The sequence below is a fragment of the Alteromonas sp. S005 genome (assembly GCF_036864475.1).
Lineage (GTDB): Bacteria > Pseudomonadota > Gammaproteobacteria > Enterobacterales > Alteromonadaceae > Alteromonas.
The window spans coordinates 57672-115342 of record NZ_JAZETN010000006.1 but is presented as its reverse complement, the minus strand read 5'-3'; the positions used below and the strand labels follow the sequence as shown (position 1 = coordinate 115342).

The window sequence follows — 57671 nt, the reverse complement described above, 5'->3', positions numbered from 1 at the left end:
TTAGAAAAAGCAAAGCGTATCGAAAATCTCGCAGACCTTTGTACTTCTCAAGGAGATTAACGTGACTGGCTATTTCTTATATGCATTTATCTACTTGGTTGCCGCTGTCATCGCCGTGCCCATTGCAAAGCGCCTTGGTTTAGGGTCTGTATTAGGCTATTTAATAGCAGGGCTAGTGATTGGCCCCATATTCGGCCTTGTTGGTGACGAAACTGTCGCAATTCAGCATTTTGCTGAATTTGGCGTAGTCATGATGCTGTTTTTAGTCGGGCTAGAGCTAGAGCCTCGCTCTTTATGGGCAATGAAGTCCAAGCTTATGGGGTTAGGCGGTTTGCAATTAGCATTAACTTCCGCGCTTATCACTGGTGTCGCTCTGTTGCTTGAACAGCCTTTCAGCATTGCTCTTACCATTGGTCTTATTTTTGCCCTGTCTTCAACCGCCATTGTTTTACAAACATTGCAAGAAAAAGGCCTTCAGAAAACTGAAGGTGGCAAAAGTGCCTTTTCTGTTTTGCTGTTTCAAGATATTGCTGTTATTCCCATGCTTGCGCTTATACCCTTACTTGCCATTCCCGAACTCGTTGCCGCAGGAGGTGAACATGGCGCAGCAGAATCACACGATAGCTTCAATTTAGTAGAAGGGCTTGCACCTTGGGCTTCTGGCTTGGTGATTATTAGCTCTATTGCCTTTCTCACTATTGGCGGACACTACTTAAGCCGCCCTTTATTTAAGTTTGTCGCCGCATCGGGTTTACGAGAAATATTTACGGCCACGGCGCTTATGTTAATTATCGGCATTGCCGCGTTGATGGGGCTAGTTGGGCTCTCTCCTGCCCTTGGCGCATTTTTAGCCGGCGTCGTTCTGGCTAACAGTGAATTCAGGCATGAACTTGAAGCCAATATCGAACCATTTAAAGGATTGTTGCTGGGCCTGTTTTTTATAACGGTAGGCGCTGGCATCAACTTTTCAGTGCTTAGTGAGAGCCCGATGTTGATAGCAGGGCTAACTATCGCGGTTATGCTGGTGAAAGCCGTTGTACTGTTTATCATCGCCTTAATTTTCAAAATAAAAGGCACCAATAAATGGCTGTTCACGCTAAGCCTTGCCCAGGCGGGTGAATTTGGCTTTGTACTGTTAAGTTTTGCCTCGCAGAACTACGTGCTGCCCAGCGACATTATTTCTGTACTTTCTCTTGTTGTGGCTATTTCCATGTTCTTAACGCCAGGGCTTTTCATCCTATTCGACAAAGCCATTATTCCTCATTATAAGAATGCGAAATCCCAGCGTAATGAAGATGTAATTGACGAGAAAGGTACTGTGGTCATTGCCGGCATCGGTCGTTTTGGACAGATTGTCAATCGCCTCTTAGCGGCTAATGACGTGAAAACCGTTGTGCTCGATATTCGCTCTGAGCAAATAGACCTTTTCAGGCGCTTCGGCAACAAAGCGTACTTTGGCGATGCATCTAAACCTGACATATTGCATACCGCAGGGGCGCACGAAGCGTCTTTATTAGTTATTGCCATTGACGATAGAGAAACAGCTGCAGAAATGGTGAAGTACGCCAAACACGCCTTTCCTAATGTCAAAGTGCTTGCCCGTGCCTTTGACCGTGGTCATGGCTACCGCTTGCGCCAGCTGGGCGCAGATTTTGTAGTATCAGAAACCTATCATAGTGCACTGGAGATGGGCGCAGAAGCATTGCGCTCACTCAATGTCCACCCGTTCCATGTTGAGCGACAAAAAATGGCCTACAAAAATATTGAATCTCAACAAAATGATGTGCTGTATCACGCGTGGATAGATGATGCGAGTGGCGAACGGGTAGACAACAACTACCTAAAACTGTTCAGCGAGCTAGAATCGCTCATTGAAGATGCGCTGAAAACCGATTTACATGACAGACATTCGAAGATGCGAGGCTGGACTCCGCCGCCTAAAGGTTATGCTGAAAAACTAGCGCCCGATGAGAAACCAGATAACGCAAAGAAGTAATGGACGTGTAACTTAGCGGTATTTTTGTTGCGAATTCGCACTACGGGTCGAAGATGTTGATTTGAACTCGCTTGTTAACCCTTGAACTGGTGAGCAAAAATTCTGATCGAAAACGAAAAATAACGCTATAACCTTTAAGTACGTTGAAGTAAGCGTATATTAGATTTCTATACCATCCGCTTTAATGATGGTTAATAGGCGCGTAATACAAGATAACCCATTGCCAAAATGGGAACGAAAAGTGGTTTATTTAAATGGAGAGTTACCATGTTGTCTAAAAAGAGTCTCTTTAACAGTGTAGCCGTGCGCGCTGTGGTTGCATTTACCGCACTTGCTGGCCTAAGTGCGTGTGAAGACGCCCCTACTCCACCTAAAACTGTATCTTCAACACCGGTAACGCTTTATGAAGTTCAGCATTCAGACGAAACCATTGCTAAATTCCCAGGGCAAGTGGAAGCGGCTGAGTATTCAAACCTTTCTTTTCGTATAGGCGGTAAGCTTCAAGAACTTAACGTAAAAGCAGGCGAGGAAGTGAAAGAGAACCAGCTTATCGCGCGTCTTGACGACCGAGATGCAAAAGCACAACTCGCCACGGCCCGGTCTCAGTTTGATGTATCCTCTGCTATGTTTGAACGTATGGAGGCTTCGGTTGAAAAAGGCGCGGTAAGTCGCTCTACGTTTGATGAGGCGAAAGCAAATTATTTAGCCGCTAAAGCTAGTCTCACCAACGCGCAGGACCAACTAAGTTATACCGAGCTTCGTGCACCTTTTGCGGGGCTCATTGCATCTGTGCCCGTTGAAAACTATCAAGTCATTGTACCTCAGCAAACCATTGCCGAGCTTCACTTGCCAGGCGCTATTGACGTAACGTTTCAGTTGCCAGAGCAAAAAATGCGCATGATTGACCGCTCTAGAGCACGCGAAAACCGTACCTCTGAAATGGCGTGGGTCACTTTTTCGGGTATGCCAGAAAAACGCTATGCTGCCATGTATAAGGACCACGAAAGCACCACGCGACAAGGTGAACTTAGCTACGAAGTTACGATCACGCTACCAGAACCTGAAGACATTAATGTACTTTCAGGTATGAGCGCGACCGTATTACTTGATATGTCGAAACTAATTGAGTCTGACACAAAACTTTGGCTGGTGCCTTTTGGTGCGGTAGTGACTGACAATGCAGAGCCAGAAAAAGCGATTGTTTGGCGCTTTAAGCCTGACGGTAACGGTGCTAAAAAAGGCACAGTCGAAGCAGTAGACGTGATGATCACTCGCGGCATTTCTAGTGGTTTACTTGTAGAAGGGCCACTACTAGACGATGATAAAATCGTGGCTGCCGGTGCCCATTTAGTTAAAGAAGGCCAAGCGGTTACTGAATGGACGAAAGAAGGAGGCCTGTAAATCATGGTCGAGTATTTTTTTCGTCAAAAAGTAATAAGCTGGATGGTCGCCATCATTTTAGGTGTTGGCGGCATAGTGACCTTTCTTGGCCTAGGCCAGTTAGAATTCCCTGAATTTACTATTAGAAACGCTCTTGTCATAACCCAATACCCCGGCGCAACGCCCGAACAAGTTGAAGAAGAGGTTACGCTGCAGCTTGAAAAGGCTATTCAGCGTATACCTAATGTAAAACGCGTAAGTTCAGTAAACATGCTGGGGCTTTCGCAGATTACGGTTGAGCTTAAGAGCAGCGTTCAAGCCAAAGACCTAGAACAATACTGGGATAATTTACGCCGCAAAGTGGGTGACGCACAGGCATCGTTGCCCCCCGGCACCAGCACGTCTATTGTCAATGATGATTTTGGCGATGTATTTGGGCTACTCCTTACCCTTAAAAGCGAAGACTACTCCCTTAAGCAAATGGAAGACTTTGCCGATTTAATGCAGCGAGAAATTCAGCTTGTTGAGGGCGTTAAAAAAGTTTCTATTGCCGGTACGGTAAGCGAGCAAATTATTGTGTCTTTAGATCACGATAAAATGAAAACCCTTAATGTTTCTGCAGAATCCATTGCCGGCCTGTTAACTGCGCAAAACGTAGTAGGCAACGCAGGTTCAATCAAAGTTCAGGGTAAACGCCTTTCTATTCAGCCCACCGGCGAGTTCGACAATTTAGAGGCATTAGGACAGGTGGTTATAGGTTCACCGGCAAGCGGCCTGATTCGTTTAACTGATATTGCCACTATTGAGCGTAAGCTTAACGATACCCCCTCGCTTCTTTACCACAGTTCAGGCACCCCTGCCCTGTCTATTGGCGTGTCGTTCGCCTCGGCAGTGAATGTAGTTGATGTGGGCAAGCGACTTGATAGCAAAATTGCTGAGCTTGAACAGCGCATGCCACTTGGTATGAGCTTGAATACGGTTTACAACCAGCCTACGGTGGTCGACGATTCTGTAACTGGCTTTCTTATAAACCTTGTTGAAGCCGTAGCTATCGTTATTTTCGTTTTGCTGCTCTTTATGGGCTGGCGAAGTGGCGTGCTAATGGGGCTCATTCTTGTGCTTACCATTCTCGGCACCTTTATTTTAATGTCGGTGAAAGGCATTGAGCTGCAAAAAATCTCTCTAGGCGCGCTCATTATTGCCCTTGGTATGCTAGTCGACAACGCCATAGTGGTAACCGAAGGTATGCTAATTGGCGTTAGAAAAGGGCAAACCAAACTTCAGGCAGCAAAAGACGTAGTATCGCAAAACGGTTTACCCCTTCTAGGCGCTACCGTAATTGCTATCACCGCCTTTGCACCTATTGGGTTGTCTCCTGATGCCACCGGTGAGTTTGTTGGCTCACTATTTTGGGTACTGTGCTTCTCGCTGTTTTTAAGCTGGATCACAGCGCTCACTATAACGCCTTTCTTTTTCGACCTGTTGTTTAAAACCGAAAAAGAACGCGGCAATAGTGAGGAAGACGACGACCCATACAAAGGCATTATTTTTACGGTTTACAAACGTGTGCTAACTGCAGCTATCAATCACAGGTACATTACGATAGTACTGGTACTTGTTGCGCTGGTTGGTAGCGTGGCGTCAGGTAAATACGTTAAGAATGCCTTTTTCCCTGATTCATCCACACCGCTTTTCTTTGTCGATCTGTGGCTGCCTGAGGGAAGCGACATTTTAACTACAGAGCAATCTATACGACGCTTAGAGAGCAACGTGTTGAGCATGGAAGATATTGCCAACGTAACCAGTGTTATTGGCGGTGGTGCACAGCGCCTAACACTGACCTACGCGCCAGAAGACAGGTACGCCAGCTATGGCCAGCTTATCGTTGAAACTAACACGGTTGAGTCGCGTGATGCTCGTATGCGCGAAATTATCGAGCTGGTACGGGAAGACTTCCCCAATGTGCAATATAAAGTAAAAGCACTTCAAGTAGGTCCTTCGGCAAAAGCGGCAATTGAAGCAAGAGTTTACGGGCCAGACCCTGAGGTTTTGCGAGAAATCAGCAGCGACATTGAAGCCATATTTCAAGCAGAGAAAACTATGGATAGCGTGCGCTTGTCGTGGAGCAACAAGGTGCCATTTGTTGAGCCCGTGTTCTTGGAAGAACAAGCAAGGCGCATTGGGGTAACCCGAGATGCCGTTCACACTGCGTTTCTCCTTAACAACGAGGGTGAAACTGTTGGCCTTTACCGCGAAGGGAGCGATTTAATTCCTATCGTTATGCGCAACGACCCAAACCAGCGCTATGACATAGACAACCTTGCCTCGCTTAACGTATGGAGCCAAGAACAAGGTAAATACATAAGCATGGCTGATGTTATTAGCAATGTAGATGTGTCACTTGATAACCCGATCATCAAACGCCGCAATCGGGTGCGTATGCTGGCGGTTTATGCCGAGCCCATGCCCTTATCCGGTGAAACGGCTGCAAGCGTACAAGCGAAAATTCGACCGCTTGTAGAAGAGCTCGAATTGCCTGATGGCTACCGCATTGAATGGGGCGGTGAATATGAAACTTCAACAGATGCGCAAAGCGCCCTATTCGCGAGTATGCCCATTGGTATTTTAGGCATGTTTATCATTACTGTATTGCTGTTTGGTAAATTGCGTCAAGCGTTAGCCATATGGGGCGTTATACCGCTTACTACTATCGGCATTATCGGCGGCTTAGTGCTAGTTGGTGCACCGTTTACTTTCATGGCGCTGCTTGGCAGTTTAAGCCTTATTGGTATGGTGCTTAAAAACGGGATCGTATTAATGGAAGAAATAAACGTACAGGCAAAGGGAAACAGTGGCGCATTCGATGCCGTTGTGACCGCATCAGTGTCTCGTGTACGTCCCGTTTCCATGGCAGCCATTACAACCATATTGGGCATGATCCCGCTGTTTTCTGACGCGTTCTTCGCATCAATGGCGGTAGTTATTGTATTTGGCCTGACCGTTGCCACCGTACTTACATTGCTAATATTGCCTGTGCTGCATTGTACGTTTCACGGTATTAAGTCAGAATAAAAAGCCTACAACTCAATCGTCCAGAAAAAGCTGGCTGCCTTTTTAGGTTGCCAGCTTTTTTTATGGTTAGGCTAATGCCTACAAAAAGTTATTCAACAGATGCAGCTTCTTTAAATCTCGTCTCAATTTCAAAGCGTCTAATTTTCATCGTCGGCATAAGCATATTGTTTTCAACTGTCCATGGCTCACTAGCCGCAAGAATGTGGCTTAGCTTTTGATGGTTTTCCAGGCTTTCATTAGTATTATGAAGAAACCGCTCAAGCTCTCGTCCAATAGCGTCTTTATCTAATAATAATGCAGTATCGCTAAGTACAACTGAGGCGAAAGATTGAGGCCTGTCAGTACAACCTAAACTTTAGACAAAGCAACAATAAAACTACACCCACCAGTTTACTTTTAACTAAATTAGTTTATCATTAGTAAACTACACTGTGCAGTATACTTTTAATTTAAGGTGAGCGCATGCCGGTTACTATTCGCACACACTTTCTTGTTGGAGTTTTATTTATGACATCTTTCTGTGGCTCTTCAAACGGCCTTGCTGCGAGCGCGTCACAACCTGAAAAATTTGCGAATACCCATATTGAATATAAAACGACGTGGCGTGACATGTGGAAAGTGACCAAAGCGTATTTTCGTGACAATAGAGATGCTGCGACGCCAACGTTTGAGATACCTGTGTCAACACTTACACCACAAATGCTTGAAAGAGTTAAAGAAGATAGCGTGATAAAGCTGGGGCACTCTACTACCCTGTTGAAGCTTGCCGATCGTTATATATTGATCGACCCGGTCTTCAGTGAGCGGGCATCTCCCGTTCAATGGATGGGACCCAAGCGTTTCCACCAGTCGCCAATTTCATTGGAAGACTTACCTACATTAGATGCTGTTATCATAAGTCACGACCATTACGACCATTTAGATAAGGGCAGTATTGAAATACTTAAAAACAAAGTCGACGTGTTTATTACACCGCTAAAAGTTGGCAATCATTTACGTGACTGGGGTGTCGATGCAAATAAAATCGTTGAGCTAAATTGGTGGCAAAGTACAAACGTGAGCGGCATTGAAATAGTGGCCACACCGTCTCAGCATTTCTCAGGGCGAGGTTTATTTGATAGAGACGAAACGCTATGGGCCAGCTTTGTTATAAAATCTTCAAACACCAACATTTTCTACAGCGGTGACTCAGGCTATTTTGAAGGCTTCAAAGCGATCGGCAATAAGTATGGCCCTTTTGATTTGTCGATGATTGAAACGGGTGCATATAACGAACTGTGGTCAGACATACACATGCTACCTGAAGAGAGTTTGCAAGCGCATATTGATGTCCAAGCCAGTGTTATGATGCCAGTACACAACAGCACCTTTGATTTAGCACTGCATAATTGGAACGAACCCTTAATGAAAATTACAGCTCTTGCTGGTGCGAAAGATGTTCCAACTAGCATCCCAATTTTTGGCGAAATAGTGCCTATAAAGCGTGCTGGTGAAGCCCCTAATAAAATGTGGTGGCTGGATAGCAAGTAAAACGTATAGACAAGCTAAAAGCTTTAATATATCTCGCTTAACATTTTGTTTTACTGTACATTTGTGACTATATTGTTTAATTCGCACTCATCCTTTGGGTAAGCTACAATTATGGTTTACGTTTAAGGTATAAGTGTCTTGCACTTTAAGTAAAGATTGTACTGAGTGGCGTCGTAAATTCTTGCACCAAAAGGCCACGCGACTGTCTTTAGCGAAGATAAATTTCTCAGTTAAAGGAGATAACTGCTAGTAATGAAGCTATCTAGCCAAACTAATTTGGGTATTGTAACCCTTTTGTTTTTAGCATTTACTGCATTGTCTGTTGCCGAGTTACGTGAGCTACAATTAAACGCGTCTGAGGCGGTAACGCTGCAGGCTGAAAAAAGTGCGTTAGTTTACAAGAGTGCCGTTGCTCAACAGGTTTCTGTTTCCCCCCAAAATGAGCGTCTAGCACTAGAAACATTGACGGAAAGTGCCGTGGCACAGCCCTATATTTCTGTTGCATCAGTTATTGACGCTGACGGTAAAGAGGTATTGAGCGCAAAGGCCCTAAGCGAAGACACCTTGCCATCTTGGTATTCTCTTATTGACCCAAGTCCTAGTAACACAAAGCGTGTACCTTTATATAATAGTGAGAATAACCTCGTACTTACGGCAAGCAAAAGTACGATTGCTAGTAAGTTTGTCGCTGTACTGATTAAAAATTCCGCTGCTTTTCTCGCCCTTGCAGTGCTTCTTTCACTTTTCGTAATAATAACCAACCGACGGATAAAACGACCACTCGATGACACTGTTAAAAAGCTTAATGAAATTGGCAGTCATAATTTCACGTCGCCTGAACTAACGGCATCGAGTAAAGACTTTAAGCCGTTAACCGAAGCTGCTAACACCCTGGCAAACACGTTATCTTCTAAATTTGACGAGCTTAAGCGACAGTCAGCACTATTTAAAAAAGAAGCCAGCAAAGATTCACTCACAATGCTTGCAAATAGAGGCGCTTTCGAACGCCATATGCGTGCTCTATTAAACGAGAATGCAACTGCGCAAGAAAAAGAACTCATTATTGTCAGGCTAGCTCATTTAGGCAGCATAAATACAAAATTGGGTATGGTGCCGGGCGATAATTACATAAAATCGGTGGCGAATATTTTAGTGGAAGAAACCAAGAACAACCACAACGTTCGCTTTGTGTTTCGATTGTCGGGAGGCGATTTTGCGCTGATTAGCGAGGCAATGGAAGGCGCAGCCCGAGAACTCATGCTTACTAATCTTGCAAAACAATGTGCAAGTGTCTCGCCGCTTCGAGATGGAACAAAAGCAATCTTCATGGGTATAACGCGTTTTGTCGGTACTATGTCAATGCCGCAAATCATGGAAAGTGTTGATAGTGCCCTTATTACCGCCATGAAAACCCAGAACGGCTGGCAGTTAGCATCAGAAATATCAAAAGTGCACAGTAATACCCAGTGGCGTGAGCGACTGAACTACATTGTGTCACAGCAATACGCAGATATTATGATTCAACCTGTAATGAATACAGACCAAAACGTCCCCGCTTATTACGAAGCCTCAGGGCGCTTCAAGGATAAAGATACAAATGACGTGATCCCGATGGCACAGCTAATTCCAGCATCGGAGCGACTAGACTTAATTCCGCAGGTAGACAAGCTTGTCACCACAATCGTACTTAAGAAGTTAGAAGTAACCTCTCAACAGGTTGCTGTGAATTTAAGCATAGCATCAATTGCTAATGCTGAATTCAGAGACTGGTTGATAAAAGAAATCGCTAATCGCAAAACCTTAAGCCACAGACTGTTTTTTGAAGTCGAGGATGCTGCATTAATTCAGTACAGAGAGGTGACAGAATCACTTTGTCGACAGTTAATCAACATAGGCTGTGGAATTACCATTGAGCGCTTTGGTGATAATTTTTCCTCACTTTCAGGTCTTCGGGCGATACAGCCACAGTTTGTAAAACTTTCTGGTAGGCTAACGCAAGGCATTCACACAAATAAAGACAATCAACTATTTGTTTCAAGCCTTATTAGCATAGCCAAAGGCTTGAACATAAAAGTGATAGCAGAAATGGTAGAAAACGAAGCGGAATCAGTGGCGTTGAATAAGCTTGGGGTAGATCATCAGCAAGGTTATTATTTTGCTAAACCATCACTGTGGAATGTCTATTAATTCGTCGCTTCTTGGTATTACTCGATAGCATTTACCGAGATTGTTTAGCAGGTATCTACGTTGAAAGCCTTAGCACCTAGTCTAGGCTTCATCGGCCAGAATACATAGTTCAGAGAAAATAGTGAGCGTTTTTAACATCTTTTGGTGCCTACTGATTTTGTTTTGAATATAGGCTTTCTATGGCGTCAGCGCTTATCGGCCTTGAGTATAAGTAACCTTGCACATACTCTACGTTTAGTGATTTACAGTAGTCAGACTGACTCTCTGTTTCCACCCCTTCAACAACGATCTTCAGGTTTAGTTTATGGCCCACATTAACTATGGCTTCCATTAATGCACTATCGTACTCATTTTCCGGTGCGCCCTCGAGAAAAGAACGGTCGATTTTTAGATGCGTTACAGGAAAATGCTTTAAATAGCTTAACGAGGAATAGCCAGTACCAAAATCGTCAATAGATATTTCTACGCCAAGATCCCGCTGTGCTCGAAGATCTTCTAAAATAGTACTGTCTGATTTGATTAGCACGTTTTCAGTAAGCTCTAAACCAATATCGTCAGGCAACAAGTTGTATTCGTTTCGATAAGCAGTAAGGCACTCAAAATACGAGCTTTTCTCTAGCTCTTTGCCTGACACATTTACGTCGATACGAACTTCAATCCCCTTTTGCTTCCACACCTGGGCCTGTTGGCACGCTTTTCTAAGCACCCAATTTCCTATATCGCCTATCAGTTCACTACGCTCGGCGATAGGTATAAAAACATCAGGGGGCACAGCTTTGGTATTATCTAAAGGGCACCACCTAAGCAACGCTTCACATGAAGAAAACTTACCGGTTTTAACATCGACTTGGGGCTGAAATACAAGTTCAAATTCATCATTGCGCAGCGATTCTCTTAAATTAGCGGCTATGTTTCTTTGCTCGCGGAGCCGCTGACTTAAAGCCTTGGTGAAAAAATGGTACCTGTTGCGACCCTCAGCCTTTGCCTGGTACATAGCTGCATCGGCATGCTTAAGAATGTCGTCAATCACATCGCCATCACGAGGATACAAACTGATGCCAATGCTAGAGGTAATATGGACATTCTCAGTGCTAAGCGCAAAGCTCTCTGTGAAACAATCGGACAGCGTTTTCGCGATTTCCTCACACTTAATTTCGCAGGTTACATCGTTAGCCAAGTAAACAAACTCATCGCCGCCAAATCGCGCAAGTATTCCGTTAATGCTATCAATGCAGTCTGACAAGCGTTTGGCAACTGACTTCAGCAATTCATCGCCCCAAGTATGCCCCAAGGTATCATTAACCTCTTTAAACATGTCTAGGTCGATGAAGAACAGCCCAAAACCACTGTTGGATGACCTTGCATCCTCAATAACAGAGGTTAAACACTGTTCTAACGCGCGTCTGTTGGGTAAATTCGTAAGTAAATCAGTGCACGCCATTCGCTCCAGTTCTTGGCGTATCTCATGCTGTTCAGTTAAGTCAATATCAACACAATACATCTCTGGCGAGTCTGTACCTTGCTTCAACATTACGTGAGAAGAAAAAACGTGAATGGGCTGACCGCCCTTTTTCTTTAACACCAATTCATCGGAAGGGATAGGCTCATTAAACTCTATCCAGCGCTGATGAAATTTAATAACGTCATCCCGCATAAAGTTGGGGATAATGAGGTCTTCAAGCTTTTTACCCAGCGCTTCGGCTTCGCTGTAACCATAGATATCTTCGCTTGATCTATTCCAGTATATTACATCTCGGTACTTGTCGTATCCTTGCACAGATACTTTTGGTAAGGCACTAATGAGCTCAAGGAACCGCCTTTCGGCAGCACCATGATGTGCAAACAACAAGGGCCCCTCGTATCTCTGCAAGCTCATCTTACTCCCTTAGCGACTGTATAAGTACTCAGCGTTCGAAAAATTATCAGCCCAATTTCAGTGTAGTCTAAAACCAGTAATTAGATGGTCTTATAAGATGTAATACCGAACACAGATGAATAAATGATTACCGTAACCGCCAATACACCATACCGCGCAAATAGCACAAATAGGATTCGACAAAGGTTGTAATCTTTCTGATGTAAAAATAGATGGTGCGTCTACCCTGATTCGAACAGGGGACCTCTACCATGTCAAGGTAGCGCTCTAACCAACTGAGCTATAGACGCATGTAGAACTGTGTTGCACCTGTGAGGTGGGCGAATGCCGGACAACGGCGCGTATAATACTTAGCATAAGCGCCACCTGCAAGAAAAACTTATCAAAAGAAAGTTCAAGTGACTAATTTGACAGCAATTAGCCGTTTTGCAGACGATTAGCAATCTCTTTATATCATATTAAATGGAAGTGGCTTGATAGCGTCTACTAAGGTTCCGTCGTTTACAGCGCGCATAAAGTATTCACCCAGCCTGTCGGTTTCCTTTAACACCGTTTGCCAGTACTTAATTCGCGTGTCAGCATCAAGCACTTCAAAATCTTTCCTGTCTGGAATTTTGCTGTAAGGCAAATTTGCTACAAAAGAAGCAGAAGGGACTAACATCACCACATTATCGTAGCTTGAACTATGAGGCACCCTGCCCTTCAAGCCCTTATCAAACCATCCCGGAATAGGTTTATTGTAAAAGTGGGGATACAGAACTAATCCGTCATCCGGACCAAACGACAGATCGAAGTGGTAGTCGATAATACCGCCATCGCGATACATACCTACAGGTGCACCTTCAATTTCCGGTATGCCTTCAATCACAACCGGTATAGAACCTGAAGCCAGTAATGCTGTGTGGATATTACCCTGGGTTAAATCATGGTACTTAGTAGGCAGCTGGTAAGGATCGTTAATGGCAAAGTCCGTATTCGGTGTAGAAAAGACGTAGCGCGTGTATAAGCGCGATAAATTTTTGCGATTAACGGTGTTAGCCGCTGCGCTCATAGCTAAGCCCGAAAGCTGTCTGAATTTACTTTCAAAGCGGGTAGCCCCCAAACACTTAGCAACAATAAGGTGGGCTTTGAAGCGAGAGTTAGACAGCACCTCTTGCTTTCCTGCTTCGTCTACCATTTCTTTTAACAAGTCTTCGGCTTTAGCCGTAATTTCTCGGGGCGTTGGTTTTTCGCTGTACGTCGTTGTCGAGTAAGAAGTCGCTAGACGGTTTATGGCAGCCAACGGGTCGTCTTGAACAGCGCATATTGCTCGAAATGCACCTGCTGACGAGCCTATAACATGTATTTGATGGTCGATATTGGCAAACCATTCCGGAAACAGCACGCGGTCTAAGCCGGCAAGTGAAAACCATTTAGGGCCGCCAGAAGCACCCAAGAAGTAACTAAACAACTCAGGCGTAAACCCGTTTTTCATTATGGTTTCTCGTGCTTTTTTACCTGCGTATATATCTAAGGGTGCCACTCAATTTCCTTGCTAAGATGTTTTTATACAGCTTTAGTACAAGCGCTGGCTAGTAGCGATTGTTGAATATTTATAGGGCAATAAACCATGATTAATAGACGCCAAAGCTGTACCATTTGATTAGTTCAGAGAAATCTAACAGTTAAAGGGGCAAAAGTAACCTTTATGGCGATAGCCTCACATCTGCTCAGACCAGACTTATCAAGGATTTCACCCGAATTTTAAGGCCTGAGTGCATCTATCACTTTTAGAAATATTTGGTACTCATCATCAGTGATATTTTCCAATCGCTTATTTTGCCAGCAAATGATTTTGGGTAACAAGGTTTGGTAAATTTGCTCCCCTTTTATTGACAGTGAAATAAAGGTGGCGCGTTTGTCATATTCACAGGAACGTTTATGGATAGCTTCTCGTTTAACCAGTCGCTCTAGCGCTCGTGAAACTTGAACCTTATCTAGACGGGTTGCCATAGCGAGTTCTTTTGCCGTCAACGACGGCGCTTGCGCATTATCATTAGTAGCACCTAATGTGGCGAGAATACGCCACTCTGGATTGGTAAGCTTATAGTCAGCATATTCGTTCGCCAGCGACTCACTTAAATCGCTTGCTAACATCGCCACCTTATAGGCAAGCATGTCTTCTAGCTTCATGTGCTATTTCCCTTTATAAAAGTAAGCCAGTCAACGCCTATCATTAACAGTGTAAAGCTAGCGTACCGAAGTTTGCTTTACCCTTATCCCGCCAACTGTATACCTATTATTGATTTACATTTCATTTACCTCTAGCCTAAAACACATAGTTTCATTTGCAACTACTTTATTATTGATCTGGGAGCAGAGCCCAACGCTGGTCCCGCCTATTGGAGCGTATATGGATAACTTGTCTTATTTAACGGGCTTTAACAACGAGCACGAAACTGAAGCGCTGCCGGGCGCACTTCCTAAAGGTCAATTCAGTCCTCAGAAGGTGAACTACAAGCTTTACGCTGAACAGTTTAGCAGCACTGCATTTACTGCTCCTCGGGCTGAGAATCGCCGCAGCTGGACGTATCGCCTACGCCCATCTATCGCAATGGGTGACTTTGAAAAAATAGATAATGGTTTGGTAAGAACTGCACCAGAGACTGACGTGCATTGCCCACCTAATGTATTGAGGTGGAGTCCGGTACCTCTTCCTGAACAAAACATGGATTTCGTAGATTCGCTAATCACTATCGCCACTAACGGAGACGCTAAGGCGCAGGTGGGTATGGGCATACATTGCTACAGTGCTAATGCAAATATGCAAAACCGTGTTTTCTATTCTTCTGATGGTGAAATGCTTATTGTCCCTCAGCTTGGCGACATGCTCATTACCACTGAATTCGGCAAGCTCAATTTGTCTGTTGGTGAAATTGCGGTTATCCCTCGAGGTGTTCGTTTCGCTGTTAACCCTACTAATGGACCAATTCGTGGATATGTATGTGAAAATTACGGCCACCCTTTTGTGTTGCCTGAACGCGGCCCCGTTGGCGCAAACGGCTATGCTAATCAGCGAGATTTTTGTTACCCCACTGCTTGGTTTGAAGATAACGAAACGCCTCATACCATGGTCAACAAGTTCTGCGGCAACCTATTTGAAGCCCAACTTGATCATTCCCCTTTTGATGTGGTGGCTTGGGTAGGTAATTCTGCGCCTTATAAATACGATCTTTCTCGTTTCAACGTAATGAACACCGTAAGTTTCGATCATCCTGACCCATCTATTTTTACCGTCCTTACCTCACCGTCTGAACTAGAGGGTACAGCGAACGTAGACTTCGTTATTTTTCCACCGCGATGGATGGTAGCGGAAAACACTTTTCGTCCACCGTATTACCACAGAAATATCATGAGTGAATTTATGGGGCTTATTGAAGGTACGTACGATGCCAAAGAACATGGCTTCGTGCCGGGCGGTATGAGCCTTCACAACTGCATGACGCCTCATGGACCTGAAGCTGAAGTTTTTGAAAAAGCGTCTAACGCTGAATTAGCCCCTCAGCGTTACGAAAACACATTGGCATTTATGTTTGAGTCTCGTTATGCCATTGCACCAACGGAATTTGCTTTAAATAATGACATTCGCCAACGGGACTATTTGGCGTGCTGGAAAGGTCTTAAGAAATATTATGATGGTCAGAAGTAATCGCGCTACTTCCCTTTATGCTTACTAGTATTAGAAGGTTTACTCGTTTTGCTACCTGTATCAATTTATGAACACAGGCATTAGCCGTAAAATTTGTTAAATTCATAATATGTTCAATAGGTTAGAGCAAGCTTATTTGCTCTAACCTAACGTTACAACCGCAGGTGAAAACTAAACGTTACAGTCTCGCTTTCCATTGTCAAAACGGTCATACACGCCTGCTATTGCTTGATTTTTCACTGCAGCCTTACAATCGGGTAACAATTATAAAATACGATTTACGTTGAGGATGTATCGCTATGGCTGATTTGTTTGAAAACCCAATTGGTTTGGACGGGTTTGAATTCTTAGAATTTACTGCGCCGGAAAAAGGCATACTAGAGCCTATCTTTGAAGCGATGGGCTTTACGCTCGTTGCACGCCACAAATCAAAAGACGTTGAGCTATGGCGTCAGGGCGACATCAATTTGCTAAGTAACTACGAAAAAAACTGCCATGCAGGCTACTATGCTGAAGAGCACGGTCCTTCAGCGTGTGGCATGGCTTTTCGCGTTAAAGATTCCCAGCACGCTTATAAAGAAGTACTTGCTCGCGGTGCACAGCCTATGGACACACACACAGGCCCAATGGAATTGAAACTACCCGCAATAAAAGGCATTGGCGGCGCTATGCTTTACCTTATAGACCGTTACGAAGGCGAAAACACCATTTATGATATCGACTTCAACTGGGTTGAAGGGGTAGATCGCCACCCTGAAGGATGTGGATTCCATACCCTCGACCACCTTACCCATAATGTGTATCGCGGTCGCATGGATTTCTGGGCAGGATTTTACGAAAAATTATTTAACTTCAGAGAAATTCGCTATTTCGACATTAAAGGGGAATATACTGGCCTACTGTCGAAAGCCATGACAGCGCCAGACGGTAAAATCCGTATACCGCTAAACGAAGAAGCAGTTGGCGGTGGCGGCCAAATTGAAGAATTCTTAATGAAGTACAACGGTGAAGGTATTCAGCATATCGCTTTTGCTTGTGACGACCTTGTGGCGTGTTTAGATAAGCTTAAAGCGAAGGGCATGAAGTTTATGACGCCTCCGCCAAATACCTATTATGAAATGCTAGAAGAGCGCTTGCCTGGTCATGGTGAGAACGTTGACGAACTTCAAAAGCGCGGTATTTTGCTTGATGGTACTACCGAGAATGGTGAACCTCGCTTGTTGCTTCAGATTTTCTCTGAAACCGTTTTTGGCCCGGTATTCTTTGAATTTATTCAGCGCAAGCAAGATGAAGGCTTTGGAGAGGGTAACTTCAAAGCCCTGTTTGAATCTATTGAACGGGATCAAGTTGACCGCGGCGTGCTGAACAAGTAATTGCCTCGCGCTAGGCGAGCTAAATCGCTTAGTAGGCTATCGATTAAGGCAGCGAGTAGGCTCTACACGCTGCTTTTTTTATTTTTCGCTTTTAGTGCGCTACTTCTAATCGTGGTGGTATTTAAATCCCTGCTTAGCTTTGTCCCTTCTCATAAAGTGCACAAGCTGCACCGCTTGGATCAGTAATCACACAGAAGCTGTCTTTGCCATGGTGGCGTATGTCGCCCACCTGCCTTCCGCCTTTTTCAATTACCGCATTTAAAGCTGACTCAAGATTTTCCACCGTAAAATAGTTAATCCACCCACCTGGATACTGCGCATTAACGCCTTGCTTATGACAAATACCGCCTACTGGTGTGCCGTCGGGCTTCATCATGACGTAATCGCTGTAGCCTCCCATATCAATAGGTTCTTTCTTCCACTTCATTACAGCTTCATAAAAGCTGACGAGTTCATCTGCGTTTTCTACAGTAATATCGCACCATGATGAATCTGACATTGTCGTTTTCTCTCTTGTTAGGTTTAGGGGTAATGCTTGCCACTTTCGTCAAAACTAGCGCCAGAAAAACCGTTCAACTGCTTTGCGCTTTCTCCGTTCTAGATATACCTAGTTCATGTTGCGCCTAATCTCTGCTGCTAACTTTTTCTGATGGTTTGGCTCCTGTGGTGTTGGCTCCTGCGGTATTAGCTCCTGCGGTAAAACGCTCTTGGTGTATTTAGTTTTGAACTCTAGAATTTAAAATGTAAAGCGTAACTAATGAATTTAGCCTCTTACGAAATATTTGTTAAATGTTAGATCGTTTTAATTTTCACGCGCAGTCAGTTCAATAAGTTTTACATGCAAGATCGTCGGTGATTCTCTGTTTTTCAATGCGCTGAATTTTTTTAAAAAGTGGTGCTTGTCAAGCTAAGAAATTGCAAAATCATCAAACATTTTTTATTTTAGTTGTAGACATGACCTGTGGAAAATGCTTGTAAATTAGAGAATGTTATCCACTGCACATTGTTTGTACAGTTTATTTAATCAATTAATATCAACAACTTACAACAAGACCCCAAACTACTCAACAAACTTATCCACAGATTAAGTGGATAACACGTAGCACTTAGTCACAGTTAGTGGTTTAATGTGAATATCTTCGAAGTTATCTTTTTTCCAATTTTTCATGCCAAAACAAACACTGCTAGTTAGAGAATCTTTGTTTACAATTCACAGTTTGGATCCAGAAAATGATATCCCAGCTTCTGTACTTAAAAGCCCGCTGTTTTTTCTGGGCAAAACAGAAGATGAGTTGTCTATTGTTGTGCCAGACTCTATTGATGTTCCCTCCCTTGATAGCGATGACGGTTGGCGTGCTCTTGAGCTATTAGGCCCTTTGCACCTGTCCATGGTAGGGATCATGGCACAAATAGGCGAAGTATTAGCATCGGCTAAGGTCGCAATTTTCGTTGTATCAACCTTTGATACTGATTTCTTTTTGGTAAAAGATAATAAACTAAAAGATGCTGTTCGCGCCCTTAAGGGAGCGGGCTACACAGTGAATCAGGACATTTAAAGTAGTGAACGCTAAGCAATTACAGTACGCGCCAGACAGTTTTGCCAAGCAATTTGTCACCATAAGTCCATTTTCGGGGCGGGTGATATCGCTTTGCGATATTGATGACCCTTTTTATCAAAGTGGACTTATGGGGCCAGGCGCAGCCATAAGTTCTAATTCTAATACTGTGATCTCTCCTTTTGCTGGCAAAGTGATAAAGGTTTCGCCCTTGGACTATGCTATCGATATACAATCTAGCGCTGGTCTTAAATGCAAAATTAAATACGGCGGTGATACGACTCATCTACATGGCGCACAATTCGTCAGCGCGTTAAAGAGCGGCGAGCAAATTACACCCAAACAGGTACTTTTTACTGTAAATGCCGCATGGCTAAAACAACGTGGTGTAAGCAACACTTGTGCGCTAACCTTGCTGAATGCACAAGCGCTTATCGGTGTATTGCCCACCCACCAAAGATTTGTAGAAGCCGGTGAAGATACACTTCTAACACTCTACCTATAACTTCATCCTCAACCTAAACACAGGCTTTCACCCTCAAAAAACCATCGCGAGTGAGTTTAACAACGTACCAACTGCTTGTATGATGTAGCAAACAAGAAAAGTCGACAGCTGAAATACTGTGGGTGCTCAAGACGCACTTAGCGTTTTTCTTCTTATGCACCGACATAAATACTGGACTTAATGGCACGCTAGCAACCGTGTCATCATCAATTAACAATAAAGTAGTATGGAATAAATCACCATGAGCACAATCCTTTATGGGATCCCTAACTGTGACACCATCAAAAAAGCAAAGAAATGGTTAGCAGATAACGATATCGCGTTCACATTTCACGACTACCGAAAAGACGGTATCGACAGCGATTTTCTTGTACGCGCTGAGTCTGAGCTTGGCTGGGAAACCATGTTAAATAAACGTGGAACTACCTATCGCCAGTTAGAAGAGCAGGAGAAAGCGAACTTAGATAAAGACAAAGCACTGGCCTTGTTAGAGCTTCACCCCGCTATGGTTAAACGCCCTATTCTTCTTCACGACAATGCTTTTCACATTGGGTTTAAGCCTGCACAGTATGAGGAAATATTTTGTTAAACGATTCTGTTATTGAAATTGCTAAGCAACTCATAAACCGCCGTTCTGTAACGCCAGAAGATGCAGGCTGCCAAGAAGCCATGGGCGAATTTTTAGGCGCGCTGGGGTTTGATAATGAAACCATGGTGTTTGAAGACACCACTAACCTTTGGTCTCGCCGAGGTAAAGAAGGCCCCGTATTTTGTTTTGCAGGCCATACCGATGTGGTACCAAGCGGCCCGGAATCGGCTTGGAAAACACCACCTTTCACCGCAACAGAAGTTGATGGCTATTTGCACGGTCGCGGCGCTGCCGACATGAAAGGCAGCCTTGCTGCTATGCTAGTCGCCACCCGCGAATTTGTGAACAAGTACCCAGACCACAAAGGAAGCATTGCCTACCTTATCACGAGCGACGAAGAAGGCCCGTTTATTAACGGTACTACACGCGTAATCGACACCCTAGAAGCACGAAATGAAAAAATTGACTGGTGTATTGTTGGTGAACCCTCTTCAACAGACGAAGTCGGTGATATTGTCAAAAATGGTCGTAGAGGCTCATTAACTGGCGATTTAGTTGTTAAAGGTGTGCAAGGTCATGTCGCCTACCCTCATTTAGCTAACAACCCGGTGCACAGCGCCATGGCGGCTCTTGATGAATTGGCAAAATCACACTGGGATAACGGTAACGACTTCTTCCCACCCACCAGCTTTCAGATTTCAAATATTCACGCAGGCACAGGTGCTGGTAATGTGATACCTGGCGAACTTCACGTATGCTTCAATTTCCGTTTTTCAACAGAAGTGACCGACCAACTTCTTATTGAACGTGTCACCACTATCTTAGATGCTCACGATTTTGAATACGAGATAAACTGGACCTTTAATGGTCAGCCATTTTTGACCGATACGGGCGCGCTATTAGAAGCAACTCAAGGTGCGATTGCTGCAGTTAAAGGTACACCTACGGTACTCTCAACTGCCGGCGGCACATCTGATGGCCGCTTTATTGCACCTACGGGAGCACAAGTTATAGAGCTAGGCCCGGTTAACGCCACTATTCACAAAATTGACGAGTGCGTAAAAATGGCTGACCTAGAGCAACTCGCCGATATGTACTTCGGTATCTTAGAACGCTTGCTGGCTAAGTAGCCTTTTTTGTCGTACATGAATCAGATACCGCAACAAGCATGGCTAGGCCAGCACAACGACTATCTTGTTGATGCTGGCAACGGCCATAGGCTTCATCAAGACGTTATTTCGCCCTTTCTTGCTATGCAAGATGCTGCGCACAATGACGGAGTAGATTTACAGTTAGTCAGTAGCTTTCGAGATTTTGACAGGCAAACCGCCATTTTTAACCGCAAATGGACGGGGCAGGCGCAGCTTCTTGATGTTACCGGCACAGAACTTTCTTTCGAAACGCTCAACGATAATGAAAAACTGCATGCTATTTTGACCTGGTCTGCGCTACCTGGCGGCAGTCGCCATCATTGGGGTACCGATATTGACGTGTATGACAAAGCTGCTGTGCACAATTGGGGCGGCAACTTTAACCTTGTTGAAAGCGAATACCTATCTGGCGGCCCCTGTCATAACCTTTCCTGTTGGCTAGCTGATAATATGGAACAGTTCGGTTTCTATCGTCCTTTCTCTGTCAATAGTGGCGGCGTGGCCGTTGAGCCTTGGCATTTAAGCTTTAAAAGCACAGCAAGTACCTTTGAAAGTGCCAGAAACCTAGACGGTTTCACTCAAGCCATTGAACAAAGCGGTATAAAAGGTAAATCGTGTATTTTGCCGCAGCTACCTACCTTGTATAATCGCTACGTTTTGAACAAAGGGCGCTAGCCTACGGGATTTCTATGAGTACAACCTGGGTCATCATCGTTATTGTTTTAGTATTGGGCGTTGTTATCGGGAACATCACGCTACTTAAATACAGTGCTAAGTTTAAATTCCCTACCCCTTCTAAGCCGTATGATGATGACAAAGACGGTAACGAATATGGTGACGAGAACGACAATCCAAACAGAGACTCAAACCGCCCACATGCCGAGACTGAATCGGCCGGCGACAATGCTTCGTTAAAGCAAACACATAGTAATAGTGGCGATAACGACAAGAAATCCGTGAAATAGCTTTTTCATTCAACTCCACTAACGATAGTAGCGCTTGAATCGAGTACCTAATTCAAATTTTTTAGTTAGGTGCTTTTAGTCAGCATGTGCATCAAAGGATGCCGTTTAGGCTAGTTGCTAGCACAAACCACTCACTATCTTCCTGTCACATAAATGCACTCTACGAGGTTCTAGACGTGTCTAATAAACAATCCTTACTAAGCAATATCGGCGTTCAAGTTGTCATTGCTATGATCATTGGTACTGCCGTTGGTGCTTTTATGGGCGAAAGCGCTGAAATGTTCGCACCTTTGGGAGCTATTTTTATCAACTTGATAAAAATGCTGGTTATTCCACTGGTCGCCGTGGCGCTTATCTCAGGTGCAGCGGGGCTAGGTAACAGCACCAACGCAGGAAAAGTGGGGCTATCAACCCTAGCCTATTTTGGCTTAACCTCGGCCCTCGCTGTAGCGCTTGCACTTATAATGGGTGAAGTGTTTAAGCCAGGTATTGGTATCGATGTATCATCGGTACAAGGCATGTTCTCTGGCGAATACGCTTCTAAAGGTGAACTCCCCTCTTTTTGGGCAACCGTGACAGGCATGATCCCAACTAATGTGTTTGCGTCATTGACTAACGCTAACATTCTACAAATTTTAGTGTTTTGCTTATTCTTCGGTCTTGCCCTTTCCAAACAGCCGAAAAAGAACCGTGAGCCTATTTTAAATGGGATAAACACTATCGTTGATGCCATGGTGTGGATGATTAACTGCGTAATGAAAATTGCCCCCATCGGCGTTTTTGGCTTGATGGCAGAAGCAGTGGGCACATTCGGCTTTGCCGCGCTTATGGTGGTGTTCAAACTTTTCTTAGTGTTTATTGCTGCTATTTTGGTGTTTGGTTTTGTGGTCTACCCCCTACTGGTTCAACTATTTACAAAAATCTCGGCTAAGTCTTTTCTTGTTGCGATGAAAAAGCCGCAAGCAGTGGCGTTATCAACGGCATCATCTATGGCAACGCTACCAGTTACCATGAATACTGTCGAAAACGAACTGGGTGTAAGAAATGCGACGGCGTCGTTTGTACTGCCGTTGGGTGCCACTATTAATATGAGCGGAAACGCCATCTATTATGGTTTAGTAGCTGTGTTTTTTGCACAGCTTTTCAATATCGATTTATCAATGGGCGCCTATATCGCTATTATTTTGACTTCTACCCTTGGCGCCGTAGGCCAAGCAGGCGTACCTGGCCCGTCATTCTTGGTCGTTGCCGTGTTACTTGCTGCAGGCATTCCTATTGAAGGCTTACCTTTGTTGTTTGCCCTCGACAGAATTTTTGACATGATCCGTACCGCTCTGAATATTACCGGTGACGCGGCTTGTGCCCTAATTATTGATACTATAGCTATTGATAAAACTGACAGCGATGGTAGTGCTAGCGATACTGCTTTTAAAGAAAAGATGGACACAGATAAAAACTAAAAAATGTGCATTCAATTGGCAGCGAAACTGCCAATGGAAAAGTGCGTTTTACAGGAAAAGAAAAAGGTGGTCACTTTACAGTGCCACCTTTTTTAATGCGCTAACAATATATAGCTTAAGTTAGTTTAGGTTATTGTGCTTGTTTAGCGCCTTTGTTTTTCACATACTTTTCAAGCCACTGGTCTTGCTCCCAAAGGGTGTGCAATACGCTTTCTTTCGCTCGGTATCCATGACTTTCTTTTGGCAGCATAACTAATCGCGTCACTGCACCTAAGCCTTTCAGGGCGTTAAAATAACGTTCACTTTGCATAGGGTAGGTTCCCGAATTATTGTCTGCTTCCCCATGTATCAGTAAAAGTGGCGTCTTCATTTTCTCAGCGTGCATAAATGGCGACATAGTGTAATACACGTCAGGCGCATCCCAGTAATGGCGTTCTTCCGACTGAAAACCAAATGGGGTCAGTGTACGATTGTAGGCGCCAGAACGGGCAATTCCCGCAGCAAATAAATCCGAATGGGACAACAGGTTTGCCACCATGAAGGCACCATAGCTATGCCCGCCTACCGCGACACGCTCTGGGTCAATAAGCCCTTTTTCGTCTAGCGCATCAATTGCTGCCTTTGCATTGGCAACTAGCTGAGGCCTGAAGGTGTCGTTAGGCTCTTCGTCTCCCTCCCCTACAATAGGAAAAGAAGCATCGTCTAGCACAACATAGCCTTTGGTTACCCAACAGATAGGCGAGCCGTACCATGGATAAATAAAACGATTAGGGTTTTGTGTATTTTGACCTGCGCTAGATTTATCCTTAAATTCTTCTGGGTAGGCCCATAGGATCATAGGGTAGCGTTTGCCTTCTTCGTAATCTGTTGGCAAATATAAGGTACCTGTTAAATCTAAACCGTCGTTGCGCTTGTACGTAATCACTTCTTTCTTAACGTTTTGAATACTTTCGAAAGGATTTTCGAAGTGGGTTAACTGAGTCAGGGTGTTATCTTTTAAGCTACGGAAATAGTAGTTCGGATAATCTCGCTTAGACTCAATTCTTACCAACAAGCGGTCGTTTTTCATATTGAAATCGCGCAAGTCTTCAAATTTATCTGTGTATTCACTTAAGTAAACACGCGATGTTTCTAGGGTTTTAAGGTTTATTTTGTCTAAGAACGGGAACTGCCCTTCAGGTGTAAAACCATCTCCAAGCAAAAACGCATGCTCTTCATCTAGTGCAAGCACATCTTTAAAATATGTATTTTTGCGGGTAACAAAGCTGCCTGGGTCGCTGTATTTATCTTGATAGCTTCGGTTTGAAATAATCTTTGCAGATTTACTTTGATCAGGACTAAACAGATAAGTTTTTAGGTTGCGGGTATTCCACCAATAGTCCATCGCTACCGCAGTACTGTCGTCGCTCCAAATAAAGCGATAAAACCTGTCCTCTGTTTTAAGGATTTGCTCAGCTTCGCCACTAAATGGCGCTTCAAGCTGCATTAGCTTGTCACGGTGCGTCACCTGTGTCTCAGGGTCTCCCCCGTCAAGCGCTTCAGCGTATACAATTGTATTTGGTTTATCGTTGCGCCACTGTACATCGCGAGGCCCATTACGAACAGCCATGAAGCCTTGTGGTAAGTCTTCGATAAGCGGAACGTCGACAAGTGTTTTAGCTAGCGTTCCATTTTTATTATACAAGCTAATAGTGTGAGGAAAGCGGCGATAGGTCACTAAATAAGAAAACGGGGTGTTGTACTCTTGCACCATCACGTAATCGCCGGCAGGAGAAACGCTAATATCGCCATACATTCCTGACGCTAACCAAGGTGAAGGCTCCCCTTTTAGTGGCACGTTATAAATTTCAGAACGGGCTAATTGCTCAAAATTAAACTCATCATTCTTATTTTTCAGCAAGTCTTGATATGTGCGGTTTTGTGCTTTTTTACCGTCGCTTACTGAAATCGTTGGGCCCGTTGGCACCGCTACGCTGGTGTCGATTAAGCCTTTTCTATCTTTGGGTACCACTTTTACTAAAAGTGAAAGACTATCTGCATTCCAGTTTAAGGTATCGCCCATATTCGCACTTATGGGCTTATCAAAAAGCTTTCTCGCCGCTGCCGCTTCGATATCAAGCACCCATAGCTCAACACCTTTACTTGTAGTGTGAGTGAACGCCATATAGCGCTGATTCGGTGACCAAGAAAAGTTGGTGAGACGTGGTGTTTCAGGCATGCCTTTAACAGCAATGCTATCCTTATTCCCTACCCGCTGAACCTCTAACTTATTGTAAAAAGTGACACGACTTCCGATGTTGGTGACAGGGTCAATTCTAAGGCCTGCTAAGCGAAGCTCTTCTTTCGATAAGTCTTCTATCGACTTATAGTTATCGCGAAACAACAGCACCATATTCTTTTGTGCATCATCTACGAGGGTCGCTGGCGCAAGCGTAACATCTACTAAATCTAGAATTTCTTTAGACGGTTTTTGATACTGAAGGCCATCCTGCGCAAATAGCTGACAGGAGCATGCTGCAAATAGGACAAACATCCATTTTCTAAGCATTCTTTTTCCTTAAAAAGGTTTTTATAAGAGTAAAAACAAAAAAGCGAGGCATTGCCACTGTTGAAAAACATCTGGCTTAAGCCTCGCTTCAATTGATTGATAAGCGCATACTTTAAAAACTATACACTTTTTGTATTTATACCGGCGTCGTTTTTACTGCAGTACCGCTAATGCTCACCATTAGCATGCTGCCTTTATCACCTATTACTTGATAGTCTAGATCTATACCAACCACAGCGTTGGCGCCCATGCTTCTTGCTTCATGTTCTAGTTCGGTAAACGCTAGTTTTCGCGCAGTGGTAAGTTCTTCTTCATAAGACCCCGAACGACCGCCCACGATATCCCGAATAGACGCGAAAAGATCTTTAAACACATTTGCGCCCATTACGGCCTCGCCTACAACAATGCCGTAATAGGCTTCAATTTTGTGACCTTCCAAGGTTGGGGTAGTTGAAACAATCATGCGAAACTCCTTTTAATGTGAACTGTTAATTTATCGCTATTCGGGCATACCCGCCTAGCTGTTATTCTTAAGCCATTGCGCAATGGTCTCAACAAGCGCCTGCGCTTCACTGGTGTCATAGGCCACTGTAGGCTGATTACCCCATACAGGTTTTGGCCAAGCACAGTCGTTTTCAAAACGCGCGACGTGGTGGACATGAAGCTGTCTTACCACGTTACCTAATGCGGCTACATTAAGTTTTAATGGTGAAAATATGGCTTGCATTGCTTTTGAAGCCAGCGCAGATTCTCGTAGCAAGACCGCCTGCTCATCTTCTGATAAATCGATAATTTCCGCGATATCATTTTTCATCGGCACCAGTATGAGCCACGGAAACTGACTGTCGTTCATTAACAGTACACGACACAGCGAGAGATCACAGACAAAAAATGTATCATTGTGTAAACGGCTATCGAGTTTAAACATCTAGCTTATCCAGTGTGGTAGGCACCACGGTTAATAAGGCACGTTGTCCAATGGCAACCTTTGCGTTAGGAAAAACAATGGCTTCACCGTCTTGCTCTGCTATGTACTCTTTGCCTGGTTCAGACGCCAGCACTGTGCCCTTAGGGTAGTCAGTGAAATTTGGCGTATCGTCATCGAACTGAAGTGTAAACGCTTCTTCCTGGCGGTTTATTACTTGGTTCACACGATAGATATCAAGGTCTTCCATATTTACCGAAGGTGAAAAGTCTTGTTCCGTTATAAGCTGTGTGAGTGCGCTTTTAGCATCTGCAAACCGGCTCATATCGTTTTGCCCAAACGGGCGTACTTTTCCAAGTTCAACGGTAAACGCATGGGCGTTATATTGATAAGAAGAAAAATAGCTAAACGTGGTGGTTGAACTTTCAGAAAGTAGAATGGTTTTTACCCCGCACGCCGCGAGGAAGGCAAGCTGCCCTTTGCTGTGAACTCTGTCATGAAGATAGGGATATACCGCAAACTTTTCATTTTTAGAAGCGCGAATTGCCGTATGTAGATCGTAGTGATAACGGGTACCCTCAGCCGCTTCAAAGAAAGACGCCACCGCTTCTTCTAGCTGCTTAGCACGCACACGTTCGGCGTTCACTAAACCCTCGCCTTTTGAGTGCGCCCCGCTGAATAACCGATTCATGTTCTCTTCGACAAAGCGCTCAGCAATATCCATGGCCGGTAAATTACCGAATAAAAACAGCACATCATGTGCTAACGTCATTGCCCCCGTAAGGATGCCTTTAACCAAGTCATCACAAATTTCGATAGGTGCAGTTTCATTACCATGAACACCACAAGACAATACAATACGTTTGTTTGGGAAGGAGGTAGGCTGTACAGAAAAACTAATGATGCCAGGCGCAGTAATGCTGACATCAGTGCCATTGGCTAGTGTAAATTGCTGAGCACGTTCGAATAACTCGGGTTGACGGCGAGAAAGTGTTAAAAATTGGCCGCTTTCGATAAGTTCTTGCATAAATGTGAGCTTTGTTGACTTTGTCTAATCTCGGATGGCTTAAGTGTACCGAGACCGTCTATCAAAATCACCTAATCGCAAGGTTTTATTGCGCTAAACTGTAACTAATAAACAACGCTTTCGAGCACTTGTTGCGATATTCAGCATGGTCAGGCCGCTCTGTAATAACGAGTGTTTATTAGTATTTAACCTAGTTCGGTGAGCAAAATTGGAGAGACTAGAAGCCAAGTTGAAATAAAGTGCAGAGCTACTGAGATTAATTGCGATTGACTAGTATTGATAGTAGTTAGGCCTGTGCCCTTCTTGGCGAACTTCCAATAATGATTTCTTGCTGAGTAAGTTGAACAAATTCAGTGAAAGGTACGGCTCGAGAGAACAAATACCCCTGACCTTGGGAAACCCCTACTTCTCGAAGAATGTGAAGTTGTTCTACGGTTTCAATGCCCTCAGCGACGACACTACACCCCTTTGCGTGACCTATTACTTTCGCAGCCTCTATAATCGCCCTATTGACCGGGTGCGCTTCTAACTCCATCACAAAAGATTTATCTATTTTAAGTGCATCAAGATCGAGGTCGCGAATATAAGCGAGGTTAGAATATCCTTTGCCGAAGTCATCTACTGATATAGCCACACCGAGACTTCTCAATTCATCTAGTTGCTTTTTCACCATCAGTGAATTAGACAGCGCTACATCTTCTGTGAGCTCTAATTCAATGAGGGACAGCGGCAAACCATAAGTGTCACTTAACATTGTCAGCGTAGGTATCAACTGATTGTCATAGAGCTGGGTAGGTGAAATATTTACCGAAAGAACAATGGGCATTTTTAACCCATCAAGTTCAGCAAGGGCCTTAAATGCTTGCTCTAACGTCCAGTACCCCAGTTCATTCATCATATTGTATGACTCTGCGGCTTCAATTAATGGCCCGGGAAACAATACACCATCAAGAGGATGGTTCCAACGTAACAAACACTCACCACCCACCACTTCAAGGGTATTCAGATCAACTTTGGGTTGGTAATAAAGCTCAAGTTCATTTTGAGCTAGCGCGCGTTTTAGGTCAGCTTTTAACGCTAAGCTTCTTCCAGTATTAGATTTGTCTGATTTAGTTAACGCGAAGTAGTTTTCGTATTTATTCTCTTTGGCCTGCTTTAATGCAGATTCGGCCCGAGATACAAACGCGGTAATCTCAAACCCGCCGTCTTCGCCGCATACTACGCCAACATTAAAGTCAGCAATAAATGCTGTGCCATCATAATGCATAGGCGTTTTGAAATGTTCTACAAGGCGCTCGAACATTTGCCGCATTACGGTTTCTTTATTTTCGTTGGGAAAAACGATTCCAAACACATCGCCGCTGATTCGCCCAATAAGCACATGTTGACCAAAAAGGTGTTGAATACGGTTGGCTATCTCTAGTAGGAAACGGTCGCCGACGTGAATACCTAAACTCGTTGTTACATCTGAAAAACGCACAACATCAACCAGCATCAAAGAAATAGATGTGCTTTGAGACGCTTGTTTTAAAACGCTATCGATAAACGCATAGCGATTGGGGATGGTTGCCAGTGATGTGTGTTGGCTCATGATGTTTTCCTTGAGCTTTACGCTTCTAGGTACTAAAAACAACTACTTATATAAGACCATGTCGCTACAAATGGCGCAACGACACTTGCGTATTATTTTGCATACCTTCTTATACTTTTGTACAACATTGTTTTATTAAGCGCCCTTGCTTTGCCAATAGCTATTTAGTAAGTGTTAATAGAGTACCCAATAAACCTTTCAAGTAAGGCAATGCGTTATGAGGATGCACCGATATAACAATATAGACGCTTTTTAAGAAGTAATAAAAAACCCGGCTAGTCTAACACTGCCGGGTTCTTTCTATACGCTTCTGCGATTAGCTTTCAATCTTACACGGTGAAAGCTTCCAAACGCGCTCAACGTAGTCACGAATTGAGCGATCTGAAGTGAACTTACCCATCTTCGCTGTGTTGATAATAGCCATTTCCGCCCAGCGCTCTTTGTCGCGATACGCAGCATCAACGGCTATTTGCGCGTCAGAATAGGCGCGGAAATCCGCGAGTACCATGTAAGGGTCGCCGTTATCTAGCAGGCTTTGCTTGATAGATACTAAGGCTCCTGGTTTACCCGGCGTGAAATAATCAGTTTCCAACCAGTCCAGCACAGCTTTAATCTCAGGGTCTTTGTAGTAGTAATCATGCGGGTTATATCCGCTCGCTTTTAGCTCGTTAACTTCTTCTACAGTAAGCCCAAAGATAAAGATGTTGTCATCACCTACTTCTTCAGCAATTTCAACGTTTGCTCCATCAAGTGTTCCAATAGTAACCGCACCATTTAGTGCAAGCTTCATATTACCTGTACCTGATGCCTCTTTACCTGCCGTACTGATTTGCTCAGACACGTCTGCTGCAGGGATCATTTTCTCTGCAAGTGACACGCGGTAGTTTGGTAAGAATGCAACTTTGATCTTATTGTTTACGCGCGGGTCGTTATTGATCTTGTCAGCAACTTTATTAATCGCGTAAATAATGTCTTTTGCCAGCTTGTAGCCCGGTGCAGCTTTTGCACCGAATACAAATACACGTGGGTGCATATCGTAATCAGGATTCTCAAGAATACGACGGTACAACGCCATAATATTTAATAGTGCTAAATGTTGACGCTTATATTCGTGCAAACGCTTAATCTGCACGTCAAAAATAGCATTAACGTCTACTTCTATATCCAGTGACTTGCGGATCTCTTCTGCTAACAACTCTTTGTTCTCAAGCTTCACTTTCATGAATTGCTTCTGGAACGTTTTGTTGCTTGCGAATTTTGCTAAGCCCTGCAGCTTATCTAAGTCGCGCGGCCAGTCATCACCAATTTTCTTATCAATAAGTTTAGACAGTCCTGGGTTACACGCTTTCAACCAGCGACGCGGCGTAATACCGTTGGTCACGTTAGTAAGCTTACCCGGGTACAGGTCGTCAAATTCAGGGAAAAGCGATGACTTAACAAGACGAGAGTGCATTTCTGCCACGCCGTTAACCGCAAACGAGCCAATTACTGAAAGATGACCCATTCGCACCATTTTCTCGTTACCCTCTTCAATAATTGAAAGCTTAGCTTTCATGGCATTGTCGCCAGGCCATTTCTTATCAACCTCTGCCATAAAGCGATGGTTGATTTCGTAAATGATTTCCAAGTGACGAGGAAGAATTTTCTCAATCATACGTGCAGGCCACTTTTCGAGTGCTTCTGGCAGCAAGGTATGGTTGGTGTAGGCGAATACTTTCGTACAGATGCCCCAAGCTTCGTCCCAACCTAACTCTGCGCGATCCACAAGAATACGCATTAGCTCTGGTATTGAAATAGCTGGGTGAGTATCGTTTAGCTGGATAACAACCTGGTCTGCAAAACGGCTCCAATCGTCACCGTGGGCGCGCTTGTAACGACGAATAATGTCTTTAAGCGAGCATGAGCAGAAGAAATATTGCTGAATAAGGCGTAGCTCTTTACCCGCTTCGGTTTCATCGTTTGGATAAAGCACTTTTGAAATGGTTTCTGCCTGCACGTTTTCACGCTGAGCATCAACGTAACCACCCGCATTAAATACGTCCCAATTGAAGTAATCAGACGCTTCTGACTGCCACAAACGCAATACGTTTACTGTTTTACCTTCATAGCCTACAACCGGAATATCCCATGGTACACCTTTTACGATGGAACCAGGGTGCCACTCTTTAAGCACACGACCATTTTCGCCGTACTTTGTTTCTACGTAACCATAAAGAGAGACTTCTTGTATAGATTCTGGGCGGCAAATTTCCCACGGGTTGCCATAATCACGCCAGCTATCTGGGCGCTCGATTTGTGCACCGCTCTTAATTTCCTGACGGAATAAACCGTGTTCGTAGTGAATACCATACCCAATGGCAGGCAACTCCATGGTCGCTAGCGAGTCAATAAAACACGCTGCAAGTCGACCAAGACCGCCGTTGCCAAGTGCCATGTCTGGCTCTTCTTCCAGAATATCTGAAATTTCAACGCCTAGCTCTTTTAATGCGCCGCCAGCAACATCGAACAGGCCAAAGTTTTGCAGGTTATTTGAAAGTAAACGACCCATAAGGAATTCGGCCGAAAAGTAATGAACGGCGCGGGTGTCGTTCAAATAGTGACTCTTTTGCGTCTTGCGCAATCCTTCAAGCACTTGCTCTTGAATTGCCGCACAAGTTGCTTTCCACCATGCGTGGTTGTTGGCTTTGTTTTCGTCGGTGCCTAGCGTGCAGTGTAAGTGTTTGATGACCGCTGCTTTGAATGCAGCTTTATCGATCACAGGAGAGGTTTGCGTCTTGGTCGCTTTTGCGTTCATTTTGCGTCTCACTCTTAAATAGAAGCGGTGTTTTCACACCGAAAACGTAATTTAATTACAGAATAACTTCAGAATATGACAGCAATATAGCAGCGCTTAAACGATTATGTTGTAATAATTTTGTTAAAATAACAAAAAAGCGCATGAATTCGTATGCATTCATGCGCTATTTAACACTTTATTTACAAATCAGCGTTAAAAATGATTTGTTTTTGTACTTATTTGATGATTTTACCTACCAAGGCTTCAGCTTCGCCAATTAATTCTTGTAAGTGGCTTTCACCATTAAAGCTCTCTGCGTAGATTTTGTAGATCTGCTCGGTGCCCGATGGGCGAGCTGCAAACCAGCCGTTTTCTGTTGATACTTTAACACCACCAATGGCTGCATTGTTGCCCGGAGCGTGAGTTTGCACAGAAGTTATAGGCTCACCTGCTAACGTATCGCTAGTGACTACAGACGCATCCATAGCTGAAAGTTTCTGCTTTTGCTCCAAGGTTGCTGCTACGTCAACACGGCTATATACCGGTGCTGCAAATTTCTCCGTTAGCACTTTGTAGTGCTCGCCCGGGTCTTTGCCTGTAACGGCTAGAATTTCTGCTGCCAACAAGCAGAGAATAAAGCCGTCTTTATCTGTAGCCCAAGTGCTTCCATTGCGCTCAAGAAAAATACCACCCGCACTTTCTTCACCAGCGAAACCAATAGTGCTGTTAGATAGACCACCTACAAACCATTTGAAGCCAACAGGCATTTCAGCCAGCGGCTTACCTAGGCTATTCGCTACGCGGTCAATCATGCTGCTAGATACAAGTGTCTTGCCAATATTTAAGTCACTTGGCCAGTCTGGACGGTGGGTATAAAGGTAGTTAATCGCCACGGCCAAATAGTGATTAGGGTTCATCAGCCCCGCACTTTTGCACACGATACCATGACGGTCGAAATCTGGGTCGTTGCCCCATGCTAAATCGAAGTTGTCTTTTAGCTCGATTAACCCTGCCATGGCGTAAGCAGATGAACAATCCATACGAAGTTTGCCGTCTTTGTCGCGGCGCATAAAACCAAACTGAGGGTCAACGGCATCATTAACCACTGTGATGTCTAACCCATATTTTTCAGAAATACGCGACCAATATCCTACCCCGGCGCCACCCAGTGGGTCTGTGCCTAATTTTAGGTTCGCTTTTGCAATCGCTTCCATGTCGATGACTTTGGCTAAGTCTTCGATATAAGGTTCCATAAAGTCTTCTTCACGAACCAGTTTACGCTCGGTAGCTTGGCGAATATCAATACGCTTAACATCTTTGTTGCCATCAGCAATTAGCATGTTCGCGCGCTCTTGGATTTGCTTGGTTACGTCGCTATCGGCAGGGCCACCATGAGGGGGGTTGTATTTAAAGCCACCGTCTGAAGGAGGGTTATGAGAAGGCGTAATAACAATTCCATCGGCCTTGTCTGTATTACCAGCACGATTATAACGAATAATAGTGCGGGAAATAACGGGCGTTGGCGTATAGCCCATGCTCTCGTTATCTGAACGTTGCACCACAACATCTACGCCGTTGGCACATAAAACTTCTATGGCAGTGATCATGGCCGGTTCAGATAACGCGTGAGTATCTTTACCAACGTATAGCGGACCGTCAATACCTTCCTGCTTGCGGTATTCTACCAAAGCTTGGCAAATTGCACTGATGTGAGTGTCAGTAAAAGTTGCGTTTGACGCCGTACCTCGGTGGCCAGAAGTACCGAAGGACACCGCCTGGCCCGGGTCATTCATATCCGGTTTATAGCTGTAATACTGGCTCACTAACTGGGGTACGTTAATGAGTTGCTCTTTTGCTGCATGCTCTCCAGCCTGCGGATGTAATGCCATGAAAAAAGTCCTTATTTAGAAGTTTCGTTATTCTGTTGTTGCTCTTGCTATTTACCTTCTGAAGAGAAACGCGCTACAACGGTTTCAATTACATCAGGTTGATAACCTAGGTTACGCAAAACTTGTTCCAGCATGTTCGTTTTCTTAGCAGTGTTGTTATTTGTCACTACCCAGAACGGGCTATCTGGGATAGCTTTCGGATTAGTGCTGCTGCCGTTTTCAAGCAACGCTTCCTTACTTGTCGCAAAGTAAGTACGGTTTTTACCCTTGATACTTTCAACGCGCGCAAAGTTTCCTGCATTAAGCTTGTGCGCTGCACTTAAAACAAACAAAAATTGATCAACCCGTTTAGTAAATGTGCTTAATGCATCTTTTGACACGGCATCCAAAATGTCTCGTTTGGTGTGGGTATCGTTTGAAAGTGACGCTTCAGTAGCTGCCGCTGGCTTTTTTGCTACTTTATTGTTTGCGGGCTTTTTCGCTGCAGCAGTTTTTGCTGGCGCTTTTTTCGCCGCAACTCTATTTACCGAGGCTTTATTCGCCGTAGGCCTTACCGAAGCGCTAGCCGCTTTTATAGCAGGTTTCGCTGATGTTGTTTTAGGTTCTGCTTCTACCGCCGAGCTAGGTTTACTTGTCGACTCTGTAAGGTCTGCACTTTTTGTTTCGCTTGTTTTTGCAGGCGTCGATGATGCTTCACTAGGCTCTGAGCCCTGCGATGCCGCCCCATCTTCAGGTAAAAGTAAACGTCTTAAAATTTGCGATGCACTCTCACCAATATGCTTAGTCTGGCTGGCGATGAAGGCATATAAATCGTCATCTATTTCAATGCTTTTCATAACTACTTCCTTTTTAAGAGGCACCATTATAGACAACACAGTTAAACTACGCAGCACTTAATAGCAGATGTTTTGAGGATTCGTGAATATAAAACGTTGAACAAACCTATCGCATACCAACGTATAAATTTACAGAGGTATAAGAATAGAAAGCGATACCCTATAGTTGCTACTATGATTAAAACTACCATTGTTAGAATGACAGAGTTTTTTTAAATAAAAGTGACAAAAATATGCGCCAAGAAATTATTCGTATTCAGCAAGTTCTTAGTCAGAAGATTATTGGTAAAGAGCATCAGTTGAAACTCGCAATTACGTGCTTACTGGCCAATGGTCACTTGCTAATTGAAGACTTACCGGGGATGGGTAAAACCACGCTTTCACACGCCCTCTCGCAAGTTTTTGGTCTTCAATATGCGCGTATTCAATTTACGTCAGACTTACTACCTTCCGACATGTTGGGCGTAAACATTTTTCACAGCCACGAAAGCGATGAGCAAAAACGCTTCATCTTTAGACACGGTCCTATTTTCAGCCAAGTTGTACTTGCCGACGAATTGAACCGAGCAAGCCCCAAAACTCAAAGTGCCCTATTAGAGGCAATGGAAGAGCGCCAGGTGAGTATTGATGGTGTAACCCACGCACTTCCTTCACCTTTCTTTGTGATTGCTACGCAAAACCCTAGCCATCAATCTGGTACTTACCCTTTACCTGAGTCGCAGCTAGACCGTTTCTTTATGCGTATATCACTTGGCTACCCAGCCTGGGAAGCGGAAAAAGCTATGCTAATGCAGCAAGACGCATCAGCGCCACTTAGCCAAATTTTAAGTGAAGCAAACTTACACCAGATGCAAAATGATGTGTCTGCTATACATACGAGCGATGCCATTCTTCATTATATATTGCGACTGGTCAGCGAAAGCCGAGAGAGCGGCGATTATCCTAATCCGCTTTCACCGAGAGCCAGCCGAGCGATACTTCAAGGTGCCAAAGCATGGGCGTACGTTTGTGGTAGAGAGTACGTGACGCCCGAAGATGTGCAGGCTGTATTTGTGGCAATTACCGCACACCGGTTAAGTTTATCTTCCTATCAAGGTGGACAGGGGCAACATAACCAAACTTTTGATGGCGAGAAATTGAGTCAAAAATTACTTGATAGTATCGACCCATTGGCAGCTTAGTATTAATGGGTCGCTGGAGTATTACACGTGCTTAAAGTGTCGACATCCTTATCAAGTTACTTTAAACGCCGACTACTGAAGTGGCTTGATAAGCGTGTTCCGGCTTCACATGAACACCACCTAAATTTGAACAGTATTTTTATACTACCGAGTGGGTTTGGCTGGTCGTTTATTATTTTGTCTCTGTGCTTGTTTTTACTTGGGACCAATTATCAAAACAACTTGATGTTACTGCTGAGTTATTTGTGCTTAAGCATAATGCTGCTCACGTTATTTTACACTCATCAAAATTTTGCGCGTTTAGCGCTTAAAGCTATTCCACCCGACTCGTTCCACTGCAATTTAGACGGTGAAATCCACCTTCAGGTCATCCCTAATAAAAACACACCGTCGAGAGCCTGTAATGGCGTTCTGTCGGTAAAATGGCTTAATGTCGTGCGCGCAGCAGATACGCACACAAAAAAAACAACTGATAGCGACGAATCAACGTATTTTGAGCGAAGCTTTAGCTTTGCGTTAAATAAAGATTTAGTTTCAAACAAAGAGCAAAAACAAAGCCTCAAGGTTCCTCTGCAAATACCAAAACGGGGGCGATTTACTTTGGGGCGAATGACAATCGCTTGTGACTTTCCTCTTGGGCTTTATAAATGTTGGACTCACCTTGATTTTGACCAACAAGTTATTGTGTATGCCAAGCCTGAAGAAGGCCCTATCACTATCGATAAGATTGCCAGTACAGATGAGCCAGAAAGTGTTAGTGAATTAAGCGACCCAACCAGTAACGAAGACTTTTACGCATTGAAGGATTACGAAGTTGGACAGCCACTTAACCGGGTATCGTGGAAGCATGTGGCTAAAAATGGAAACTGGGTTTCTAAATCTTTTACTTCTCTGCAAAGCGACAGCTATTTACTTTCGATGCCGTCAAATGCAGATTTAGAAACTGCCGTTTCTGCACTCACTCATGCAATACTCTGTTGGACAAGTGCGGATGCCGGGTTCGGTGTTCAGTACAAAGGACTGAACATAGCGCCTAATCATGGAACAAAACACATGCATGAGTGCCTTAGCGCACTTGCTTGTTTAACACCTGCGAATAATGCAAATCACAATACTCCGTCGGTCAACTCAACCACAAACAGGCCCATTTCTTTAGCTTCCAAAAGGAAGAAGACGGTAAGACCTCTAACATGAATACCCTAACTTCTAACCGATTTTTACAATTAGCGGTTTTAAAAAGGATACTCAACCCCCCACAGTCCGCGGCTGTTCTTCTGCTTTGCGCAGCCTTCTCCCTAATACTTTCTACGCTAACCTCCCCCTTAATGATATGGGTATTAATGCTCAGCGGGTGTGCTGTGGTTGTGAGAGTTGCAGGCCTTAGCACACTGCATAGCTTACCTACTACACGCACGGTGAATCTACTTGCTGTGCTTGCCGTATTTGCTCTATCTTGGTTCGGGTTCTCTGTAGGTCTTCTTGATAGCATGATTAATTTGTTGACTATAGCGTGCGCCCTAAAAATTATGCTAGTTGAAAAAAAGCGAGATTTTCACCTACTAATATGCACCTGCTTGTTCTTAATAGGCTGTGGTTTTATTTCATCACTAAGCGTATTTGCATGGATAGGCTACACAGGGATATTAGCATTACTGCTCGTCGCAACAGCTATTTATCACGGCGCTGGTGTCTCAATATTGAGAAGCTTTAAATTCGTCAGTGTACTTATTGTTCAAGCTTTTCCCATTGCGCTACTTTTATTCCTGTTGCTGCCTCAGCTTCCGCCCCTTTGGCAAATGCCCACATCAAAATCTACGGAAACCGGGCTTTCCGATACAGTGACGCCTGGCGATATAGCATCACTAGCAAGCTCATCTGAACTCGCTTTTAGCGCCACCTTTAATAGTGAAGAGGAGGTGCCCGATACGCCTTCTAGATACTGGCGTACAATGACACTAGAGCACTTCGATGGAAAAACTTGGTCTATAAGCGATAAACGTAAACAAGCCGAGCAACAGTTAGCTATTATGGGGAGGTCAACGCCGCTATCCACGTTGTCAGAAAAAGCGGTATCTCTTGTAATTGACTATGAATTAATTGTAGAGCCGACTCAACAAAGGTGGTTATTTGCTCTAGAGCCTTCCTCGCCTAATAACTTCCAGAACAGTATTTTTGTCAGTACACTATTTGATTATACCCTACGCGCCAACACGCCTATTTCAAGCAAGAAAGCCTTTTATTTACGCTATTTTCCAGACGCTCCAATCATTAACGGAATAGGCAACTTTGAAGCGCAACTAAATTTACAAGTTTCAAAAAATGGCAACCCCGAAGCGAGGGCTTGGGGACAGGCACTAGCTAATCAATACAGTAATGCGCAAGAGCTAGTCAATGCGATAATGCGCGAATTCAGTCAAAGTGGATTCCGCTATACCCTTTCACCAAACGCTATGCCTGTTGACCCTATAGACAGCTTTTTATTTGAGCAACGGGCCGGTTTTTGTGCTCACTATGCTGGCGCTATGGTCTACGTACTTCGCGCAGCTGGCGTGCCGGCTAGGATGGTGACTGGCTACCAAGGTGGCAGCGAACTCAGTGATAAGGTCCTACAAATAAGACAGTACGATGCCCACGCATGGGTAGAAGCCTTAATAAACGGCAAATGGATACGTTTCGACCCCACCAGTATGGTTGCGCCTTCTCGGTTATCTTTTGGCCTAGAACACGCATTAGAAGAGTTAGGAGAATCACGCGAAACAACCATACTAAGTGAATTTGGTAATTCTGTTTTTTTTGCAACCTTGCAAGGCTGGTTCCAGAAACTCGACTATTCGTGGAGTAAGTGGGTGCTGGGCTTTGATAACGCAGCCCAGACGAACATGCTCGAGGAATTATTAGGCGCGCTGACTCCGCAAAAAATGCGCGCTGTATTTTTATCGGCTCTTGGGCTGATCGGTCTCATATTGGCTTTATATTTTTTACCTAAAAAACAAAAGGTTCACTCGTCACCTTCGTATCGCATATTGCAAAAAGCGATACAGCTTGTTGAAACAGAGACAGGAGTACAAAGAGATAATAAAACCTTATCAGCCTATATAAAGCAAACCAGCGCTTTTTTGCCACCACATGCAGCCAGGTCATTTAAACAACTCTGCGAGCTATTTGAACGTGAGCATTATGCAAAAAGTGCCCCAAGCGCTAATAGACATGGAGCCATGAAGCTTCAATTAAAAACACTCAAACAGTCACTGAAATAAGATTTTAAAAAGAGAAGTTAGTGTGCCAGTGTAAAAGACAGTGACATTGCACCGTAAACATTCACGCTCCCACCTTTTTAGTGCAAACGGCTGAACTTTTAAAGAAACCATTTTTAACGCCCAACTAAAAAATAAAGCTCAATATATTGTTTTAAATAGAGTTTTTAACACTATTACTCGGTTTTCATCTATTGGCACTTTTTTGGCTACTCTTTTGTTGTTTTAAAACCATAGCTAGTAAACGTTCGAAGCAAGGGCTGCGATGTGTTATTGCTTGAGAACTTTAGTGTGCAAAGGCGTACACCTATAAAGCGTTTTAAAAATTACATCAGATAGCTACTACAATGTGCGATTTTGGACAAAGGCGTCCCCAGTTCTTTCTAACGAGAGTGCTGCGGACGCCTTTTTTTGATCTGCAATAGCGCATGTAGATAGCTAACTTTCGCAACAAAACTGGCAATTTATTAATAACGACAACGTGAGGTGAAACCATGGCTTATCTTCTCCCCGCTGAGTTTGCGACCAAAATGGTAGATGCAGGCGAAGCAAAGATTTATATGTCTACACGAGATACTTTAATACGCGCTTATATGGCAGGCGCAATATTGGCACTCGCAGCCGTTTTTGCAATTACCATAGCCGTTCAAACTGGCATTTTTCTGCTAGGAGCCGTGCTGTTCCCAGTTGGCTTTTGTATGCTTTACCTTATGGGTTTCGACCTTTTAACCGGCGTGTTTGTATTAACGCCGCTAGCATGGCTTGCCCAGCGCCCAGGGGTTACGCCAAAACAGATATTACGAAACTGGGGCTTAGTCTTTTTAGGTAACTTCGGCGGCGCATTAACCGTTGCCTTTATGATGTCGTTTATTTTTACCATGGGCTACAACGTAGATGGCGGCGCTATTGCGACAAAGGTTGCCAGTATTGGCGAAGCCCGAACATTAGGCTATGCAGAGCATGGAGCGGCCGGTTGGTTCACCATTTTCATCCGCGGCATGCTATGTAACTGGATGGTATCGCTAGGCGTAGTGGGTGCAATGATCTCAACCCACGTAAGCGGTAAGGTGTTGGCTATGTGGATGCCCATCATGCTGTTCTTCTTCATGGGTTTTGAACACTCTGTGGTAAATATGTTCCTTTTCCCATTTGGCCTTATCATGGGCGGTGATTTCTCTGTAATGGATTACTTCATTTGGAATGAAATTCCAACAGCACTAGGCAACCTGGTAGGCGGCTTAGCTTTTACTGGCCTAACGCTTTACACCACCCACGTGAAGACATTGCCAAAGCGTACAATCCCTGTTGATAAGGCAGCGGCCTCTCAAACGCTACGTATCTAATCAAGATATTTCCCCAAACCGCCATCACGACATAAACCTTTATATTAAGTCGTGATGGCAACATTCTTTCCTTTTTAAAAGTAAGTCGACAGACCTATGTCCAGGTATCTATGTAACTGTAACTAGGAAACAAGCAATTGAATATGAATAAGCAAGCAGCGCTACAAACATCGAACTACTCGCTACCTTGCACACTTTCAGTAAGTGCTTTTTCAACACCTGGCGTCAAAGACATAAACCAAGATGCTTACACCTACCACGTATCTTCTGATGAGCTAAATCGAAGTAGTATCTTTGTGGTTGCTGACGGTGTCAGCAGTAGCACGGTAAGCCAGATTGCTAGCGATTTTGCCACCCGCCAGTTTGCTAAGCTATTTAACATAGCGCCCGAACAATGGACGGTTAAAACCCGCGCCGAAGCCATTATCAAAGAAATTAATGCACTGCTATATACCCGAACGCAGAAAAGCGCTTTTTGCTACACCCCTGAAAAAGGCTATGTGTGCACATTGTCGGTAGCAATCGTAACCGGTAATCACCTCGACGTATTTCACGTTGGAGATAGCCAAATTCAAGTTGTCACAAGCGATATTAAAGACCCTATATTGCTAACTCGCGCTCATCGACAAGCATCAGAGAGTGAACCTTCACAAACTTACCTTGCTAATGCGTTGGGCGTTAGAGCAAATATCGATATTGACCATACTTCATTAACTTTAACCTCACCAAGTACCATTGCGATAAGTACCGACGGCGTTTATGAATTTGTGGCAATGCCGAGCATACTCAACAAAATAAATAATGCCAATATGCTATCTGAAAACCAAGCTGCTTTAGTTGTACACGAGGCGTTTAACAATGGAAGCGATGATAACCTCACCCTTCTGCTTATAAAAGTCGAGTTCGCTCATATTGGTCACGATGGAAAACAAAACCTAATCTCGGCTATCGGAGATATAGATACCAACTGTCACGACGTATCGAATGCTGCCGGTTACATCAGGGGTAAATTAGCATTTAAGGCTACCGACGAGTTAGCGTTTACCGAACTTAAAACAGGCGATGAGATAGATGGATTTAAATTAGAGCGACAGCTTTATAATTCTGCGCGAAGCCATGTATTTATCGCCACGCGACGCAGTTCATCCGTTACAAACCCGAATGATACTGTGGTCGTAAAAACACCTGCCACTGACTTTGCTCAATCACCTGAAATGCTCAACGGTTTTCTAATAGAGAATTGGTTTTTAAGGCGGGTCGACTCACCCCATATTGTAAAAAGCCCCACTTTTACGGACTTGGGTTATCAAAACACACCCACAGCCTTTTACAGCGTGAGTAGCTATGTGCAAGGACAGACCTTAGCACAGTGGTCTATTGATAACCCTACACCTTCATTAGAGCAAGTGAGGAATATCGTTGAGCAGATCTGCAATGGATTACAGGCAATGCATCGCCAGGGCATGCTTCACAGGGATATACGCCCCGACAATATTATTATTAGCGAACACGGTCACTGTTCCCTTATTGACCTTGGGTCAGCAGCCTTAAAAAATGCCCCCAGCCTTTATAGTGATGCGTCTATTCCTGGTGCAGCGCTCTTTGCAGCACCAGAATACTTTTTAGGAAATGTAGGCACAGAGCGCTCGGATTTATTTTCCTTAGCCGTACTCACATATTACCTTTTATGTGGTCGTTATCCTTACCATACCAAGCTTGCCCACTGTCGTACTTTTGCTGAACAGAAAAAACTAAAATACGAGACGGCGTTAGATCCTAAAAGGCGAATACCTACTTGGGTTGATAGTGCGCTTAAGCGTGCCTTACACATAAACCCTGACAAACGCTACTCTACGCTTTCAGAGTTTATTCACTCGCTGCGCTACCCAAATCCTTCTGAGCACACGACGTATCAGCCCTTAGTAAAGCGCCATCCGCTTTTTGTCTACAAAGCACTAATACTGGCCCTTATTGTTTGCAACCTAGTAACGCTCATTTTGTTTAATTAACCTGTTGAGGAAATACTAATGATTACATCAAGAACACAAGTTACCGACATGATCCAATCAGCCAAAATTCTAAAAGGCATAAAGTGGAGCCAAATTGCTGAGGTTGTAGGTCAGTCTAAAGAGTGGAGTACTGCCGCTTGCTTAGGCCAGATGGCCATGACAAAGCAACAAGCAGAAGCGGTAGGCGAATTACTTGAACTTACCGACGAAGCCATTGCGTGGCTTCAGATAGTACCTTACAAAGGCTCATTACCTACAGAAGTGCCGACCGACCCGCTCATATACCGCTGGTATGAATTGGTTAATGTATATGGCAATACCTTAAAAGAACTTATCCATGAAGAGTTTGGCGACGGTATTATGAGCGCGATTGATTTCTCAATGGATTTACAGCGAGAAAACGACCCTAAAGGCGACCGCGTTAGCGTCGTTATGTCTGGAAAGTTTTTGCCTTACAAAATGTACTAAAGCCATGTACCAAAGCAAAGTGCTATAGGCATAAAAAAAGCCGGTCGAATGACCGGCTCTTTTGTGTTTTTTTGAAGCGTTAGCTAACACATGCTAGCTAACGTTCGCAAAGACTAATTACTTAGCGTCTTTACGTGCTTTCGCTTCTTCAATTACTTTGTCAGCTACGTTCTGAGGACATGCTGAGTAGTGGCTGAATTCCATAGAGAACTGACCACGACCAGATGTAATAGTACGTAGGTGACCAATGTAACCAAACATCTCAGATAGAGGTACGTCAGCCTTGATGCGAACGCCAGTAGCGCCAGCTTCTTGGTCTTTGATCATACCACGACGACGGTTAAGGTCACCGATTACGTCACCAACGTTGTCTTCTGGGCTGAATACGTCAACTTTCATCACAGGCTCAAGAATCTGAGGACCTGCTTTTGGCATTGACTGACGGAATGCACCTTTCGCTGCGATTTCGAACGCGATTGCTGATGAGTCAACTGCGTGGAAACCACCGTCGTATAGCTCAACTTCGACGTCTAGTACTGGGTAACCAGCTAGAGGACCTACTTCCATCATACCTGCGAAACCTTTTTCGATTGCAGGGAAGAATTCTTTAGGTACGTTACCGCCCACAACAGTAGATGTGAACTTGAAGCCAGAGTTAGTTTCGCCCGGCTTGATGCGGTAATCGATCTTACCGAACTGACCAGAACCACCAGACTGCTTCTTGTGCGTGTAGCTGTCTTCAACAGGTAGCGTGATAGTTTCACGGTATGCAACCTGTGGCTGACCAACTTCTAGCTCAACGCCGTAAGTACGCTTCAAGATGTCTACTTTGATATCAAGGTGAAGTTCACCCATACCTTTAAGGATGGTTTCGCCTGAATCTTCGTCAGTTTCAACTTGGAAAGATGGATCTTCTGCTACTAGCTTACCGATAGCGATAGACATCTTTTCGTTAGCGCCTTTGTCTTTTGGCTTAACAGCAATAGAGATTACTGGCTCAGGGAAGATCATTGGCTCTAGTGTACAAGCGTTTTTAGGATCACAAAGCGTGTGACCAGTTTGAACGTTCTTCATACCTACAACAGCTAGGATGTCACCTGCTTGTGCAGAAGTAAGTTCAGTACGCTCATCAGCGTGCATCTCAACCATACGGCCGATACGCTCAGTTTTACCAGTCGCACTATTAAGAATAGTGTCGCCTTTGTTTAGCTTACCAGAGTAAATACGGATAAACGTTAGGGCGCCGAAACGGTCGTCCATGATTTTGAACGCAAGTGCACGGAACGGCTCGTCAACAGATACTGTTGCTACTTCACCAGTAGGCTCACCAGTCTCTTCATCTGTAAGAGGCTGTGGGTCTACTTCTGTTGGAGAAGGTAGGAAGTCGATAACTGCGTCAAGAACTAGCTGAATACCTTTGTTCTTAAATGCAGAACCACAGTATGTTGGGAAGAACGCTAGGTCACGAGTACCCTTACGGATACAACGCTTGATGTCTTCTAGAGACGGCTCTTCGCCATCCATGTAAGCCATCATTAGGTCATCGTCTTGCTCAACAGCAGTCTCGATTAGTTGCTCACGGTATTCGTTAGCTTTCTCAACCATATCTTCTGGGATATCTACTACTTCGTAGTTCTCAGGTAGGCCTGAGTCGTCCCAGATGTACGCTTTCATGTCTAGAAGGTTTACAACACCTGTAAACTCGTCTTCGATACCGATTGGAAGTGTCATTACTAGTGGGTTAGCAGCAAGTACTTTCTTAACTTGGCCAACAACACGGTAGAAGTCTGCACCCATACGGTCTAGCTTGTTAACGAAAATACAGCGTGCAACGCCAGATTCGTTAGCATAACGCCAGTTAGTTTCTGACTGAGGCTCAACACCGCCAGAACCACAGAATACACCGATACCGCCGTCTAGTACTTTAAGTGAACGATATACTTCAACTGTAAAGTCAACGTGTCCCGGAGTATCGATGATGTTCATGCGATGATCTTTCCAGAAACAGGTTGTTGCCGCTGACTGGATGGTAATACCACGCTCAGCTTCCTGCTCCATGAAGTCAGTTGTTGATTCACCATCGTGAACCTCACCAGTTTTATGGATTTTACCAGTAAGCTTCAAGATACGTTCTGTTGTGGTAGTTTTACCCGCGTCTACGTGGGCGAAAATACCAATGTTTCTGTATAAAGATAAGTCTGACATTAGTTCACTTTCATTGGTTCAGAGTAAAAAAACGGCTGGATTATAAAGGATTTCTATACCAGATTTACACCTTTTTTAGCATAAACCTAAAATTCGCTTGCCAAAATCCGCGCCAGCATCAATTCTTTTCTATAAGTATCAACAACTTAATATGTTATGACACTTTTTTGAAAAATAACAAAATCACACCTCATCAGCTGAAGTGCGAACAATTGTTACTGTAACTTCATCTCTGTCGTGGTAGAGATGCCTAACTTTAACCGCGAATGCATCATCTAAAGCATTTAAACGGCTACTTAGCAACGCCATGGCTTCAACTACAGTTTCATAGCGTTGTTTCATAGGTAGCTTTAAGTTAAAAATGGCGTGGGTCGCCCAGTGCTTGACCAGCCAATCCCCCATCAATTTCGCTACTCTATCGGGTTGCTCTATCATATCACATACAAGCAGATCGACGCGACCAAATTGTGGTCGATAAGTAAAGCCGTCTGCTGCGTGATGTTCAACCAACCCGGTACTCATTAAACTATCGGCTACAAGTCCATTATCGATAGCTTCCACATACATGCCGCGCTTCACCAATTGATAGGTCCAGCCGCCAGGGCACGCCCCTAAGTCAACCGCACGACCACCGCTTCGAAGTACTTTCGTTTGTTGAGTGTCACTCAGCATGTTTACAAGTGCATCTTCGAGTTTAAGGGTAGACCGGCTAGGCGCATCACTTGGAAATTTCAATCGGCAGATACCGAGATGATCACGACTTGCGTGGCTAGGTAATGTATAGCCAATATGACAAATTTCAAATGACTCAAAGAAAATATGTAGCTTAGATTTGCCTAAATTCTCTTTTGCAGTGAGCCACCCTGCCTTTCTTAACGCCTGGCGAAGAGGTACGGTAAACTTTCGGCAAAATTTAGCGAGGGTTTTCCCGTCCTCGGTATCGGGGTACTCCACGTCGATGGCACCAAATATTGAAAACGGTTTTTCTACTTCTTTCAGTGCTTCAAGTATTTGCCCCACTCTATCTTCTTTTTCCACTTCACTTAACGTGGCAAAAACAGCCACTAGCTGGCGAGGAAAGATGCTGTCGTGAACAGCAAACTGGGTAATGGTTTGCTCTAATTGCGCGGCATCATATAGATGGTAGTGTACAAAGCCACTATTTTTCTTTGACACAGGGTAACCGTAGCACTGAGCTTCGCCATATCTAGACGTAAGTTCGTTAGCTGTGTCATTTTCATACCCCGGTCGGCAATAGCCTAAAATACTAGCATTAGACATTACCTGCTCCCTTATTTTGGTTCACGTGTTTAGCACTTATTTTGTCTGTTTCCGTCAAGCTTTGCTGCGCGCTTACTTTATGCTTGGAAGGCCCCACCAGCAAGCCAGCAATCAATAAAATCCAGCCTGTAATCATGAATAGGCCACCTAACGGGGTTATTGGCCCAAACCATTTAATACCGCTGATGGCGAGCGCGTATAAACTTCCGCTAAACAATACCGTACCGGTAACAAAACAAAACGCCACCCGGTTAGCCCACTTCGGCGAGACAAAAGCAGACAGAGCAGGCAATAGCATCAAGGCTAGTGCATGATACATTTGATAGCGCACACCTATTTCAAATGTATTGAGTTGCTGTGCATTTAGTACACTTTTTAAACCGTGAGCGCCAAACGCCCCTAGCACAACCGCTAAGCCCGCAAGCAGCGCTCCAATGATAATATAAGGTTTAGCAAATCTAAGTTTTTCGGTACTCATTGATTTAATCGTTCGCTTTCATTTCAAATGTCATTTTGAACATTAATTATCCAAATTACGGGTTATAAACGCCGCGGTTAATTCAGCAGCTTTAATAATATGCTGTTGCTGGGTTTTACCGCTGGCCTTTCGAGGTTTGAAGCTGTGGTCACCGTCTTCTAAAAATACGCATTCAATCGTTGATGATAGCGCGTAGTTTTCTTCACCACTTTCAATCTCATTTTTATTACCAAAGGTATCCCTTTCCCCTTGAATAATAAGCAAAGGTTTCGCCGCCGTTAGTAAGTGTTCTGTGCGAGTTTTCTCAGGCTTACCCGGTGGGTGAAATGGATAGCCCAGCGCTATCGCGCCTCTTACATTGCTTATACCTTCATACACCATGGTGGACATGCGTCCGCCCATCGACTTTCCTCCAATGAACATGGGTAAGTTATGTAGGGCACTGTTATCTTTGCTGCACGATTCTATTACTGCAGTAAAGTGTGACACGAGTTTGTCGCCCTTATCAGGAGGCCTGCGCTTTCCTGTAGTCTTGATGGTCTGCATATAAGGGAAATTGAAGAGCACCGTAGATATGCCTTTAGCAACAAGTTCGTTTGCCATGTCTTGCATGAACTCATGCTCTTTACCTGCACCAGCGCCGTGCCCAAGTATTAAACATGCGACAGGCGCTTTGGCAGCATGCACTTCCATATCGAAAACAACGTCATTTGTAGTCGTTTCTGTAGTGGTTTGTGTATTGCTTTCTTTTAATCTCGCCATACTACAACAAATCCTCTTGTTCAGCTTCAACCAGGGCTAAGATCCAGTCTCTAAACGCTGCAATTTTTCCTAATTCAGCCTGTGATTCCTCACACACTAAATAAAATGCGTCACGACTTTCTACCCGTTCTTCAAACGGCATCACAAGTCGTCCTGCTTCAATTTCTGGCCTAGCGAGTATGGTATTACCCAATGCGATACCTTGACCTAGCGCAGCCGCTTGCAATACCAACATAGAATGGCTAAAAACCGGACCTTGGTTCACATTCACACCAACAACGCCAACATGCTTAAGCCAGTTTTTCCACGCGGTTCGACTAAGGTCATGTAGTAACACGTGATGTCGTAAATCAGATAAGCTAGATAGTGGCTTAGGGCCTTGAAACAGCATGGGTGAACACAGCGGTGTAAGGAACTCTCTGTGCAGCTGGTCAGCTTGAAGCCCGGTCCAACGGCCTTTCCCGTAATATATCGCAACGTCAACATCGTCTTCTAAGAAGCCTTCGTCGAAGTCTACCGCTTTAATGCGAACGTCAATATCAGGGTGAGCCAAGCTAAACTTATGAATGCGTGGTACCAACCATTGGCTTGCAAAGCTCGGCGGCATAGCCACCGTGATGGCACCTTTACTGCCTTTAGCAAGTAGCCTTTCCGTCGCATCCTGCAAATTCTTAAAAATATCTTTTAACTCTAGGAAATAGGCTTGCCCTTCTTCGGTAAGAAGCAATGTTCTATTTCTACGAAGAAACAGCTTCATCGATAAGAAATCTTCAAGGGCTTTTATTTGATGACTTACTGCTGCTTGGGTAACAAACAATTCGTCTGCTGCCTTGGTAAAGCTCAAATGACGCGCCGCGGCTTCAAACGATTTTAAGGCATTAAGAGGAGGTAAACGTCGGTGCATATATTGTATTCAAATCCAGTGTGACCGAAGCATGACAAATCCATTAGTTTTTCTAATGACAACCCATACTTTTACTCGTTTTATTTCTCACCACCCACTGATTATAATTTACCCGAAATTAAGAAAGAGCATTTAATTTCAGTTAATTATGCCGACCAAATGTTAAACATTTTAACATTGACCAACAATTTTTTAATTATTTTTATTAGGTGTGAAAATGAAAAAACTACTTTTAGCTAGCGTTTCTGTAATGGCTTTCGCAAGCGCTGCTGCAAATGCTAACGCACAACCAGAAAAGATCAATCTACAATCGTTAATCAACACTGCAATGACCAGTGTAAAAATGGCTGAAGTATTGCCGGAAAACGATGCTCACATCGTCGTTAAGAAGCAATCAAAGGCAATTTTAGCTGAAGAGATCCAAGTCCAGCTTCACAAGAATCTATTAGCAATGGCGAAAGGTGAAGAGCGCGTAACCGTTTCTGAAGCGGAATAAGCAACTCACACACCTGATACGCATGCCGGTGCTCGCACCGGCATACGCCATCAACACCTGCTTAGGTATTACTTGTATCTAACGCGTCAAAACCTTTCACTAGTTCATCTAACGCTTTCATTTGCTGTAAATATGGCTCTAATTTCGCCAGCGGTAATGCACAAGGTCCATCACACAATGCCTCATCAGGATTAGGATGAGCTTCAATAAACAAGCCAGCTAAGCCCAGCGCCATGCCGCTTCTTGCTAATTGAGCCGCTTGCGCCCGTCGACCATCCGCAGAGGTAGCACGACCACCTGGCATCTGTAGTGCGTGAGTCGCATCAAAAATCACTGGCGCATATTCTTTCATTGCGTCCATACCTAGCATATCTACAACTAGGTTGTTATAGCCGAAGCAGCTACCGCGCTCACAAAGAATAACCTTGTCGTTACCCGCTTCACCTAGCTTTCCAATTATATGGCGCATTTCATGAGGCGCTAAAAACTGTGGTTTCTTAACGTTGATTACGCTTCCAGTCTTTGCCATAGCCACCACTAGGTCGGTCTGACGAGCTAGGAAGGCAGGTAACTGGATAACGTCAACCACTTCGGCGACTGGTGCCGCTTGGTGCGGTTCGTGTACATCAGTAATAATAGGAACGTTAAAGGTTGTCTTAATTTCCTCAAAAATACGTAAGCCTTCTTCCATACCTGGGCCGCGGTACGATGTCACTGATGAACGATTAGCTTTATCAAACGAAGCTTTGAAAACGTAAGGTATATTGAGCTTTTGTGTTACTTCAACATAATGCTCAGCAATTCGCATTGCCAGGTCGCGGGACTCAAGTACGTTCATTCCTCCGAACAGTACGAAAGGTAAATGGTTGGCAACCTCGACGTTACCTACATTAATAATCTGTTGAGATTCAGACATTATTTATTTCCAATTAAATCTTAAAAAAGAGGTTGTTTGGTGACTGCTACCATTGCTGTTGCCATTAACACCACCAGTGCTGCAACGAAGAAGCCCCACTTGCTTAACTTTGTTTTAGCTTTCTTAAGTGCAAACAATCCAAACACAATGTAAAGCACTACGCCAATGACCTTAAACGTGAGCCACGCGTTAACAAATGGGTATTGAGACAGAATGACACACAGCCAGATTGCACTCGCTAACAGCACGGTATCAATGATATGAGGAAGAATTTTCACCCACTTCTTGTTTAACGCTGTAGCGTCAAATTGGCTCCAAATAAACCGAAAGACAAAGAATAGGATGCTTAGGCCAACGGCGGTTAAATGAAGGTGTTTTGCCATCATGTACATAGTGTGTTCCTGTTTTTATTAGATGATAAGCCTGCTGCTCATTTTTCTAACACATGAGCCAAATGGTCATTGTTTTATCTTGAACGTGAAAATCGAAAGCCCTCTAAAAGGCAGCTAAGTTTATGCCTTTCTCTTGAAAGCCATCGACAATATGTGATTACTTTGCAGTCACATTTTAAAGCACGAGCAGTCATCTTAAAGACAGGTGGGCTGGGTTAGACCTATCTTATTTTTTATAGCTCTCGTGTAAACGCTATTATTGTAACGTATTACAGTACGTAAATAACGGGGAAATGCATCACTTCGCATCAGGATATTGAGCTTGTATTGCTATAAAAGCGGGAAGATCGTTTAGCATACATTCCACCAAGTGTGGGTCGAAGTGTTTACCGCTTTCCTCTTTTAATACAGCTTCAACCTTATCAACTGTCCACGCGGGCTTGTAGGGTCGCGAGTTTATTAGCGCATCAAACACATCTACCAATGTGGCAATACGGCTTTTAATATCGATTTCTTCGCCCTTAAGCCCATCGGGATAACCTGTTCCATCCCAACGCTCGTGATGTTGTTTTGCTAACATGGCGGCAAGCTGAACCGTTGGGCGGCTTGAGTCTTGCAAAATTTGATACCCAAACTCTGCATGCTGACGTATGTTGAAAACTTCTTCTTCGGTTAAAGGCGTTGTTTTTTTCAAAATCGCTTTTGGCACAATAGAGGTACCAATATCATGCAGCGGTATAGCAAGGCGCAGAGTATCAAGGTCCTGTTCACTAAGCCCTGCTTTTTCTGCCAATAGTTGCGCCATTTCAACCATTCTCGTTAGGTGATTTGACGCATTTGATTCATGCTCTAAAGCGCGCCCTAAGCGCTCAATAATTTCTTTCTGCGTCGCCTCAACATCAACGGTTTTTAATACGTTATCAAACGCCAGCTGCACACTATCTGAAAAGCGTTTCACCAAATGCCTATCATTATCACCAATTCTTCTGGGCAAACCCGACAAATACAAAAGTGCACCGTCGTGAGTTTTGCTATTACAGTAAGCCACCACGTGATCTTCTGCATATACAATCTGCTTATCGCGCATTGCCTGTGCACATAGTGCATATTCTTCTGCACTAATCGCATCTTTTAGCGGCACGCCTTCTTTGCTGGCATATTCGCCATTTCCTGCAAACACATAAAGTTCGTCTTTGCCCAACTGACTATTGTTTGTATTGATTGTTCGCGATGTAGTGGCAACCGCAGTAGTGATATAGGCGGCATCTTTCGAACAACCCAAAATAGAGGCCAACTGTTGAATGATGCCCTGCATGAATTTTTCGAGAGAACGTGAAGAAAACAAATCAACAGAGGCATCGATGATCTTTTCAAGACCGCGCCTATTTTCTTCAATAACGATAATATCGCGATAAGAGCGCAGCGCTGCAATAATAACTGTGAATAGTTTTTGTGCAGTTAGTTCGGTTTTAGATTTATAGTCATTGATGTCGTAGTTAATGATGACATCTTTTTCTGGTGCTTGGCCGGGCTGGCCAGTGCGTAAAATAATGCGGGTAAAGTGATTGTCGAGCTCATTGCGTATGTAGTCTGCCACTTGAAGACCTGCGTCATCGGTTTCCATTACCACATCAAGTAAGACTACAGCGATATCATTATGAGTTTCGAAAATTCTCTTTGCTTCTTCGCCACTGTGTGCGCTAACAAATTCTAGGGATTTACCATTTAAACTGAAATCATTTAGAGCTAGTTTGGTAACCGCATGTACTTCGGGTTCATCATCAACGATGAGCACTTTCCAACAGCCCAAATCTTCTACTTCATTTTCATCGTCATCTTCTGCGAAAAGAAAGTCATCATTCATCTGGTACATCCTGTAGTGTAAGAAGTTGTATAGCTTAGCGCTTTTGATTTTTATTCGATGCTACACAAGATACTAATGTAAAACAAAATATAAGCAAGTTTGCAATTAAACAGCTATGGTTACTGCCAATTTTATGCGTGATGAAAGTAATTAAAGAGCTAACGCCACTGACCTAACGTTACGCGATCATTGTCACCGTAGTCCTTAACAGTTTTGACATCTACAAATCCAGCATTTGCGAGCAAAGCGTTAACAGCAGTGCCTTGGTCAAAGCCGTGTTCGAATGCAAGTAAAGCCCCTTTATTGAGATATTCAGGCGCATTATCAATAATATGCTTAATGTCATCTAAGCCATCATGACCAGAGGTTAATGCCGTTTTCGGTTCAAAACGCACGTCGCCTTCGTCAAGATATGGGCTGGTTTCTTCGATATAAGGCGGGTTTGAAACGATAATGTCGAAGGTTTGGCCATTGAGAGCATTAAACCAATCACTTTGCACGAAGCGGGTATTGGTTATGTTATTGGCTTGTGCATTACGAGTTGCAAGTTTTACCGCTCCTTGCTGGAAGTCCACACCCGTTACTGATGCTTCAGGCAATTCGCTTGCTAATGCTAAAGCAATAGCGCCAGTGCCCGTTCCTAAGTCGCAAATTGACAGCGGATGAGATAGATGGTCATTGGCCCAGTTAAGAACCTGTTCAACCAACACTTCTGTATCAGGCCGGGGTATTAGAGTATCAGGTGAGGTAAATAGTGAAAGGGTCCAGAAATCGCGCTTGCCGATAATATAAGCAACAGGCTCACCCCGTTTTCTCTTAGCTACTGCAACCTCAAATAGAGTCCGCTCAGTGTCGTCCAAGGTTTTATCTGGCCATGTGAACAGGTAAGTTTGAGACTTACCAAGAATATTTGCCAATATAACTTTGGCATCAACAGAGGGTGACTCTCCACCCTCTAATTGCTCAACAGCCCATGCTAGGGCCTTATCTATGCGCATTATCTTTTTAACGCTATTTTTGCTGCATTACGAAATTATTCGTCAGAAAGCGAGGCTAACAAGTCAGCCTGATGCTCTTGCAAAATCGGATCGACGAGCTGTTTTAGATCCCCTTCTACTACTTCATCTAAGCGATAGATAGTCAGGTTGATACGGTGATCGGTAACGCGACCTTGCGGGAAGTTGTAAGTACGAATACGCTCTGAGCGGTCACCACTACCTACTAAGCTCTTACGAGTAGAAGCTTCTTCTGCCGCGCGCTTTTCTTCTTCAATTTGATTTAAACGCGCTTGAAGTACTGACATAGCCTTAGCACGGTTCTTATGCTGCGAACGCTCGTCCTGACACTCCACAACCAACCCCGTTGGCAAGTGCGTGATACGAATAGCAGAGTCAGTTTTGTTAACGTGCTGACCACCCGCGCCCGATGCGCGGAAGGTATCGATACGAAGCTCAGCTGGATTGATTTCAATGGCTTCTGACTCAGGAATCTCAGGCAATACGGCAACAGTACATGCTGAGGTGTGAATACGACCTTGCGATTCGGTTTCTGGAACACGCTGTACGCGGTGACCGCCCGACTCGAACTTCAGCACACCATAAACGCCATCGCCACTAACGTTAGCAACCACCTCTTTGTAGCCACCGTGTTCACTTTCGTTGGCATTTACCAACTCAACACGCCATCCGCGGCTTTCGGCGTAGCGGCTATACATACGGAATAAATCGCCGGCAAATATCGCCGCTTCGTCGCCGCCCGCTCCTGCGCGAATTTCTAAGAAGCAGTTGTTGTCATCGTTTGGATCTTTAGGCAGAAGTAAAACCTGAAGCTCAGTTTCAAGGCGCTCAATTTCAGCCTTAGCTTCTTTCATCTCTTCTTGTGCCATTTCACGCATTTCAGCATCGTCTTCGTTCAGCATTTCCTGTGCTGAGCTTAAGTTTTCTTGTGCTTGCTGATAGGCATTAAAGCCAGCGACTACATCTTCTAGCTGGCTGAACTCTTTTGATAAGTTGCGAAACTTATCCTGATCGCCGATAACTTCAGGGTCACCGAGTAACGCCTGAACTTCTTCGAAACGCTCGACTAAGTGTTCGAGTTTCCTAACTACCGACTCTTTCATATGCTTCTTATTACCTTATTTATTATTGTCTGACGAAAAGTCAGATAAATCTAATGCTTGCCCCATCCAACGGCTTAACGACGGGTCATCATGCATGGCAGCCTCGCGTAACGCTAGGGTCGTTGAGTGCAACAACGTATTAGTTAGCTTATACGCCATTTCTTCTAATACCGTTTCGGCATTCTTACCTTCCGCTAATTGCGCTTTGGCTTTTTCCACAATATCGTCACGCTGTGCCATGCCTTTTTGGCGATACTGTCTTACTAAATCTATGGATTGCTGCGACTGTTTCCATATCATGTAGTCGCCAGCTTGCTTGTCGATAAGCTTTTCAGCTTCTTTAGCAGCTTGCTCGCGGTTTTCTAAATTCTTTTGAACAATATGCTGTAAATCATCGACAGTATAAAGATAGGCATCACCTAACTCGTTAACTTCTGACTCTATATCACGCGGCACCGCCAAATCGACCAAAAACATTGGCATGTTTTTACGCTGTTTAAGCGCTTTTTCCACCATACCTTTACCAATTAAAGGTAGCTGACTCGCGGTAGAGCTTATCACGATATCGAAATCTTTTAAGTGCTCAGGTACTTGTGACAAGGTAAACACGCTGGCATCTAGCGTTTCGGCTAAAGCCTCAGCTCTGGCTACCGTTCTGTTTGCCACAGCTAAACAGCTTACGCCCTGCTCTTTCAAATGCTGAGCAACTAACTCAATGGTTTCACCTGCACCCACAAGTAATACCGAACGCTTAGGTAATTCAGCGAATATATGCTTGGCTAACTGCACTGCTGCATAAGCCACGCTTACCGCGTTTGCCCCTATATCAGTCTCACTGCGAACGCGCTTCGCCACCGAAAAAGTATGTTGGAACAACTTATCAAACTCGCTGCTCACCATTCCCGAATGCTTTGCATCGCCAAACGCCTGCTTTACCTGCCCTAATATCTGGGGCTCACCTAAAATAAGTGAATCAAGGCCGCTCGCTACTCGCATAATGTGCTTTACTGCTTCGTCTTGTGCGAGCACGTAGCTGTTACTAGCAATCTCTTCTACATCTAAATGATGAAAGTCGCTTAACCATTGTAGAAGCTGTTGACCCGTATCATCTTGGGTGTTGACATATAGTTCAGTGCGGTTACAGGTTGATACAATGACAGACTCATCTATGCCGTTCAGCTTTTTTAAACTCGCAAGCGCTTCCACCAGAGAATCTGGTGTAAAGGCCACTTTTTCGCGAAGTGCTACTGGTGCTGTTTTGTGGTTAATACCGAGGGCGAGTAAAGTCATTAAAATCTGTGCTGGCAACGTCGGAGCGGCATTGTACGAAAAACCCAAAATGATTGAAAGTGTTGGTGAAACTGTGTTCCCATAATGTCACAGCTAAATATGATTTATTTTTATACGGGTATATTGCCTTAATGATTCGCTTATTTTCCTTATTATTTGCTCTTTGCTTTATATTAAGTGCATGTACGACCGCTCCGAAAGGCCCAGAAAATGCGGTAAACCTTACTGCGCAACTCGAAAAAGTGGCTGAAGTCCACCATTGGCAAATGCGCGGAAAAATTGCTTTTCGCTATGGAAAAGAAGCGGCGAGTCTTAATTTAGTCTGGAAAAACGATTCCGGCGATTTCGATTTTCGATTAACTAATTTTTTAGGAGTGAGTCTAGTTAATCTAAACGTGAACAAAAATCAGTCAGTATTAGAGGCTGACGGTGAAACCTATGTAGACGCCTTGCCAGAACCACTTATTTATCGAAGCACCGGAATGCTAATACCGGTAGAGCCTTTACTGTCTTGGGTTAAAGGTCTTCCCCTTGAGGGAGATAAATACACCTTAACCGAAAAAGGGCTTGTGAATACCCTTGAAAGTTATTGCCAAGGTTGTCGCAATTGGAAGGTAACTTACGGCAACTACGGTAGTGTTGATTTGGAAGATGAAACATCTGTATGGCTACCACACAGCATCACGCTTATCCAAGATGAAACCCCGAATATGCCTAAAACTCAGCTTAAAATTAAAATTTATCAGTGGACTCTGTTGTGAACGCATTTGAATCAACGCAAAAAGATTGGTGGCCCTCCCCCGCTAAATTAAACCTTTTCTTACATATTCTTGGTCGATATGACAATGGCTATCATCAGCTTCAAAGCCTGTTTCAAATGCTGGATTACGGCGATGCCCTCGCCTTTGATATAAGCACAGACGATACAGCCACTCGAATGGAAACACCTCTAGATGGTGTGCCAGACGATGACAATTTAATTGTAAAAGCAGCGCGACTGCTGGCAACAAAAACAAAATGTAATAAGGGTGCCGTTATTTCGTTAGACAAGCGTCTTCCTATGGGTGGCGGTATTGGTGGAGGTTCATCGAATGCCGCAACCACGTTAGTCGCGCTTAATCATCTTTGGAACACAGGACTAAGTGAAGATGAACTGGCTGAGCTTGGGTTAGCATTAGGTGCCGATGTACCTATTTTTGTGCGAGGTCTGACGGCATTTGCGGGAGGCGTTGGAGAGGACATAACCCCAGCTCCTCAAAAAGAACAGTACTTTCTTGTGGCAAACCCTAATGTTCATGTAAGTACGGCGGAGGTGTTTACTTCACCCGATTTACCCAGAAATACACCTGCGATACGTTGGGAAGACTATAAATTTGAAAAAACTTGGAATGATTGTCAGCAATTAGTCGCGAATCGCTATCCTGAAGTTGCAAAATTATTACAGTGGTTGGTACACTATGCACCGTCGCGAATGACGGGCACAGGTGCTTGCGTATTTGCCACTTTTTCTGACTACACTTTAGCCGAACAGGTTAGGGCTAACATGCCTGAAGCTTGGCAGAGTTTTGTCGCAAAAGGTGTGAATCGCTCACCACTATTAGACAAATTAGAACAACAAAAATAGCGTGTACGCCACATCGGACAAGAACTTAAAAATTGGGGTATAGCCAAGTTGGTAAGGCAGCGGGTTTTGATCCCGCCATTCGTAGGTTCGAGTCCTGCTACCCCAGCCAAACCTCTTTTATCAACGCACTGAGGAACCACTTGTGCCAGATATGAAGCTCTTTGC

The 57671-nt window shown here is 44.2% G+C and carries 48 protein-coding genes and 2 tRNA genes (2 of these 50 cut by a window edge); 26 read left to right on the top strand and 24 right to left on the bottom strand.

What is annotated here, in order from left to right; translation table 11 throughout:
• From V7R55_RS09665 to V7R55_RS09640, 6 genes are all read left to right on the top strand, one after another.
• Positions 1 to 60, top strand: partial view of an NAD(P)H-dependent oxidoreductase gene (locus V7R55_RS09665; RefSeq protein WP_334059276.1) — the end only. Its footprint begins 591 nt before the window's first position; the window shows 60 of its 651 coding nt (coding positions 592–651); its start codon lies beyond the left edge, outside the window; its stop codon occupies positions 58 to 60.
• A 1-nt stretch (position 61) separates the two neighbouring features.
• The gene (locus V7R55_RS09660; RefSeq protein ID WP_334059275.1) at positions 62 to 1996 is read left to right on the top strand and encodes a monovalent cation:proton antiporter-2 (CPA2) family protein; all 1935 of its coding nucleotides are present in this window, start codon (positions 62 to 64) and stop codon (positions 1994 to 1996) included.
• Positions 1997 to 2263: 267 nt separating this feature from the next.
• Positions 2264 to 3397, top strand: coding sequence for an efflux RND transporter periplasmic adaptor subunit (locus V7R55_RS09655; protein WP_334059274.1), 1134 nt, complete (start codon positions 2264 to 2266; stop codon positions 3395 to 3397).
• 3 nt (positions 3398 to 3400) lie between these two features.
• A complete protein-coding gene (locus V7R55_RS09650) occupies positions 3401 to 6448 on the top strand; it encodes an efflux RND transporter permease subunit (protein ID WP_334059273.1) in 3048 nt (1015 codons plus the stop codon).
• A 507-nt stretch (positions 6449 to 6955) separates the two neighbouring features.
• On the top strand, positions 6956 to 7978 hold the full coding sequence (locus V7R55_RS09645; protein WP_334059272.1) for an MBL fold metallo-hydrolase: 1023 nt from the start codon (positions 6956 to 6958) through the stop codon (positions 7976 to 7978).
• 252 nt (positions 7979 to 8230) lie between these two features.
• Entirely contained in the window at positions 8231 to 10165 is a 1935-nt protein-coding gene (locus V7R55_RS09640) for an EAL domain-containing protein (protein WP_334059271.1), read from the top strand.
• Positions 10166 to 10313: 148 nt separating this feature from the next.
• Here V7R55_RS09640 and V7R55_RS09635 read toward each other — a convergent pair whose 3' ends face one another.
• The 4 genes from V7R55_RS09635 to V7R55_RS09620 form a co-directional block, all read right to left on the bottom strand.
• On the bottom strand, positions 10314 to 12041 hold the full coding sequence (locus V7R55_RS09635; RefSeq protein ID WP_334059270.1) for a sensor domain-containing protein: 1728 nt from the start codon (positions 12039 to 12041) through the stop codon (positions 10314 to 10316).
• 213 nt (positions 12042 to 12254) lie between these two features.
• A tRNA-Val gene (locus tag V7R55_RS09630) sits at positions 12255 to 12331 on the bottom strand.
• Between the two features lie 158 nt (positions 12332 to 12489).
• Positions 12490 to 13563, bottom strand: coding sequence for a patatin-like phospholipase family protein (locus V7R55_RS09625; RefSeq protein ID WP_334059269.1), 1074 nt, complete (start codon positions 13561 to 13563; stop codon positions 12490 to 12492).
• Between the two features lie 221 nt (positions 13564 to 13784).
• Complete coding sequence (locus V7R55_RS09620) at positions 13785 to 14213, bottom strand: MarR family winged helix-turn-helix transcriptional regulator (protein ID WP_334059268.1); 429 nt, start codon at positions 14211 to 14213, stop codon at positions 13785 to 13787.
• Positions 14214 to 14433: 220 nt separating this feature from the next.
• Here V7R55_RS09620 and hmgA point away from each other — a divergent pair, with 220 nt between their 5' ends.
• On the top strand, positions 14434 to 15729 hold the full coding sequence (gene hmgA / locus V7R55_RS09615) for a homogentisate 1,2-dioxygenase (RefSeq protein WP_334059267.1): 1296 nt from the start codon (positions 14434 to 14436) through the stop codon (positions 15727 to 15729).
• 299 nt (positions 15730 to 16028) lie between these two features.
• Positions 16029 to 17102, top strand: coding sequence for a 4-hydroxyphenylpyruvate dioxygenase (hppD, locus tag V7R55_RS09610; protein WP_334059266.1), 1074 nt, complete (start codon positions 16029 to 16031; stop codon positions 17100 to 17102).
• 133 nt (positions 17103 to 17235) lie between these two features.
• Here the strand turns inward: hppD and V7R55_RS09605 are convergent, their stop codons facing one another.
• Complete coding sequence (locus V7R55_RS09605) at positions 17236 to 17601, bottom strand: VOC family protein (RefSeq protein WP_334059265.1); 366 nt, start codon at positions 17599 to 17601, stop codon at positions 17236 to 17238.
• Between the two features lie 667 nt (positions 17602 to 18268).
• Between V7R55_RS09605 and V7R55_RS09600 the strand changes: the two genes are divergently transcribed.
• The 7 genes from V7R55_RS09600 to V7R55_RS09570 all read left to right on the top strand — a co-directional run bounded on the left by V7R55_RS09600 (position 18269) and on the right by V7R55_RS09570 (position 23328).
• Complete coding sequence (locus V7R55_RS09600) at positions 18269 to 18658, top strand: ACT domain-containing protein (RefSeq protein ID WP_334059264.1); 390 nt, start codon at positions 18269 to 18271, stop codon at positions 18656 to 18658.
• A 4-nt stretch (positions 18659 to 18662) separates the two neighbouring features.
• Entirely contained in the window at positions 18663 to 19163 is a 501-nt protein-coding gene (locus V7R55_RS09595) for a PTS sugar transporter subunit IIA (RefSeq protein ID WP_334059263.1), read from the top strand.
• A 241-nt stretch (positions 19164 to 19404) separates the two neighbouring features.
• The gene (locus tag V7R55_RS09590; protein ID WP_334059262.1) at positions 19405 to 19752 is read left to right on the top strand and encodes an ArsC family reductase; all 348 of its coding nucleotides are present in this window, start codon (positions 19405 to 19407) and stop codon (positions 19750 to 19752) included.
• Positions 19746 to 20882 (top strand): succinyl-diaminopimelate desuccinylase, encoded by a 1137-nt coding sequence (gene dapE / locus V7R55_RS09585; protein WP_334059261.1) that lies wholly within the window; start codon positions 19746 to 19748, stop codon positions 20880 to 20882. The genes V7R55_RS09590 and dapE overlap by 7 nt, the downstream gene beginning before the upstream one ends.
• Positions 20883 to 20897: 15 nt before the next feature.
• Positions 20898 to 21578, top strand: coding sequence for a M15 family metallopeptidase (locus tag V7R55_RS09580; protein WP_334059338.1), 681 nt, complete (start codon positions 20898 to 20900; stop codon positions 21576 to 21578).
• Between the two features lie 14 nt (positions 21579 to 21592).
• Positions 21593 to 21868 carry a DUF2897 family protein gene (locus V7R55_RS09575; RefSeq protein ID WP_334059260.1) on the top strand — a complete coding sequence of 92 codons (276 nt, stop codon included), beginning with the start codon at positions 21593 to 21595 and terminating at the stop codon, positions 21866 to 21868.
• A gap of 176 nt (positions 21869 to 22044) precedes the next feature.
• Entirely contained in the window at positions 22045 to 23328 is a 1284-nt protein-coding gene (locus V7R55_RS09570) for a dicarboxylate/amino acid:cation symporter (protein WP_334059259.1), read from the top strand.
• Positions 23329 to 23458: 130 nt separating this feature from the next.
• Here V7R55_RS09570 and V7R55_RS09565 read toward each other — a convergent pair whose 3' ends face one another.
• The 8 genes from V7R55_RS09565 to seqA form a co-directional block, all read right to left on the bottom strand.
• Complete coding sequence (locus tag V7R55_RS09565; protein ID WP_334059258.1) at positions 23459 to 25876, bottom strand: alpha/beta hydrolase family protein; 2418 nt, start codon at positions 25874 to 25876, stop codon at positions 23459 to 23461.
• A gap of 136 nt (positions 25877 to 26012) precedes the next feature.
• Positions 26013 to 26339 carry a heavy metal-binding domain-containing protein gene (locus tag V7R55_RS09560; protein ID WP_025254804.1) on the bottom strand — a complete coding sequence of 109 codons (327 nt, stop codon included), beginning with the start codon at positions 26337 to 26339 and terminating at the stop codon, positions 26013 to 26015.
• A gap of 54 nt (positions 26340 to 26393) precedes the next feature.
• A complete protein-coding gene (locus tag V7R55_RS09555) occupies positions 26394 to 26804 on the bottom strand; it encodes an HIT domain-containing protein (RefSeq protein WP_334059257.1) in 411 nt (136 codons plus the stop codon).
• Positions 26797 to 27828: a succinylglutamate desuccinylase gene (astE, locus tag V7R55_RS09550; RefSeq protein ID WP_334059256.1), complete on the bottom strand. Its 1032-nt coding sequence runs from the start codon at positions 27826 to 27828 to the stop codon at positions 26797 to 26799. The genes V7R55_RS09555 and astE overlap by 8 nt, the downstream gene beginning before the upstream one ends.
• A gap of 286 nt (positions 27829 to 28114) precedes the next feature.
• Positions 28115 to 29419: a putative bifunctional diguanylate cyclase/phosphodiesterase gene (locus tag V7R55_RS09545; RefSeq protein ID WP_334059255.1), complete on the bottom strand. Its 1305-nt coding sequence runs from the start codon at positions 29417 to 29419 to the stop codon at positions 28115 to 28117.
• A 316-nt stretch (positions 29420 to 29735) separates the two neighbouring features.
• Positions 29736 to 32213 carry a glycogen/starch/alpha-glucan phosphorylase gene (locus V7R55_RS09540; protein ID WP_334059254.1) on the bottom strand — a complete coding sequence of 826 codons (2478 nt, stop codon included), beginning with the start codon at positions 32211 to 32213 and terminating at the stop codon, positions 29736 to 29738.
• A gap of 218 nt (positions 32214 to 32431) precedes the next feature.
• Positions 32432 to 34084, bottom strand: a complete 1653-nt coding sequence (gene pgm / locus V7R55_RS09535) for a phosphoglucomutase (alpha-D-glucose-1,6-bisphosphate-dependent) (RefSeq protein WP_334059253.1) — start codon at positions 34082 to 34084, stop codon at positions 32432 to 32434.
• A gap of 47 nt (positions 34085 to 34131) precedes the next feature.
• Positions 34132 to 34920, bottom strand: coding sequence for a replication initiation negative regulator SeqA (gene seqA, locus V7R55_RS09530; RefSeq protein WP_334059252.1), 789 nt, complete (start codon positions 34918 to 34920; stop codon positions 34132 to 34134).
• 233 nt (positions 34921 to 35153) lie between these two features.
• Here seqA and V7R55_RS09525 point away from each other — a divergent pair, with 233 nt between their 5' ends.
• The 6 genes from V7R55_RS09525 (at position 35154) to cynS (ending at position 43175) form a co-directional block, all read left to right on the top strand.
• Entirely contained in the window at positions 35154 to 36101 is a 948-nt protein-coding gene (locus V7R55_RS09525; protein WP_334059251.1) for an AAA family ATPase, read from the top strand.
• A gap of 258 nt (positions 36102 to 36359) precedes the next feature.
• Positions 36360 to 37295: a DUF58 domain-containing protein gene (locus V7R55_RS09520; protein WP_334059250.1), complete on the top strand. Its 936-nt coding sequence runs from the start codon at positions 36360 to 36362 to the stop codon at positions 37293 to 37295.
• Positions 37292 to 39358 (top strand): transglutaminase family protein, encoded by a 2067-nt coding sequence (locus tag V7R55_RS09515; RefSeq protein WP_334059249.1) that lies wholly within the window; start codon positions 37292 to 37294, stop codon positions 39356 to 39358. The genes V7R55_RS09520 and V7R55_RS09515 overlap by 4 nt, the downstream gene beginning before the upstream one ends.
• Before the next feature lie 491 nt (positions 39359 to 39849).
• A complete protein-coding gene (locus V7R55_RS09510) occupies positions 39850 to 40698 on the top strand; it encodes a formate/nitrite transporter family protein (protein WP_334059248.1) in 849 nt (282 codons plus the stop codon).
• A 143-nt stretch (positions 40699 to 40841) separates the two neighbouring features.
• On the top strand, positions 40842 to 42707 hold the full coding sequence (locus V7R55_RS09505) for a protein kinase domain-containing protein (protein ID WP_334059247.1): 1866 nt from the start codon (positions 40842 to 40844) through the stop codon (positions 42705 to 42707).
• Between the two features lie 18 nt (positions 42708 to 42725).
• On the top strand, positions 42726 to 43175 hold the full coding sequence (cynS, locus tag V7R55_RS09500) for a cyanase (protein ID WP_334059246.1): 450 nt from the start codon (positions 42726 to 42728) through the stop codon (positions 43173 to 43175).
• Positions 43176 to 43292: 117 nt separating this feature from the next.
• On the opposite strand, the gene fusA is transcribed toward cynS, so the two are convergent.
• The 5 genes from fusA to V7R55_RS09475 all read right to left on the bottom strand — a co-directional run bounded on the left by fusA (position 43293) and on the right by V7R55_RS09475 (position 48805).
• Entirely contained in the window at positions 43293 to 45380 is a 2088-nt protein-coding gene (gene fusA, locus V7R55_RS09495) for an elongation factor G (RefSeq protein ID WP_334059245.1), read from the bottom strand.
• 183 nt (positions 45381 to 45563) lie between these two features.
• On the bottom strand, positions 45564 to 46661 hold the full coding sequence (rlmM, locus tag V7R55_RS09490; RefSeq protein ID WP_334059244.1) for a 23S rRNA (cytidine(2498)-2'-O)-methyltransferase RlmM: 1098 nt from the start codon (positions 46659 to 46661) through the stop codon (positions 45564 to 45566).
• On the bottom strand, positions 46654 to 47139 hold the full coding sequence (locus V7R55_RS09485; protein ID WP_334059243.1) for a DUF423 domain-containing protein: 486 nt from the start codon (positions 47137 to 47139) through the stop codon (positions 46654 to 46656). Before V7R55_RS09485 ends, rlmM begins: the two co-directional genes overlap by 8 nt.
• A 42-nt stretch (positions 47140 to 47181) precedes the next feature.
• On the bottom strand, positions 47182 to 47832 hold the full coding sequence (locus tag V7R55_RS09480; protein ID WP_334059337.1) for an alpha/beta family hydrolase: 651 nt from the start codon (positions 47830 to 47832) through the stop codon (positions 47182 to 47184).
• Between the two features lie 70 nt (positions 47833 to 47902).
• Positions 47903 to 48805, bottom strand: a complete 903-nt coding sequence (locus V7R55_RS09475; RefSeq protein WP_334059242.1) for a transcriptional regulator GcvA — start codon at positions 48803 to 48805, stop codon at positions 47903 to 47905.
• A 217-nt stretch (positions 48806 to 49022) separates the two neighbouring features.
• Between V7R55_RS09475 and V7R55_RS09470 the strand changes: the two genes are divergently transcribed.
• Positions 49023 to 49301: a hypothetical protein gene (locus V7R55_RS09470; RefSeq protein ID WP_179982977.1), complete on the top strand. Its 279-nt coding sequence runs from the start codon at positions 49023 to 49025 to the stop codon at positions 49299 to 49301.
• A 61-nt stretch (positions 49302 to 49362) separates the two neighbouring features.
• On the opposite strand, the gene kdsA is transcribed toward V7R55_RS09470, so the two are convergent.
• From kdsA to hemA, 6 genes are all read right to left on the bottom strand, one after another.
• Entirely contained in the window at positions 49363 to 50217 is an 855-nt protein-coding gene (gene kdsA, locus V7R55_RS09465; protein WP_334059241.1) for a 3-deoxy-8-phosphooctulonate synthase, read from the bottom strand.
• 20 nt (positions 50218 to 50237) lie between these two features.
• Entirely contained in the window at positions 50238 to 50609 is a 372-nt protein-coding gene (locus V7R55_RS09460; protein WP_334059240.1) for a SirB2 family protein, read from the bottom strand.
• Between the two features lie 298 nt (positions 50610 to 50907).
• Positions 50908 to 52473: a DUF3369 domain-containing protein gene (locus tag V7R55_RS09455; RefSeq protein ID WP_334059239.1), complete on the bottom strand. Its 1566-nt coding sequence runs from the start codon at positions 52471 to 52473 to the stop codon at positions 50908 to 50910.
• A 158-nt stretch (positions 52474 to 52631) separates the two neighbouring features.
• The gene (gene prmC, locus V7R55_RS09450) at positions 52632 to 53471 is read right to left on the bottom strand and encodes a peptide chain release factor N(5)-glutamine methyltransferase (protein ID WP_334059238.1); all 840 of its coding nucleotides are present in this window, start codon (positions 53469 to 53471) and stop codon (positions 52632 to 52634) included.
• A 35-nt stretch (positions 53472 to 53506) separates the two neighbouring features.
• Positions 53507 to 54592 (bottom strand): peptide chain release factor 1, encoded by a 1086-nt coding sequence (gene prfA, locus V7R55_RS09445; protein WP_179982972.1) that lies wholly within the window; start codon positions 54590 to 54592, stop codon positions 53507 to 53509.
• Between the two features lie 15 nt (positions 54593 to 54607).
• On the bottom strand, positions 54608 to 55882 hold the full coding sequence (hemA, locus tag V7R55_RS09440; protein WP_334059237.1) for a glutamyl-tRNA reductase: 1275 nt from the start codon (positions 55880 to 55882) through the stop codon (positions 54608 to 54610).
• Between the two features lie 131 nt (positions 55883 to 56013).
• Here hemA and lolB point away from each other — a divergent pair, with 131 nt between their 5' ends.
• From lolB to V7R55_RS09420, 4 genes are all read left to right on the top strand, one after another.
• Positions 56014 to 56643: a lipoprotein insertase outer membrane protein LolB gene (gene lolB / locus V7R55_RS09435; protein WP_334059236.1), complete on the top strand. Its 630-nt coding sequence runs from the start codon at positions 56014 to 56016 to the stop codon at positions 56641 to 56643.
• Positions 56640 to 57506, top strand: coding sequence for a 4-(cytidine 5'-diphospho)-2-C-methyl-D-erythritol kinase (gene ispE / locus V7R55_RS09430; protein ID WP_334059235.1), 867 nt, complete (start codon positions 56640 to 56642; stop codon positions 57504 to 57506). The genes lolB and ispE overlap by 4 nt, the downstream gene beginning before the upstream one ends.
• Positions 57507 to 57539: 33 nt before the next feature.
• A tRNA-Gln gene (locus V7R55_RS09425) sits at positions 57540 to 57615 on the top strand.
• Between the two features lie 33 nt (positions 57616 to 57648).
• Positions 57649 to 57671, top strand: partial view of a ribose-phosphate pyrophosphokinase gene (locus tag V7R55_RS09420; protein ID WP_014949014.1) — the 5' end (the start) only. 925 nt of this gene lie beyond the right edge of the window; only the first 23 of its 948 coding nucleotides appear in the window; it begins with the start codon at positions 57649 to 57651; its stop codon lies beyond the right edge, outside the window.

Coding starts and splice junctions, on each gene's coding strand:
- V7R55_RS09590 (WP_334059262.1), top strand. CDS start 19,405: ATGAGCACAATCCTTTATGGGATCCCTAACTGTGACACCATCAAAAAA.
- hmgA (WP_334059267.1), top strand. CDS start 14,434: ATGGATAACTTGTCTTATTTAACGGGCTTTAACAACGAGCACGAAACT.
- V7R55_RS09575 (WP_334059260.1), top strand. CDS start 21,593: ATGAGTACAACCTGGGTCATCATCGTTATTGTTTTAGTATTGGGCGTT.
- V7R55_RS09510 (WP_334059248.1), top strand. CDS start 39,850: ATGGCTTATCTTCTCCCCGCTGAGTTTGCGACCAAAATGGTAGATGCA.
- V7R55_RS09455 (WP_334059239.1), bottom strand. CDS start 52,473: ATGAATGATGACTTTCTTTTCGCAGAAGATGACGATGAAAATGAAGTA.
- V7R55_RS09560 (WP_025254804.1), bottom strand. CDS start 26,339: ATGATTGTTTCAACTACCCCAACCTTGGAAGGTCACAAAATTGAAGCC.
- prmC (WP_334059238.1), bottom strand. CDS start 53,471: ATGCGCATAGATAAGGCCCTAGCATGGGCTGTTGAGCAATTAGAGGGT.
- pgm (WP_334059253.1), bottom strand. CDS start 34,084: ATGGCATTACATCCGCAGGCTGGAGAGCATGCAGCAAAAGAGCAACTC.
- V7R55_RS09580 (WP_334059338.1), top strand. CDS start 20,898: ATGAATCAGATACCGCAACAAGCATGGCTAGGCCAGCACAACGACTAT.
- hppD (WP_334059266.1), top strand. CDS start 16,029: ATGGCTGATTTGTTTGAAAACCCAATTGGTTTGGACGGGTTTGAATTC.
- V7R55_RS09645 (WP_334059272.1), top strand. CDS start 6,956: ATGACATCTTTCTGTGGCTCTTCAAACGGCCTTGCTGCGAGCGCGTCA.
- V7R55_RS09635 (WP_334059270.1), bottom strand. CDS start 12,041: ATGAGCTTGCAGAGATACGAGGGGCCCTTGTTGTTTGCACATCATGGT.
- V7R55_RS09640 (WP_334059271.1), top strand. CDS start 8,231: ATGAAGCTATCTAGCCAAACTAATTTGGGTATTGTAACCCTTTTGTTT.
- V7R55_RS09515 (WP_334059249.1), top strand. CDS start 37,292: ATGAATACCCTAACTTCTAACCGATTTTTACAATTAGCGGTTTTAAAA.
- V7R55_RS09600 (WP_334059264.1), top strand. CDS start 18,269: ATGCCAAAACAAACACTGCTAGTTAGAGAATCTTTGTTTACAATTCAC.
- V7R55_RS09485 (WP_334059243.1), bottom strand. CDS start 47,139: ATGAGTACCGAAAAACTTAGATTTGCTAAACCTTATATTATCATTGGA.
- V7R55_RS09650 (WP_334059273.1), top strand. CDS start 3,401: ATGGTCGAGTATTTTTTTCGTCAAAAAGTAATAAGCTGGATGGTCGCC.
- V7R55_RS09475 (WP_334059242.1), bottom strand. CDS start 48,805: ATGCACCGACGTTTACCTCCTCTTAATGCCTTAAAATCGTTTGAAGCC.
- V7R55_RS09555 (WP_334059257.1), bottom strand. CDS start 26,804: ATGTTTAAACTCGATAGCCGTTTACACAATGATACATTTTTTGTCTGT.
- hemA (WP_334059237.1), bottom strand. CDS start 55,882: ATGACTTTACTCGCCCTCGGTATTAACCACAAAACAGCACCAGTAGCA.
- prfA (WP_179982972.1), bottom strand. CDS start 54,592: ATGAAAGAGTCGGTAGTTAGGAAACTCGAACACTTAGTCGAGCGTTTC.
- V7R55_RS09540 (WP_334059254.1), bottom strand. CDS start 32,213: ATGAACGCAAAAGCGACCAAGACGCAAACCTCTCCTGTGATCGATAAA.
- V7R55_RS09620 (WP_334059268.1), bottom strand. CDS start 14,213: ATGAAGCTAGAAGACATGCTTGCCTATAAGGTGGCGATGTTAGCAAGC.
- fusA (WP_334059245.1), bottom strand. CDS start 45,380: ATGTCAGACTTATCTTTATACAGAAACATTGGTATTTTCGCCCACGTA.
- V7R55_RS09605 (WP_334059265.1), bottom strand. CDS start 17,601: ATGTCAGATTCATCATGGTGCGATATTACTGTAGAAAACGCAGATGAA.
- V7R55_RS09460 (WP_334059240.1), bottom strand. CDS start 50,609: ATGTACATGATGGCAAAACACCTTCATTTAACCGCCGTTGGCCTAAGC.
- astE (WP_334059256.1), bottom strand. CDS start 27,828: ATGCAAGAACTTATCGAAAGCGGCCAATTTTTAACACTTTCTCGCCGT.
- V7R55_RS09525 (WP_334059251.1), top strand. CDS start 35,154: ATGCGCCAAGAAATTATTCGTATTCAGCAAGTTCTTAGTCAGAAGATT.
- V7R55_RS09655 (WP_334059274.1), top strand. CDS start 2,264: ATGTTGTCTAAAAAGAGTCTCTTTAACAGTGTAGCCGTGCGCGCTGTG.
- V7R55_RS09565 (WP_334059258.1), bottom strand. CDS start 25,876: ATGCTTAGAAAATGGATGTTTGTCCTATTTGCAGCATGCTCCTGTCAG.
- V7R55_RS09505 (WP_334059247.1), top strand. CDS start 40,842: ATGAATAAGCAAGCAGCGCTACAAACATCGAACTACTCGCTACCTTGC.
- V7R55_RS09480 (WP_334059337.1), bottom strand. CDS start 47,832: ATGGAAGTGCATGCTGCCAAAGCGCCTGTCGCATGTTTAATACTTGGG.
- rlmM (WP_334059244.1), bottom strand. CDS start 46,661: ATGTCTAATGCTAGTATTTTAGGCTATTGCCGACCGGGGTATGAAAAT.
- V7R55_RS09545 (WP_334059255.1), bottom strand. CDS start 29,419: ATGAGCCAACACACATCACTGGCAACCATCCCCAATCGCTATGCGTTT.
- cynS (WP_334059246.1), top strand. CDS start 42,726: ATGATTACATCAAGAACACAAGTTACCGACATGATCCAATCAGCCAAA.
- lolB (WP_334059236.1), top strand. CDS start 56,014: ATGATTCGCTTATTTTCCTTATTATTTGCTCTTTGCTTTATATTAAGT.
- V7R55_RS09470 (WP_179982977.1), top strand. CDS start 49,023: ATGAAAAAACTACTTTTAGCTAGCGTTTCTGTAATGGCTTTCGCAAGC.
- seqA (WP_334059252.1), bottom strand. CDS start 34,920: ATGAAAAGCATTGAAATAGATGACGATTTATATGCCTTCATCGCCAGC.
- kdsA (WP_334059241.1), bottom strand. CDS start 50,217: ATGTCTGAATCTCAACAGATTATTAATGTAGGTAACGTCGAGGTTGCC.
- V7R55_RS09520 (WP_334059250.1), top strand. CDS start 36,360: ATGCTGCTCACGTTATTTTACACTCATCAAAATTTTGCGCGTTTAGCG.